This window comes from Bacillus sp. AC266, assembly GCF_979253805.1.
Genome location: NZ_CEEDEC010000005.1, coordinates 88144 through 145814, shown reverse-complemented (window position 1 = coordinate 145814; position 57671 = coordinate 88144). Strand labels below are relative to the sequence as shown.

Annotated in this window: 63 protein-coding genes, 3 pseudogenes and 1 riboswitch (1 of these 67 running past the window's edge); of the genes and pseudogenes, 52 read left to right on the top strand and 14 right to left on the bottom strand. The window is 35.2% G+C overall.

All coding sequences use genetic code 11. From position 1 onward, the window contains the following. On the bottom strand, positions 1-538 hold the 5' portion of the coding sequence (locus tag AC0IXC_RS20700) for a zinc-dependent alcohol dehydrogenase family protein (RefSeq protein ID WP_471653213.1). Its footprint begins 452 nt before the window's first position; the window shows 538 of its 990 coding nt (coding positions 1-538); its start codon is at positions 536-538; its stop codon lies off the left edge, out of view. Positions 539-899: 361 nt separating this feature from the next. Here AC0IXC_RS20700 and AC0IXC_RS20695 point away from each other — a divergent pair, with 361 nt between their 5' ends. The 4 genes from AC0IXC_RS20695 to AC0IXC_RS20680 all read left to right on the top strand — a co-directional run bounded on the left by AC0IXC_RS20695 (position 900) and on the right by AC0IXC_RS20680 (position 3888). Continuing rightward, positions 900-2117 (top strand): sensor histidine kinase, encoded by a 1218-nt coding sequence (locus AC0IXC_RS20695; protein ID WP_471653212.1) that lies wholly within the window; start codon positions 900-902, stop codon positions 2115-2117. Beyond that, positions 2107-2751 (top strand): response regulator, encoded by a 645-nt coding sequence (locus AC0IXC_RS20690; RefSeq protein ID WP_002188596.1) that lies wholly within the window; start codon positions 2107-2109, stop codon positions 2749-2751. The genes AC0IXC_RS20695 and AC0IXC_RS20690 overlap by 11 nt, the downstream gene beginning before the upstream one ends. A gap of 163 nt (positions 2752-2914) precedes the next feature. After that, positions 2915-3349 carry a hypothetical protein gene (locus AC0IXC_RS20685; RefSeq protein WP_471653211.1) on the top strand — a complete coding sequence of 145 codons (435 nt, stop codon included), beginning with the start codon at positions 2915-2917 and terminating at the stop codon, positions 3347-3349. 122 nt (positions 3350-3471) lie between these two features. Continuing rightward, positions 3472-3888 (top strand): hypothetical protein, encoded by a 417-nt coding sequence (locus AC0IXC_RS20680; protein WP_002140696.1) that lies wholly within the window; start codon positions 3472-3474, stop codon positions 3886-3888. Positions 3889-3928: 40 nt separating this feature from the next. On the opposite strand, the gene AC0IXC_RS20675 is transcribed toward AC0IXC_RS20680, so the two are convergent. Beyond that, complete coding sequence (locus AC0IXC_RS20675; protein ID WP_000273535.1) at positions 3929-4069, bottom strand: YflJ family protein; 141 nt, start codon at positions 4067-4069, stop codon at positions 3929-3931. A gap of 152 nt (positions 4070-4221) precedes the next feature. On the opposite strand from AC0IXC_RS20675, the gene AC0IXC_RS20670 reads away from it, so the two are divergent. Beyond that, complete coding sequence (locus tag AC0IXC_RS20670) at positions 4222-4584, top strand: hypothetical protein (protein WP_002064091.1); 363 nt, start codon at positions 4222-4224, stop codon at positions 4582-4584. Between the two features lie 26 nt (positions 4585-4610). Here the strand turns inward: AC0IXC_RS20670 and AC0IXC_RS20665 are convergent, their stop codons facing one another. Then, positions 4611-4796, bottom strand: a complete 186-nt coding sequence (locus AC0IXC_RS20665; RefSeq protein WP_000539551.1) for a YhzD family protein — start codon at positions 4794-4796, stop codon at positions 4611-4613. A gap of 168 nt (positions 4797-4964) precedes the next feature. Here AC0IXC_RS20665 and AC0IXC_RS20660 point away from each other — a divergent pair, with 168 nt between their 5' ends. From AC0IXC_RS20660 to AC0IXC_RS20520, 29 genes and pseudogenes are all read left to right on the top strand, one after another. Continuing rightward, positions 4965-6206 (top strand): metallophosphoesterase family protein, encoded by a 1242-nt coding sequence (locus AC0IXC_RS20660; RefSeq protein WP_341087650.1) that lies wholly within the window; start codon positions 4965-4967, stop codon positions 6204-6206. Beyond that, positions 6203-9128: pseudogene (locus AC0IXC_RS20655) on the top strand (ATP-binding protein). The gene AC0IXC_RS20660 and the pseudogene AC0IXC_RS20655 overlap by 4 nt, the downstream one beginning before the upstream one ends. Positions 9129-9169: 41 nt before the next feature. Beyond that, a complete protein-coding gene (gene yhaM / locus AC0IXC_RS20650) occupies positions 9170-10114 on the top strand; it encodes a 3'-5' exoribonuclease YhaM (protein ID WP_002011096.1) in 945 nt (314 codons plus the stop codon). Between the two features lie 123 nt (positions 10115-10237). Beyond that, on the top strand, positions 10238-10480 hold the full coding sequence (locus AC0IXC_RS20645; protein ID WP_215590863.1) for a hypothetical protein: 243 nt from the start codon (positions 10238-10240) through the stop codon (positions 10478-10480). A 136-nt stretch (positions 10481-10616) separates the two neighbouring features. Continuing rightward, positions 10617-10724, top strand: a pseudogene (locus tag AC0IXC_RS20640) (WXG100 family type VII secretion target); the annotation flags it as partial. Continuing rightward, entirely contained in the window at positions 10698-10976 is a 279-nt protein-coding gene (locus AC0IXC_RS20635; protein WP_326998434.1) for a GH-E family nuclease, read from the top strand. The pseudogene AC0IXC_RS20640 and the gene AC0IXC_RS20635, both read left to right, overlap by 27 nt. A 16-nt stretch (positions 10977-10992) precedes the next feature. Next, a complete protein-coding gene (locus tag AC0IXC_RS20630) occupies positions 10993-11520 on the top strand; it encodes an ankyrin repeat domain-containing protein (protein ID WP_012260492.1) in 528 nt (175 codons plus the stop codon). Position 11521: 1 nt separating this feature from the next. Then, positions 11522-11866: a DUF2185 domain-containing protein gene (locus AC0IXC_RS20625; RefSeq protein ID WP_012260493.1), complete on the top strand. Its 345-nt coding sequence runs from the start codon at positions 11522-11524 to the stop codon at positions 11864-11866. Positions 11867-11992: 126 nt separating this feature from the next. Next, a pseudogene (locus tag AC0IXC_RS20620) lies at positions 11993-12271 on the top strand (MerR family transcriptional regulator); the annotation flags it as partial. Beyond that, positions 12254-12409: a hypothetical protein gene (locus tag AC0IXC_RS20615; RefSeq protein ID WP_012260494.1), complete on the top strand. Its 156-nt coding sequence runs from the start codon at positions 12254-12256 to the stop codon at positions 12407-12409. The pseudogene AC0IXC_RS20620 and the gene AC0IXC_RS20615, both read left to right, overlap by 18 nt. After that, positions 12402-12734 (top strand): DUF2185 domain-containing protein, encoded by a 333-nt coding sequence (locus AC0IXC_RS20610; RefSeq protein WP_012260495.1) that lies wholly within the window; start codon positions 12402-12404, stop codon positions 12732-12734. The genes AC0IXC_RS20615 and AC0IXC_RS20610 overlap by 8 nt, the downstream gene beginning before the upstream one ends. 373 nt (positions 12735-13107) lie before the next feature. Beyond that, positions 13108-13296 carry a hypothetical protein gene (locus AC0IXC_RS20605; RefSeq protein ID WP_215591332.1) on the top strand — a complete coding sequence of 63 codons (189 nt, stop codon included), beginning with the start codon at positions 13108-13110 and terminating at the stop codon, positions 13294-13296. Between the two features lie 300 nt (positions 13297-13596). Continuing rightward, positions 13597-14541, top strand: a complete 945-nt coding sequence (locus AC0IXC_RS20600; protein WP_012260498.1) for a ring-cleaving dioxygenase — start codon at positions 13597-13599, stop codon at positions 14539-14541. Positions 14542-14585: 44 nt separating this feature from the next. Next, entirely contained in the window at positions 14586-15563 is a 978-nt protein-coding gene (locus tag AC0IXC_RS20595; RefSeq protein WP_201051403.1) for a ring-cleaving dioxygenase, read from the top strand. A gap of 256 nt (positions 15564-15819) precedes the next feature. Beyond that, positions 15820-16914 carry a response regulator aspartate phosphatase gene (locus AC0IXC_RS20590; protein WP_215590865.1) on the top strand — a complete coding sequence of 365 codons (1095 nt, stop codon included), beginning with the start codon at positions 15820-15822 and terminating at the stop codon, positions 16912-16914. After that, positions 16914-17159, top strand: coding sequence for a Phr family secreted Rap phosphatase inhibitor (locus tag AC0IXC_RS20585; protein ID WP_033727719.1), 246 nt, complete (start codon positions 16914-16916; stop codon positions 17157-17159). Before AC0IXC_RS20590 ends, AC0IXC_RS20585 begins: the two co-directional genes overlap by 1 nt. Positions 17160-17403: 244 nt before the next feature. After that, positions 17404-18276, top strand: coding sequence for an alpha/beta fold hydrolase (locus AC0IXC_RS20580; RefSeq protein WP_215590866.1), 873 nt, complete (start codon positions 17404-17406; stop codon positions 18274-18276). Between the two features lie 77 nt (positions 18277-18353). Further along, entirely contained in the window at positions 18354-18554 is a 201-nt protein-coding gene (locus AC0IXC_RS20575; protein WP_002087191.1) for a sporulation YhaL family protein, read from the top strand. A gap of 213 nt (positions 18555-18767) precedes the next feature. Further along, positions 18768-19619: a DUF2935 domain-containing protein gene (locus AC0IXC_RS20570; protein ID WP_113769065.1), complete on the top strand. Its 852-nt coding sequence runs from the start codon at positions 18768-18770 to the stop codon at positions 19617-19619. A 291-nt stretch (positions 19620-19910) separates the two neighbouring features. Continuing rightward, positions 19911-20576, top strand: coding sequence for a DUF7018 domain-containing (lipo)protein (locus AC0IXC_RS20565; protein ID WP_000644839.1), 666 nt, complete (start codon positions 19911-19913; stop codon positions 20574-20576). A 28-nt stretch (positions 20577-20604) separates the two neighbouring features. Next, positions 20605-21678, top strand: a complete 1074-nt coding sequence (locus AC0IXC_RS20560; protein ID WP_215590867.1) for a DUF3994 domain-containing protein — start codon at positions 20605-20607, stop codon at positions 21676-21678. 444 nt (positions 21679-22122) lie between these two features. After that, a complete protein-coding gene (locus AC0IXC_RS20555) occupies positions 22123-22572 on the top strand; it encodes a helix-turn-helix domain-containing protein (RefSeq protein ID WP_002134790.1) in 450 nt (149 codons plus the stop codon). A gap of 90 nt (positions 22573-22662) precedes the next feature. Next, positions 22663-23223 carry a glycerol uptake operon antiterminator GlpP gene (gene glpP / locus AC0IXC_RS20550; RefSeq protein ID WP_000394293.1) on the top strand — a complete coding sequence of 187 codons (561 nt, stop codon included), beginning with the start codon at positions 22663-22665 and terminating at the stop codon, positions 23221-23223. Between the two features lie 228 nt (positions 23224-23451). After that, positions 23452-24273, top strand: coding sequence for a glycerol uptake facilitator protein GlpF (gene glpF / locus AC0IXC_RS20545; RefSeq protein ID WP_002134791.1), 822 nt, complete (start codon positions 23452-23454; stop codon positions 24271-24273). Between the two features lie 12 nt (positions 24274-24285). Then, the gene (gene glpK / locus AC0IXC_RS20540) at positions 24286-25776 is read left to right on the top strand and encodes a glycerol kinase GlpK (RefSeq protein ID WP_002011107.1); all 1491 of its coding nucleotides are present in this window, start codon (positions 24286-24288) and stop codon (positions 25774-25776) included. Between the two features lie 133 nt (positions 25777-25909). Further along, the gene (gene glpD / locus AC0IXC_RS20535) at positions 25910-27592 is read left to right on the top strand and encodes an aerobic glycerol-3-phosphate dehydrogenase (protein ID WP_002030199.1); all 1683 of its coding nucleotides are present in this window, start codon (positions 25910-25912) and stop codon (positions 27590-27592) included. Between the two features lie 414 nt (positions 27593-28006). Beyond that, positions 28007-28540, top strand: a complete 534-nt coding sequence (locus AC0IXC_RS20530; RefSeq protein ID WP_471653210.1) for a sigma-70 family RNA polymerase sigma factor — start codon at positions 28007-28009, stop codon at positions 28538-28540. A gap of 4 nt (positions 28541-28544) precedes the next feature. Next, entirely contained in the window at positions 28545-28952 is a 408-nt protein-coding gene (locus AC0IXC_RS20525) for a PadR family transcriptional regulator (protein ID WP_328068927.1), read from the top strand. A 7-nt stretch (positions 28953-28959) separates the two neighbouring features. Continuing rightward, positions 28960-30231 (top strand): FtsW/RodA/SpoVE family cell cycle protein, encoded by a 1272-nt coding sequence (locus tag AC0IXC_RS20520; protein ID WP_471653209.1) that lies wholly within the window; start codon positions 28960-28962, stop codon positions 30229-30231. Between the two features lie 6 nt (positions 30232-30237). On the opposite strand, the gene helD is transcribed toward AC0IXC_RS20520, so the two are convergent. The 3 genes from helD to AC0IXC_RS20505 form a co-directional block, all read right to left on the bottom strand. Next, positions 30238-32574 carry an RNA polymerase recycling motor HelD gene (gene helD / locus AC0IXC_RS20515; protein WP_471653208.1) on the bottom strand — a complete coding sequence of 779 codons (2337 nt, stop codon included), beginning with the start codon at positions 32572-32574 and terminating at the stop codon, positions 30238-30240. Between the two features lie 293 nt (positions 32575-32867). Then, on the bottom strand, positions 32868-33737 hold the full coding sequence (gene prsA, locus AC0IXC_RS20510) for a peptidylprolyl isomerase PrsA (protein ID WP_061689386.1): 870 nt from the start codon (positions 33735-33737) through the stop codon (positions 32868-32870). A 447-nt stretch (positions 33738-34184) separates the two neighbouring features. Next, a complete protein-coding gene (locus AC0IXC_RS20505; RefSeq protein WP_000172693.1) occupies positions 34185-34379 on the bottom strand; it encodes a hypothetical protein in 195 nt (64 codons plus the stop codon). A gap of 118 nt (positions 34380-34497) precedes the next feature. On the opposite strand from AC0IXC_RS20505, the gene AC0IXC_RS20500 reads away from it, so the two are divergent. Then, positions 34498-34833 (top strand): DUF1878 family protein, encoded by a 336-nt coding sequence (locus AC0IXC_RS20500; protein ID WP_215590872.1) that lies wholly within the window; start codon positions 34498-34500, stop codon positions 34831-34833. Between the two features lie 5 nt (positions 34834-34838). Here the strand turns inward: AC0IXC_RS20500 and AC0IXC_RS20495 are convergent, their stop codons facing one another. From AC0IXC_RS20495 to AC0IXC_RS20485, 3 genes are all read right to left on the bottom strand, one after another. Next, positions 34839-35396, bottom strand: coding sequence for an HTH-type transcriptional regulator Hpr (locus AC0IXC_RS20495; RefSeq protein WP_002150075.1), 558 nt, complete (start codon positions 35394-35396; stop codon positions 34839-34841). Positions 35397-35695: 299 nt separating this feature from the next. Next, on the bottom strand, positions 35696-36058 hold the full coding sequence (locus AC0IXC_RS20490) for a YtxH domain-containing protein (RefSeq protein ID WP_002011120.1): 363 nt from the start codon (positions 36056-36058) through the stop codon (positions 35696-35698). Positions 36059-36266: 208 nt separating this feature from the next. Next, entirely contained in the window at positions 36267-36701 is a 435-nt protein-coding gene (locus AC0IXC_RS20485) for an HIT family protein (RefSeq protein WP_001016832.1), read from the bottom strand. Between the two features lie 581 nt (positions 36702-37282). On the opposite strand from AC0IXC_RS20485, the gene ecsA reads away from it, so the two are divergent. The 6 genes from ecsA to AC0IXC_RS20455 all read left to right on the top strand — a co-directional run bounded on the left by ecsA (position 37283) and on the right by AC0IXC_RS20455 (position 42941). After that, positions 37283-38026, top strand: coding sequence for an ABC transporter ATP-binding protein EcsA (ecsA, locus tag AC0IXC_RS20480; RefSeq protein WP_001292616.1), 744 nt, complete (start codon positions 37283-37285; stop codon positions 38024-38026). Next, positions 38019-39230 carry an ABC transporter permease gene (locus tag AC0IXC_RS20475; RefSeq protein WP_215590873.1) on the top strand — a complete coding sequence of 404 codons (1212 nt, stop codon included), beginning with the start codon at positions 38019-38021 and terminating at the stop codon, positions 39228-39230. The genes ecsA and AC0IXC_RS20475 overlap by 8 nt, the downstream gene beginning before the upstream one ends. 13 nt (positions 39231-39243) lie before the next feature. Beyond that, positions 39244-39951, top strand: a complete 708-nt coding sequence (ecsC, locus tag AC0IXC_RS20470) for an ecs operon protein EcsC (RefSeq protein WP_002030211.1) — start codon at positions 39244-39246, stop codon at positions 39949-39951. A 137-nt stretch (positions 39952-40088) separates the two neighbouring features. Further along, the gene (locus AC0IXC_RS20465; RefSeq protein ID WP_471653207.1) at positions 40089-40826 is read left to right on the top strand and encodes a (Fe-S)-binding protein; all 738 of its coding nucleotides are present in this window, start codon (positions 40089-40091) and stop codon (positions 40824-40826) included. 2 nt (positions 40827-40828) lie between these two features. Beyond that, positions 40829-42259, top strand: coding sequence for a LutB/LldF family L-lactate oxidation iron-sulfur protein (locus AC0IXC_RS20460; RefSeq protein ID WP_471653206.1), 1431 nt, complete (start codon positions 40829-40831; stop codon positions 42257-42259). After that, positions 42240-42941 carry a LutC/YkgG family protein gene (locus AC0IXC_RS20455; RefSeq protein ID WP_098636580.1) on the top strand — a complete coding sequence of 234 codons (702 nt, stop codon included), beginning with the start codon at positions 42240-42242 and terminating at the stop codon, positions 42939-42941. The genes AC0IXC_RS20460 and AC0IXC_RS20455 overlap by 20 nt, the downstream gene beginning before the upstream one ends. Before the next feature lie 158 nt (positions 42942-43099). On the opposite strand, the gene AC0IXC_RS20450 is transcribed toward AC0IXC_RS20455, so the two are convergent. The 5 genes from AC0IXC_RS20450 to AC0IXC_RS20430 all read right to left on the bottom strand — a co-directional run bounded on the left by AC0IXC_RS20450 (position 43100) and on the right by AC0IXC_RS20430 (position 45827). Beyond that, positions 43100-43414, bottom strand: a complete 315-nt coding sequence (locus AC0IXC_RS20450; protein ID WP_113769077.1) for a DUF1433 domain-containing protein — start codon at positions 43412-43414, stop codon at positions 43100-43102. 292 nt (positions 43415-43706) lie between these two features. Further along, a complete protein-coding gene (locus AC0IXC_RS20445; protein ID WP_031302351.1) occupies positions 43707-43964 on the bottom strand; it encodes a hypothetical protein in 258 nt (85 codons plus the stop codon). A gap of 249 nt (positions 43965-44213) precedes the next feature. Continuing rightward, positions 44214-44534, bottom strand: coding sequence for a DUF1433 domain-containing protein (locus tag AC0IXC_RS20440; RefSeq protein ID WP_243499520.1), 321 nt, complete (start codon positions 44532-44534; stop codon positions 44214-44216). A gap of 110 nt (positions 44535-44644) precedes the next feature. After that, positions 44645-44965, bottom strand: coding sequence for a DUF1433 domain-containing protein (locus AC0IXC_RS20435; protein ID WP_061689379.1), 321 nt, complete (start codon positions 44963-44965; stop codon positions 44645-44647). Between the two features lie 538 nt (positions 44966-45503). After that, on the bottom strand, positions 45504-45827 hold the full coding sequence (locus AC0IXC_RS20430; protein WP_001220548.1) for a hypothetical protein: 324 nt from the start codon (positions 45825-45827) through the stop codon (positions 45504-45506). Positions 45828-45940: 113 nt separating this feature from the next. Here AC0IXC_RS20430 and AC0IXC_RS20425 point away from each other — a divergent pair, with 113 nt between their 5' ends. The 11 genes from AC0IXC_RS20425 to AC0IXC_RS20375 form a co-directional block, all read left to right on the top strand. Beyond that, the gene (locus AC0IXC_RS20425) at positions 45941-47146 is read left to right on the top strand and encodes a lipase family protein (RefSeq protein WP_471653287.1); all 1206 of its coding nucleotides are present in this window, start codon (positions 45941-45943) and stop codon (positions 47144-47146) included. A gap of 14 nt (positions 47147-47160) precedes the next feature. Continuing rightward, positions 47161-47457, top strand: a complete 297-nt coding sequence (locus AC0IXC_RS20420; protein WP_001137435.1) for a hypothetical protein — start codon at positions 47161-47163, stop codon at positions 47455-47457. A 201-nt stretch (positions 47458-47658) separates the two neighbouring features. Continuing rightward, complete coding sequence (locus AC0IXC_RS20415; protein WP_201066287.1) at positions 47659-48240, top strand: TetR/AcrR family transcriptional regulator; 582 nt, start codon at positions 47659-47661, stop codon at positions 48238-48240. Between the two features lie 2 nt (positions 48241-48242). Beyond that, on the top strand, positions 48243-48377 hold the full coding sequence (locus AC0IXC_RS20410; protein WP_277956409.1) for a hypothetical protein: 135 nt from the start codon (positions 48243-48245) through the stop codon (positions 48375-48377). Positions 48378-48615: 238 nt separating this feature from the next. Then, entirely contained in the window at positions 48616-49092 is a 477-nt protein-coding gene (locus tag AC0IXC_RS20405) for a PH domain-containing protein (protein WP_471653205.1), read from the top strand. Continuing rightward, a complete protein-coding gene (locus AC0IXC_RS20400) occupies positions 49085-50524 on the top strand; it encodes a PH domain-containing protein (RefSeq protein WP_201051428.1) in 1440 nt (479 codons plus the stop codon). Before AC0IXC_RS20405 ends, AC0IXC_RS20400 begins: the two co-directional genes overlap by 8 nt. 201 nt (positions 50525-50725) lie before the next feature. Further along, complete coding sequence (locus AC0IXC_RS20395) at positions 50726-51379, top strand: DUF975 family protein (RefSeq protein WP_002030230.1); 654 nt, start codon at positions 50726-50728, stop codon at positions 51377-51379. 218 nt (positions 51380-51597) lie between these two features. Further along, complete coding sequence (locus tag AC0IXC_RS20390; RefSeq protein WP_002087154.1) at positions 51598-52032, top strand: hypothetical protein; 435 nt, start codon at positions 51598-51600, stop codon at positions 52030-52032. A 9-nt stretch (positions 52033-52041) separates the two neighbouring features. Then, positions 52042-52305: a CPCC family cysteine-rich protein gene (locus tag AC0IXC_RS20385; RefSeq protein ID WP_215590878.1), complete on the top strand. Its 264-nt coding sequence runs from the start codon at positions 52042-52044 to the stop codon at positions 52303-52305. 417 nt (positions 52306-52722) lie between these two features. Then, positions 52723-53259, top strand: coding sequence for a TetR/AcrR family transcriptional regulator (locus AC0IXC_RS20380; protein WP_215590879.1), 537 nt, complete (start codon positions 52723-52725; stop codon positions 53257-53259). A gap of 172 nt (positions 53260-53431) precedes the next feature. Continuing rightward, positions 53432-53522, top strand: a riboswitch (cyclic di-GMP riboswitch). Between the two features lie 60 nt (positions 53523-53582). Continuing rightward, a partial coding sequence (locus AC0IXC_RS20375; protein WP_471653204.1) for a SpaA isopeptide-forming pilin-related protein occupies positions 53583-57671 on the top strand: 4089 nt, incomplete at its 3' end.

Here is a 57671-nt window from a genome sequence, read left to right as displayed (position 1 = left end):
TATGCTTATTATTTCTCGTAACTGCAATTAATCGGAAGTTTAAAATTTGTGATAACTGAGCAAAAAGATGACCAATAGCGGATCCACAAGCATTTACTAATAAAATATCATTCTGTTTTAAGTTTAGCGTTTCTGTGCATGTGACCCAAGCTGTAAGGGGATTAATATACATTTGCGCTGCTGTAAAATCATCGATGGAATCAGGAATAGGGACTACAAAATCAGCTGATGTCTTCACATATTCTTGCCAAGTACCTTCCCCGCGTAACGGTAAAACACGTTTACCGATAAGGTCTCTAGTAACGCCCGCGCCTACATCTTCTACAATACCAACACCTTCATAACCAGGGATGTTAGGTAAAGGGATTCTATGTGCATACGCTCCGGTTACGGGAATTAAGTCAGATGGATTAATCGGTCTAACTAACATACGAGCTAAAACTTCATTATCTTTTAATGGTTCTATATTTTTATATTCAACTTGTAATACATCTTTTGGGTTACCAAACTTGTGAAATTGAATGTGTTTTCCGTGCAAGATAAATGTTCCCCCTTAGTTTGATTGGGTTTATTATAGCATTTTTGGTTTGAGGGGTTATTTCATTAGTACTAGATAGAAGGGAACGGAAAGTCGTCGTTTATACTTTGAGGAGATTTTGATTGTGCAAACTTTTAAAATATACATTAATTATGTAGCATTGTATGGATTGCTGAATAATAATCTTACATAAACATCAATGCATTTCGATATGCAATATTTCATATTTGCATTTGGTAATGAGGATGAAGAGGAATAAGTGACTTATCCCGCTATTTGTGGGAGTCGGGCTGTATGTAAAAGCCTTCACTTTATCAAAATGTAAGTTGCATCTTGTATAATGTAATGGTGGAGGTCAGATATGAAAAAAATAAGTTTAAATATAGATTTGGATACAAATGTATTGGAAGTGGTATTTATTCCAAGAAGGTTTATTATTTTATGGATTACACTCGTATATATAGCTTCAGTACTTTTAGAATTTCGTAATAATATTTTCTCTATGGATAGTTTTTTCTTTACAATAGTCATTGTTATTCATACTATTTTTCATTGGTATGCGAGTTCATTAAAAAATAGGCAATTGTTGTACTTCTTTTTTGTACAACTTTTCATTGTGTTTTTGGCTGCGTTTATTGCAACAAATGCTTCGATAGCGATTTTTGTTGGATTAACTCCTATTTTAATCGCCCAAAGTTTATATGTTTATAACAATATATTTAAAGTAATGGCAGTTTTTACTCTGATGTATGCAATATTTTGTGCTGCAATTAGTATCAATTATGGTGTGAATAAATTAGCTATTCTTATCTCTATGTTTCTTTTAGTGTTAGCAATTATTATTCCTTTTTCTTATATTAATAAGCAGCAATTTGATGCGCGTAATCGTATACAGAGCTATATTCAAGAGTTAGAGTCTGCATATATGAGAGTGGAAGAATTGACATTAGCTAATGAAAGGCAGCGTATGGCAAGAGATTTACATGATACGTTAGCGCAAGGTTTAGCAAGCTTAATTATGCAATTGGAAGCGATAGATGCCCATATGCAAAAAGGGAATACAGGACGATCTCAAGAGATTATGAAACAAACTATGATAAGAGCGAGACAAACTTTACATGATGCAAGGTTGGTTATTGATGATTTGCGTCATACTACTAATTCATTTAATGGAGCAGTAAAAGAAGAGGTTCAACGTTTTTCTGAAGCTACGTCTATACATGTGAGACTTACTATTCAAAGTCCACCGTATATTTCAAGCGTAGTAAAAGAGCACTGCTTATATGTAATTAGTGAATGTTTAACGAATATCGCAAAACATTCACAGGCAGCAGATGTAAATTTAAATGTTGAATATATCGATGATCTTGAAAAACTTACTATTGAAGTTGAAGATAATGGAATTGGTTTTGACACTAGATATATCGGTAAGAATCCTGGACATTATGGTTTAATTGGTCTAAATGAGCGTGTTCGATTGATTAAGGGAGAAATACATATATTGAGTGAAAAGATGAAAGGTACGAAAGTGTATATTCAAGTGCCTATAAATAAAGAAGGAGATAGCCATGAAACATAACGTATTAATTGTAGATGATCATTTCGTTGTAAGAGAAGGTCTGAAATTAATAATAGAAACGAGTGATTCATTTCAAATTATAGGTGAGGCTGCAAACGGAGAAGAAGCCCTTTCTTTCATAGAAAAGAAGAAACCTGATGTCATTTTAATGGATTTGAATATGCCTAAAATGAGTGGTTTAGAAACAATTGAGGCTTTGAATGAAAAACAAAACCATACGCCGATTATTATATTAACTACTTATAACGAAGATGAATTAATGTTAAAGGGAATTGAGTTAGGGGCAAAAGGATATTTGCTAAAAGATACGGATCGTGAGAATTTGTTTCGAACATTGGAAGCGGCTATTCGAGGTGAGATTTTACTACAACCAAATATTATGGAAAAGATAGTGAAGTATAAAAGGAAAGAAGTACATGCTGATAAGGGTGCAGAAAATAACTTAACGGTTAAAGAATTGTTTGTGCTGAAAGCTATTGCGCGCGGATATAAGAATAAAGAAATTGCATTTGATATGGGAATAGCTGAGCGAACGGTAAAAGCATATTTAACAAATATATACAATAAATTAGGTGTTAATTCACGGTCAGAAGCAGTAGCTGTATCTATTGAAAGGAAGTTAATTCATTTTTAAAACATTATATATGCCCAATCGTACATTATAGGCTTGCCCTTTTGTACGATTTTTTTATTTCTTTCTCATGTTATGCTTCAGAAAGTATGAGAGATTTAAGAACAATCTAATTGCATTACAATTATAGACGTTTCTAATGTAGGAAAGGAAGAAGAATAATTAAATGGAAACTTTGCTTTTAATTCCTGTATTAATTTTCTTTATTTGGCTGCAAAGCAAACAAAGAAAAATAAACTGGATAGATATTATAACTTTTCTCATGATGATAGGGATTATTACTTATACGGCGCCGCAACAAATGACTAGGGATTTACAAGCAGAGTTACTGGCAGTTACGCTTATTTCTTTCGCTATTGGTGTTTGGCAAGGTGGGGGAATTAAAGTCTGTTATGAGGATGAAATTTTATATATTACAAATGGAAAACAGTATTCCATTTCATGGATTCTTTTAATAATTGGCAACATAATTATTATTAATATATTTGAAGGGGGATTTACATTTAATGGATCGTGGTTTCTTTTGTGTGGTGTTGTCATTACATCTGGGGTGAAAAACAGTATTCTATGTGTTCTGTACAAATTAACAGTGCGAAATTGAATGGAAAACCAAAGCTATTTTCTTTTACCCCAACATAAAACGTATTGCTGTAAGTTCATTAAAAGACCGTAGTTGATAAAAAATGAGATGGAAGTATTGGAAGAATGGGGGAGTTAACGTAGATGTTTCTACCTATTACTACATTTGATAGGTTTAGTTGGCTGGGGAATGTTGCTTTCTCTTCAGAAAAGACTAGTAGGAATCGAGCGCTATCGAGGGCTGAAGAAAGAGATGTTAATTTGTGTAATAAGAACTGTATAGGTTCAGTTAATAATATGCATCAAAAAATAACGATAGATTCTGTGGAATATGGTGATAATTGTGTATTGGGCCGTGCAGAACCTCATTCAACAATTGTCATAACGAGTGGCGATATGTATGTTGGAAGCGGACCGGTTAATAAGTATGGAGAATTTAAAATATATACAAATGATTATCTGGAAGAGTATTCGGTAATAGAGATTCAGTTGATAATGGGCGGTTTCTATCAAGGAAGTATAACGGTAAAGTTAAGGTATGATGATTTCCTTTTTATTTAGTAAATAAAAAGGAAGCAACCGTAGTCGCTTCCTACATCTATTAAGCCGAAGCTTTCTTCATTCTCTCAAGTAAACTAGATAAAATATGTGTACGATAAGATTCTAGTTTTTTACCTTCGTAAGTACGAATCCCTAATTTTTTAAGTTCTTTTACATACCAACCTTTGCTTCCGAAATACATGTGATCGCTCCCCTTCAACTTTGTTTATTTGTCCTGATTGTACTTGGAGGTACGGGTAATATAATGAAGGAAATGAATTTCGCGCGAAAATGGTTAACTTTGTTGCAAAAGACATATATACTAAGGGTAGTATATAACGAGGTGGGCAAGACGTGATTATAGAGAAGCACGAAATTCAAATTGACCAAATTACGAGCGGTAAAGTGAATATCTTTACTTTCTATAGAAATAGAAAGCAAGTTGATGATCATTTTTTACGATTGCAAGAACCATCGCTTACAGCAAACTACTTCTTCCATTTTCATTTTGATGCAGAGAGCTTGCATCTTCTGCAGGAAGAGTTTCCAGGCGTATATCCGTACGACCGTAGTGACACGATTCACGACTGGACGGAAAAGATGAAAGCGGAATTGCAACATCAGATCCAAACAGGTAAATGGAATAAACGCGTACGTATCGGTAATCGCATTCTAGATGTGGTGTTTACGTGGTGTGACGAAGATATAGTAGAGTGAAAAAGAAGCGGATGACGCTTCTTTTTTTAGCGCTGGAATAAAACGAGCTTACCTGCAGAAGATGTGCAGCGATGTGTTTTTTCGTACAATCCTTTTTCTTGTAAAATAGATTCACCTTTTGCTTTCGCTTCTTTTTCAGTTGCTGCCTCGAATGATTCGTCTAATGCTTTTGAACCATCTTTTTCAAAGACTGTTAGAACGTATACTCCCATGAAAATTCCCTCCAATAATTAAAATCAGAATCTTATAACTATTTTGGCATAAATCAATAGAATATGCAAAGAAATATATGACATTGCGTGGTAAAATAAAAGGAAAGTTTTATGAGCACTAGATTTACTATTCGTAGTAAAGTACGGAAAAGGAAAGGATCGTTATTTGTGAAACAAGTGAAGTTTATACATGCGGCTGATTTGCATTTGGATAGTCCGTTTAAAGGGATGGAAATGAATGTACCACAGTCTGTTTGGGAGAGAATGAAGCAAAGTACGTTTGAATCGTTCGAGCGTATTGTTGATAAAGCGATTCAAGAGCGCGTTGATTTCGTATTACTAGCCGGGGATTTGTATGATGCGGAGACGAGAAGTTTGAGAGCGCAAGTGTTTGTGCGTGAGCAAATGAAGAGACTTTCGCAGTACGATATTCCCGTTTTTATTATTCACGGTAACCACGATCATTTAGGGGGAAGCTGGGCAGCGATTGAGTTTCCGGAAAATGTTCACGTGTTTACGGAGCCTTATGTGGAAGAGAAGTCATTTTATAAAAATGGTGAGCTTGTAGCTTCTATTTACGGGTTTAGTTATTTGCAGCAAGCGGTAACGGATAATATGACAGCGCAGTATACGAAAATGAGTGATGCGCCTTTCCATATTGGAATGCTTCACGGAAGTGTGGAAGGGGATGCAGAGCATAATCGTTATGCACCGTTTCAAATTCGTGAGCTGAAGGAAAAGCAGTTTGATTATTGGGCTCTTGGCCATATACATAAACGTGAAATTTTAGCAGAAGAGCCGTACATTATTTATCCGGGTAATATACAAGGTCGTCATCGTAAGGAAACAGGGGAGAAAGGTGCGTACCTTATTGAACTTACGAAACAAGGAACGCATTGTTCATTTTTCCATACGGCGGATGTTGTGTGGGATGAGATTGAAGTTAGTATCGATGGACTTGAAACTGTTGATGATCTTATGACGAGCGCGTCAAGTGCGATGAATGAATGCAGAAGAGAAGAGGAAGGCACGCTTTTAACTGTCGTATTTACAGGGCAGGGGCCACTTTCTCCTTATTTGCGTGAAGACAAGCGCGTGGAAGAGATTTTTCATATTTTAGCAGCTGGCGAAGAGCGAAAAGACTTTGTGTATGCGATGAAGTGGAAAAATGAGACGGTTTCTTTTGCGGAAATTGAACGTTTGAAAGAAGAAAATCATTTCGTCGGTAGTGTGCTGAAAGAGTTAGAAGCTTTCACAAATATGGACGGAGTATTGCGCACCATTTGGACATCTCCTGTAGCACGTAATAGCATTGAAGCTTTTACGGAAGAAGAGAAGAAAGAGATTCAAAAGGAAGCGGAAAATATTATTTTAGAGCAATTATTCCAGCAAGAGAGGGATAAAAAATGAGAATTGAAAAACTCCATATTTATGGCTATGGAAAACTAGAAAATGTGGAAATGGATCTGTCAATGCTGACGGTGTTGTACGGTGAAAATGAAGCGGGAAAATCGACAATTCGCTCGTTTATGAAAAGTATTTTATTCGGTTTTCCGACGAGAGGACAGCGCTGTTATGAACCGAAAGAAGGCGGGAAGTATGGCGGAGCGGTCACTGTTCAAACAGAAAAGTACGGCCGTTTGAAAATTGAACGATTGCCAAAGACGGCAGTTGGTGAAGTGACCGTTTATTTTGAGGACGGGAAAACTGGCAGCGAAGATATTTTAAACGATATATTAAGCGGTGTGAATGAAAGCTTATTTGATTCTGTTTTTTCATTTGATATGCATGGTCTTCAAAATATTCATCAGCTCGGAGAAGCGGATATCGGCAATTATTTATTTTCGGCCAGCGCAGTCGGAAGTGATGCGTTATTGCAGTTAGATAAAAAATTAGAAAAAGAAATGAATCAGCGCTTTAAGCCGAGTGGTCGTAATCCTGAAATTAACGTGTCACTGCAAGAGATGAAGAAAATTGAGGAAAAGATGAAAGAGTGGCAAGGGAAGATTGGCACGTATGAAAAACAGGTCGAGCAGTTAAAAGAAAGTGAAGAGAAACTTGCTTCTGTTCGTGCGGAAAAAGAGTCAGCCGAAAGACGAAAGCAAGATTATGAAATATTAGCGGCGCTTGAGCCTCTCGTTATTGAAAAGAGTGCGCACGAGAAAGTGTTGAAAAGCGAGAACGGGCAGTTTCCTGTAAACGGAATGGCGCGCTATGAGGCGGTAAAGGCAAAGATAGAACCGCTGCAAGTACAAGTAGATTCACTTCAAAAAAAGATAGAAACAGTGCAATCAGAAATTGATTCCACAGAAATAGATGAAGCATTTTTACAAAAAGAAAGTTACGTAGAAGAACTTCGTATGCAGCATATGTCTTATGAAAATGCACGCCAAGAAATGCGTGATATGACGGGAAGTATTGCGAATATAAAAGAAGAAATCGCAGAACTACAGCAACAAATTGGCGCTACTTTTGAACAAGAGACTGTTCTTTCATTGGATATAAGTTTAGCGACGAAAGAATTAATTACACAAACGGTGCAAAAAGCGAGAGAGTTAGAAACGCAAAAAACGCAGCTTGATGAACGTTTCAAAACGGCTCAGGAGCAATTAGAAGAGCAAGAAGAAAATATAAGACAAATAAGTCAGCAAATGTTAGCTGATGAAGAAAGAAATACGTTAGTTGAGAAAGAAAAATCATTTCAGGATGCGGCATTTTTAGGAATGGGCGCAGAGAGAATGAAGCGCAAGTATGAGGAAAAAGCAGGGGCGGCTATGCAAAAGAAAAAACAGTGGCAAAGAATTTGTCTTCTGTTACTTCTTATTAACACGCTTGTTTTATTCACGAGTCTATTTATAGATAACCGCGTGCTGTTATTTATTAGTGTGATTGTTTTTGTAGGGATTGTTTTAGCACTCGTTTTATATAAAGATCCTTCGGGTGGATTACAAGAAGAGCTTCTTACTCTTCAGCAAAGTGCTGGCGGACGACAAAGTGAAGAAGCGATGTCTGTTCGTTATCAGTTAGAAAAAGATGAAGAGATTCGTAAGCTATTTGAGCGTGAGTCGTATAAGTTGCAGCAAATGGAGCGAGCGTATGATAAAGTCGTTTCATCTTATGAGGAATGGGAGAGAGAAACGTTCCAAATAGGAGAACAAGTAGATGCGTATAAAACGCGTTATATGTTCCCAGAATTTTATACGTATGCGCACATATTGCCGGCGTTTGAGCGTATTGAAAAAATGCAACAATTATATCGTGATTTAGAGAAGCAAAGTAAGCGGAAATCTTCATTGTATGAAATGATTTCGCACTTTGAGCATAAACTAGAAACTGTTATCGGTAGCACGGAGTATAGCAATTTGCATGAGGCGCAAAGTCGTATGCAAAATGAAAAAGAGAAGCGCCAAACTTGTAAGCAGCTGAAAGAGAAGCTGGTGGAATGGCAAGAAGAATATGAGTTCATGCAAGAGCAATTAAAACAACTACTAGTAGAGCGCGATGGGTTATGGCATATCGCAGAATCTACAGATGAAGAGATGTTTTTAGAAGCAGGAAAATTGGCAGAGAAACGTGAAGACGCGGATAAGCAAGTGGGGCGTTTATTACCTCAAATTGATTTGTTAGAACAGCGCTTAACGAGTTTGTCATTAGCTGAGCATTATGAGGCTGACGGTTATGATGAAAAATTAAAGCAAGAAATTACAGCCGCGCAAAACTGTCTGGCGCAAGAGAAAGAACTGACAGAGCGTATTGCGAAGCATCGAATAGAAATTGCGAATTTAGAAGAAGGCAGTACGTATGGTGATTTACTACATGAGTGGGAAATGAAAAAATCACAAGTGCGTGAACAAGTGAAGAAGTGGGCTGCGTATGCGGCCGCAAAGACGGTGTTAACGAAAACGAAGCAATATTATCATGAAGTGCATTTACCACGCATTTTACAAAAATCTGAAGAGTATTTCGTGTATTTAACAGGCGGAAGATATAGTAAAATATTCTCACCGTCAGAAGCGGAACCTTTCATTGTCGAACGTAACGATGGTATGCGTTTTTACAGTCATGAACTAAGCCAAGCGACAGCGGAGCAGTTATATTTATCGTTACGATTTGCACTAGCGAAAACGTTTGAGCATGATTATCCATTTATTATTGATGATAGCTTCGTACATTTTGACGCGGTAAGGACGAATCGAACGATTGAACTTATAAAAGAAATTGCGAAAGATAGACAAGTTATCTTCTTTACATGCCATGCGCATTTACTAACGTATTTTACAGAAAAACAGATTATAAAATTAGTGCGTAAGCGTTAAAGAAAATGAGTTGTAGTATGCTATACTAAAAGTAACTGATTTGGTGGAGGAATTCGAATGAAAAAGAAAATTGTAGAATATGAAGTTGGTGAACAAGTCGATGTTTTCTTGTTAATTAAAACAGCGACAAAAGGTCTCGCAAGCAATGGCAAGCCGTTTTTAACAGTAATCTTACAAGATCCAAGTGGAGATATTGAAGCAAAGCTATGGGACGTATCGCCAGAAGTTGAGAAACAATATGTAGCGGAAACAATCGTTAAAGTAGCTGGAGATATTCTAAACTATAAAGGACGTATTCAATTACGTGTGAAACAAATTCGTGTTGCGAATGAGAATGAAGTAACAGACATCTCAGACTTTGTAGAAAAAGCTCCAATAAAAAAAGAAGATATGGTTGAGAAAATTACGCAATACATATTTGAAATGAGAAACCCGAACATACAGCGTCTAACAAGACATTTGTTAAATAAGCATCAAAACGAATTTTTAGAATATCCAGCAGCGACAAAGAACCATCACGAGTTCGTATCTGGACTAGCTTACCATGTTGTATCAATGTTAGATTTAGCGAAAGCTATCTCGGCTCTGTACCCATCGTTAGATAAAGACTTACTATATGCGGGCGTTATTTTACACGATCTTGGTAAAGTATTTGAGCTATCTGGACCAATTTCTACGACGTATACGTTAGAAGGAAATTTACTAGGCCACATTTCTATCATGGTGAACGAAATTGGTAAAGCAGCAGACGAACTACAAATCGATGCAGAGGAAGTATTAATCCTTCAGCACATCGTCCTTTCCCATCACGGAAAAGCAGAATGGGGTAGTCCAAAACCACCATTAGTAAAAGAAGCAGAAATTCTGCACTACATCGATAACTTAGATGCAAAAATGAACATGATGGACCGCGCATTAGGACGTACAAAACCAGGTGAATACACTGAGCGTGTCTTTGCGCTTGATAACCGTTCGTTCTATAAGCCAACTTTCCATAATTAAGATTGTGAATAGAATGGCCTCATTAAGTGTTAAAAGCTTAGTGGGGCTGTTTTCTTTATTAAAAATGAAATAGTTAAAATGAAATAATTGAAGAAGAAGCATTGAAAAGGGTAGGTTCTAAAAATGCGAAAAAATGAGTTAGAACAGAAATTATTACAAGAAGAGGTGCCAAAGGATTTATATAGTTTAAAGGGTGGATTACCAAACGAATCGTATTGTTTTAATGAACAGAATGGAGTATGGAAAGTATATTATAGTGAGCGAGGAACAAAGAGTAACCTTAAGACATTTAATTCTGAGACAGAAGCATGTGAATATTTCTATACTAGTTTAATTGAGATGTTAAAAGGAATGGGTGTAATTTAAAACTGAAATAAAAGGGCATTTCCGTTTGGGGGTGCTCTTTTATTTTATATACACATTATTATACTAATCTAAAGTTTCTGTATTTACATTTTTTCTTTTTATCTCATAATTTTAATTGGGGAAAGGGAGGAAAGAAATGGTTCAAATCACAGTGACACCTGAAATGCTAGAAGAAGTTGCTAATCGTGCAAGTAATACCAGAATCGCATTAGAATCTATACATAATAATTTATGTATAGATGTTTTTGATAAACAGATAGACCCAGATGGGATTTTACGGGATCCTAATACTAGTGAGGTACTTGACTGGAAACCTGGACAGGCACGAAAAAATAAAGTAGATTTTGGTCATACAGAAGGAAATACTTATAAGAATATGTTTGAGAAATATAAAAATCGTGAGATTACTCTTAAAGAGTTAAAAGAATTTCAGTTTAATTCGGATAATTTCAGATTAGAAAAGCCCTCTGTAAATAGAAGTCATAAATATGAGTAGTTAGGAAGATGATGGAATGAAAATATTAAATGTTTTTGATGCAGTTAGAGAAGGAACTTTTGAAGATTTCAAAAAATTTTATGATGGTGATATTAATCAAATTGATAGTGATTTAGATATTAATTTATTGTGCATGGCTATGACTAATAATAAAAATTCTAGTGAAAAACTTAAAATTATAAAATTTTTACTAGAAGAGGGTATTGATATTAATTACACTACAGCTAAAGATAAAAGGAATGCATTGCATATGTTTTATTTTTGTGTTTTACGCCCAACAATAGAATATGAATTAGAGATAACAAGATTACTTATTGATAATGAAATTAATATAAATGCTTTGGATAAATATAATGCTATTCCTTTGAAGTATGCTATTACGATAAATAAATTGTCTACAGAAGACAATAAAGACATGTATAAATTACTTATTAAAAATGGTTCAAACTATAATTTGAAAGATCAATCTGGAAAATCATGTGTAGATTATGCTAAAGAGTATTCTTGGAGAAATGATTTATTAACTATTATTGAGGAGTGTTAATATGAAAGTAAATAATTCTGATTACGGGGGCTTTATTGTTTCTAAAAATGTTGTAGCTGGAAAATCAATACGTTATACATTTAGGGAAAAATCAGAAATTCCTCAATTAAATGGGTGGACTATTTATTCTTCGGAAGATGATGATGAATATGTAAATGATTCTAGTAATTTTCAAGTATTAGGAGCAAGCTCTATATTAGAAATAGCTCCAGTTATGTTAGAAATTTTTGATGCTCCTTATGGTACTGATTTATGTTGGCTGTATGAAGAAGATATTCATGTAGGATTTTATGATTTAATAAGTGAAAATGAGAAAGAGATTGATCAAATTTTAAAAGGAAATTGATATTATTTTTTAAGTTGAGAGGGCAATTCCGAAAGGGATATGCTCTTTTTGTTTTATCTAGATGTATAGAAGACATATAGGGTGTTTTATGAAGATTTATGTTTGAGAACAGGGGTGAAATGAAAATTGGAACTAAAATCGGAAATGTATACACCGAAAATTATTGCGGATCATTTAGGGGTGACTCTCGATTTGCTTAAAGTATGGTCAAACAGAGCGAAGTCAGGAAGGATATCCGAGATACTCGAAGGAAAATATAGAAGAATTAAAAGCTATAAGAGAAAAAATACAGGTGCAAAAATGGTCTTATGATCAAGTTCGAGATGGTGTAATAGAGAAATTGATTCGTTTCTTTCAAAAGAAGAAAAATCGCAAATAGAAAAGAAATTGGATGAAGTATTAGAAAAGTTATATAATTTGTGGTTTTCTCAACCAAACTTAGATTTAACTTCTAAAGATAGTACAGGATTTTCAGCTATTGAATACGCTAGAAAATTCCCATATGGAGCAAGTTTAATTGAAAGGATGGAAAAATATGAATAAAAAAGAGCCTATTGAATTTATTGAAAAAGCTGGGGCCTGTATTGTTTCAAAAAATATAATAAATGAAACAGGAAAATTGAAATGGATATTGAGAGAGCAATCAATAGATGCGGTAGATAATGGTTGGAGATTCTTTTCAGAAATTGATGATGATGATTATATTAATAATCCTGATAATTTAGTAGTATGTGATTTTAATACTGTAGCAAATATTGAACCGGCCATTCTGGGAATATACGAACTACCAATAGGTAGTGATTTACAATTAGTTTCTGAAAATGGAAAAATAAGATTTGTTGATAATTTAACTGGTAAAGAAGTTTGATGAGAATACGAAAATCTAAAGACAACAAGGTAAAATGGTTCGAGGAGATGTAAATTTACCAAGTGTGAATTCATTAAATATCTTCGAAAAGAATGTAAAATGTTATAGTAAGCGAGTAATAAAGAGTAATATTAAGATATTTAATTCTGAGACAGAAGCATGTGAATACTTCTATACTAGTTTAATTGATATGTTAAAAGAAATGGGTGTAATTTAAACCTGAAATAAAAGGGCATTTCCGTTTGGGGATGCTCTTTTATTTTACTAACTTTATTTCACATATAAATTGGCTTCATTTTCTGTTAGACAAGTTTTATTTTATATGTTTACATTTTTTATCTCATAATTTCAATTAGGAAAGGGAGGAAGAAACATGAAATATATGGTGTATGTAGAAAAAGCCAATAAGTTAATCGAAGAGGAAGTTACAATAAATATTAACGGTGTAGTGTTTACGGGATTCTCCACTGTTTGTTCATATAAAATTGAAGAAGGAAAAAGTTATCCTGCTATTCTCGACATTACAGTTTTCGATAATATTGAAGTTTCTTTTCTCCACTAATGTTTTTAATATTTACCAAACCATTCTCCAGTTCAAAATGTTATGCAATAAAAAAATATCTCGAATTTGAGATAAATCACTTGCTTTTTAATCACTTGAGTTGTAAAGTGATAGTAACGAAAGCGATTGAGTCATATGAAAAACATACACTCACTTGCTTTCGATTAAAAAGCAAAGTAACTTATTCAGTAAAAACTAAGATGAATTTACAAAAATATAATGAGAATAAATTAAAAAGCTAAGAAGCATATTATTTTTTAGTTATCACTTGACTAGTAAAATGAAACGGAGGAATTATCAATGTATGAAATTAAAGGGCATCATCACATTTCAATGGTTACAAAAAACGGAAGTGAGAATAACCATTTTTATAAAAACGTGCTTGGTTTACGCCGTGTGAAAATGACGGTAAACCAAGATGATCCATCCATGTATCATTTATTTTACGGAGATAAAACAGGAAGTCCAGGTACTGAACTATCATTTTTTGAAATGCCTTTAGTAGGAAAAACGTACCGTGGTACGAATGCAATTACGCGAATCGGATTACTCGTTCCTTCAGAGGAAAGCTTACATTACTGGAAAGAACGATTTGAGAAATTTGATGTGAAACATAGTGAAATGACAACATATGCAAATCGTCCTGCTTTGCAATTTGAGGATGCGGAAGGTCTTCGTCTCGTGCTACTCGTTTCAAACGGAGAAAAAGTGGAGCACTGGGAAACTTGGGAGAAATCCGAAGTTCCAGCTGAACATCAAATTCAAGGAATGGGTTCTGTAGAAATGACAGTGCGTAGACTTGATAAACTGGCAAGTACACTAACAGATATATTTGGTTATAAAGAAGTTAGCCGAAGCGACGAAGAAGCGATTTTCCAGTCTATTAAAGGAGAAGCCTTCGGAGAAATCGTTGTGAAATATTTAGATGGTCCTACTGAAAAGCCAGGCCGCGGTAGCATTCACCATTTAGCGATTCGCGTGAAAAACAGTGAAGAGCTAGCTTATTGGGAAGAACAGGTGATACAAAAAGGTTTCCATTCTTCAGGCATTATCGACCGTTTCTACTTTAAAAGCTTATACTTCCGTGAATCAAATGGAATCCTATTTGAAATTGCGACAGATGGACCAGGATTTACAGTTGATGGAGATGTAGAGCATTTAGGAGAAAAACTTGATTTACCGCCGTTCTTAGAAGAACAGCGAGCAGAAATTGAAGCGAAATTAGCACCTATTGAAGAGAAATAATAGAAGAGAAAATATAAAATTTAAAACCATTGGAGGAATATAAAATGAACCAATTAAAAGGAATTCACCACGTTACAGCAATTACAAGTAGTGCAGAAAAGAACTATGAATTTTTCACTCACGTTTTAGGAATGCGTTTAGTTAAAAAAACAGTAAACCAAGATGATATTCAAACGTATCATTTATTCTTTGCAGATGATAAAGGTAGTGCAGGAACAGATATGACATTCTTTGACTTCCCAGGTGTTCCAAAAGGAGTACACGGTACAAATGAAATTTCAAAAACTTCATTCCGCGTTCCGACTGACGCAGCACTAGAGTATTGGGTGAAACGTTTTGACCGTCTTGAAGTAGAACATACAGAAATTAAAGAGCAATTCGGTAAGAAAACTCTTTCATTCGTTGACTTTGATGATCAACACTATCAATTGATATCAGATGAATTTGATAAAGGCGTGGAATCAGGTACACCTTGGCAAGACGGCCCAGTGCCATTAGAATATGCAATTACTGGCTTAGGACCTGTATTTGTCCGTATCGCGAATTTCAGTTATTTCAAAGAAGTACTAGAAAAAGTTCTATTATTTAAAGAGATTGCTCAAGAAGGAGAATTCTACTTATTTGAAGTAGGTGAAGGTGGAAACGGTGCATCTGTCATTGTAGAACATAATACGGTTCTTCCTGAAGCACAACAAGGTTTTGGTACAGTGCATCATGCAGCATTCCGCGTAGAGGATCGCGCTGTATTAGAAGAGTGGATTGAGCGACTAAGTCGAGTTGGACTCCCTTCATCTGGTTATGTAAATCGTCACTTCTTTGAGTCATTATACGCAAGAGTTGCGCCGCAAATTTTATTCGAGTTTGCAACAGACGGCCCAGGGTTTATGGGAGATGAGCCATACGAAACACTTGGAGAAAAATTATCTTTACCTCCATTCCTAGAGCCAAAACGTGAAGAAATCGAAAAATTAGTACGTCCAATTGATACAGTGAGAAGTACGAAGGAATTTATTAAAGAGTAAAAATAGAAATAATAAGTAGAAGAGCAAGTAGTTTTAGCGAATTGCTGGAATTGCTTGCTTTTTTATTTGGACTATAAAATTTTCTGAAAAATGTTTCTCAAGTTTTTTAAATAGAAATATTTGGTATAATTCATTTAAATTATAAATTTTCTGACAATTATTTTTCAATACATAGAAAAGGGGTGATAATATACAATTTGAATAATTGTATAAATATCCTGATTTTGTAATTTTGGAGAAAAGGGGATGCGAAGGTATGGGAACAGATGTAGTAACGAAGGAGCAAATGAAACATTCTTTAGATAATTGGTATCGTGTAATGTTGCAGCAAAACATAGAGAAAGCTACGGAGATGAAAGAGGAGATTGATAGTAAGATTAGTGGTTTGGAAGTGGATCAGGAAATATCTTTGTATTTTACGTTATTAGATTTTAGATATAAAATGCTGACGGATTGGTTAAATATAAAAGAAAATAGTTTTGAAAGAATAGAATCTTTTGAAGTTCCAACTGAAGGATTTTTAGCATATTATTATCATTTTTTTAAAGGGATATATTGTACTTCAATGTCTAAATATAATGATGCGAAGGAAAGTTATGAAAAGGCAAATATACTACTGAAATACGTTTCGCACTCTTTAGAGAATGCTGAGTTTGATTATCGTATGGGTAATTTTTACTATCAGACGTATCAACAAGTTAATGCAATTGATTATTTGAGAAAAGCAAAAGAGGAGTTCAAAAAACATATAGGTTGCGAAATAAATATAGCGCTATGTGAAAATGCTTTTGGTCTGTGTTGTATTGATTTGAAAAATTACGAACTCGCGGAAGAAAGCTTTAATGCTGCTATGGATATTTTCCAAAAGGTAAATTATGAAAAATATATTTTAATGGTGCGTCATAATTTAGCCTTTTTGTATGCCAGTCAAGATTTATCGGAACTTGCAGTTCGTCATGCATCCGAAGTTACAAAAAAACAGCCGAAATTCTTTAAAGCGCTATTTGTTGAAGCTCGTGAATGTTATAAATTAGGACAATATCAATTGGTGGTAGATTTGATTGAAAAAGGTTTGGATATTTGTAAAGAGTTAAATAAGGAAGAGTTTCAATATCGTTTTATGATTTTGAAAAGTGTAAATGACAAATCACCTACATTAAGCTTAGAGCAAGTAGTTTTAGAAGGTATTTCTTATTTTGAAAAAGAAGAGCTATGGGAATGTATACAGGAATACGCTGAAATGTTAGCCTTAAGGTTTTATAAAGAAGAGAATCACGATAAAGCAAGTCATTATTTTTACATGAGTCATAAAGCTCAAAAAAAATTATTAAAAAAAGGGGCGCTAAAATAATGAAAAAGATTCACTTTGGAATGTTGGGGATTGCATTAGTAGGTGCGTTATCAATTGGAGCTAATAGTTCATTTACAAATCAAGCATTAAATATAGGAGAAACAGGCGGAGCACCAGCAAGACCAGACTACGTTAATATAGGGGACACGGGAGGAGCACCAGCAAGACCAGACTACATTAATATAGGAGATACAGGCGGAGCACCAGCAGATAATAAAGGCGACGGCGGAGTAAGCCAACTCTAATAACAAAGAAAAGGACTTCAACAGGAAGTCCTTTTCTTTGTTATTAGGCCATGTAGAGAAAAGAAAAGAATTGACTTACTTTTCATATGTAACTATAATAGTTACAAAATAACCATCATTAATAGAAATGAGTTATATTTTTTTAATATAATTGTAACTAAAGTGGTTACAATTAAAAAAGAACATAAAACAACCAAATAATGTAAAACCTTTAAATAGCAACATGAGAAAGGAGACGGGGAATTTGAAACGGTTTAAGTTTTATATGATTAGCGGTATTGTTCTTGTTTTATTAATAGTATGTAACTTCGTTGATAAGCCGATTGCGAAGGTTGAAGAAGTGAAAAATACTGTGATGATGAGGCTGAATACGAAAGAGAGTATGGCGCAGATTGATGGGCAGACGATTTATTTTAAGCAAATTGGTGAGGGGAAACCACCTTTACTTATGCTTCACGGATTTGGTGGTTCTTCAGATGGGTTTGGTGATATTTATCCGGAACTTGTAAAGGATCATACGATTATTGCGGTTGATATTTTAGGGTTTGGGCGTTCTTCTAAGCCGGTTGATTTTCAGTATTCGTTTCCTGCGCAAGTAAATTTATATTATAAGTTAATGAAGAAACTCGGATACGATCAATTCGCAGTACTTGGTCATTCGATGGGCGGAGAGATGTCTCTAAATTTAGCGTATTTATATCCGGATGCAGTAACGCATCTCGTTTTAGCGGATTCTACAGGGATAGAGTCTTTCCAGCAAAAAGAAAGTTATGAAGTGCCGCCACTATCGACAGACTTACAAACTGTAACAGAGATTACGGATTATAATAAAAATGAAGTGAAAAATAGTCGCGATGATAAAGAGCATTATGATCAGCTTACGAAAATGAGAGAGCGCCGCATTGCGATGGAAGCAGATAAAATTAAGGTACCGACTTTAATTATATGGGGACAACACGATAAGAGTGTTTCTTGGAAAAATGGTGAACTGTATCATGAACTATTTGCAAATAGTACGTTCCATATCATTGAAAAAGGATACCACGCACCGTTTCGCCAGGAACCAATAGAGTTTATGGAATATGTACAAGCGTTCTTCGCGAAGAATCCACAATAAAATTTTAAGCATAAATCCACTTCTTTCCTCATAAAGTGAAACTAATAAGGCTTGTCTAAGGAAAGGGATGAACGAAAGTGGAAACTTTACCATGGTGGATTTATCTTGTAATCATTGGGATCGTATTGAGTGGCTACATGGTTTTATATACTTCGAAAAAAGAGCAAGAGATGGATAATGATTTTATCGAAAAAGAAGGCGAAGTATATATGAAGCGTTTAGAAGAAGAGCGAGAGAAACGGAATCAGGATAGTGATAAAGATTCGGTATTGCTTTAATAGAAATTTTGACAGGCTACCAACTAGTAGAACTTTACATCTAGCTGGTAGCCTTTTTTGCTGGAGGAGCAGTATATGTTCATCAAGCTAAGCTTATACAAGTTGAATTTTACATGTATACAATATTCATCATGAACTTTTATTGATGGTATTTATATATATTTTTACTCATAAGAATGGAACTAGCGCAGTATTTACTGGGGGGGATTAACAATGCATAGGGATGAAACATCATTACATCCTGATACAGGTGTTACATCTGTAATGTTTGTTGAGCGTTCATTAAATGAAATTCGTTTTTGGTCTAGAATCATGAAGGAGCATTCTTTTTTTCTTCGCTTAGGGTTTAGATGTGAGGATACTCAACTAATTGAAGAGGCTAATCAATTTTATCGATTGTTTGAACATATCGAACAAATAGCGCATTCCTATACAAATGAAACAGATCCTGAGCAAATAAAAAGATTTAATTCAGAAGTACAACAAGCCGCAACTAATATTTGGGGATTTAAACGAAAAATTTTAGGATTAATTCTCACATGTAAATTGCCAGGACAAAATAACTTTCCGCTTTTAGTTGACCATACAAGTAGGGAAGCTGATTATTTTAGAAAACGTTTAATACAATTAAATGAAGGTAAATTAGATGCTCTTCCTGATGCAATTATTAAAGAAAATGTTTTCTTTTTAAGGATTATGGCAGACCATGCTAAATTTATTGGTCATCTTCTTGATCCATCGGAAAGAAAGCTTGTAGACACAGCACGGAATTTTAGCAATGATTTTGATGAATTGATGTATCAAGCAATTGACTTAGAATCTATGAAACCACAATCCCAAACAGTCCCTCTTTTAGATCAATTTTTAGATCAAAATCGTGTGTCGGTTACATCTCTTCGGGATTTTAAGAAAACAGCACGTGATTTAATTGAGCAATGTAAAATAAAGAGTATCATTCATCCGTTATTAGCAGACCATGTTTTCCGTGAAGCTGATAGATTTCTTGAAATAATTGATATGTTTGATGTTCATCTTACAAATATTAAATCCCAACCTAGATATTAGAAGATAAGGAAAGATAATATTTTACTTTCAGCTGAGAAGTTAACAATTTATTGTTAGCTTCTTTTCTTTGTGAATAAAATTTCTTTTCATTTAGTAAATTTCCCTTCAAAGACTACATAAATCCCTTTGACCAAATATGTAATTCTCTGTAAAATGATATATATGGAAAGATTATGAATATACAGGAAATCTATGGATAGTAGATTCTAATAAATTATTCGGGGGGATTTATTAGTTAAGTATATTAACTTGTTTGCACTGAATTTTACACATAAAGGGGTATTAGTAATCATGAAAGCAAAGAAATTAGTAAGTTTAGCGTTACCAGTTATGTTATTGAGTGGTTGTATTACAATTGAAACTGATGGTAAGAAAGCTGAACCAAAGAAAGAAGAAACGCAAAAGGTAGAGAAAGAGAGTAAGGCTGCTGAAAAAGAGAGTAAGTCAACGGATAGCAAGAAAGAGGATAGCTTATCTGTAGCGAAAGGTGAAGATACAAACAGTAGTTCATCAAGTAGTCAACAAAGTTCTTCTTCAAATAATTCTACTTCTTCTAATTCTTCAACTGGTAAGGTAACTGGTTCAGATGTTGAAAGGTACAAGGCAGATATTATAAACAGTGCCACTCAAATTGAAGATACAATGAAATTAATTGAAGGAATAGCAGATTCAGACGTAAAATCATACAAACAAAAGAAAAGTGAAGTACAACTGAGTTTAGGTGGAGCAAAGGCAACCGCAACGAAATTGAAGAATCTACAAGCACCTCCTGAGTTACAAGGAGAACAGGCGAAGATAAAGCAGTCGATGGAACTGTATGCGGATTGTTTTCAACTTCTCTTTGATGCATTAGACCAAGAAGACGAGAGTAAAATGCATCAATCATTAAGTAAAGCACAAGAAGGCTCAAAACTGTTTGAAGAAGCAGCGAAGAGTATCGGTAGCAAAACTAACTAAGAATAAATTACTTAAAGGGGTATGAGGTATGAAAGTGAAAAAACTAATAGCTGCTGCAGTTCCAGTTGCCATATTATTAAGTGGTTGTGTTACAGTAAAAGATTCGGAAAATAAAGAAGAAAAGACAGAAGAAACAAGTAAATCTAAGGCTGCTGAAACGAAAGAAAAATCAACTAATTCGAAAGAAGAAAGTAAAGATGTTCAAAAGGTTCGAGTTTTAGATGAAGATTATGCACAATATTTATTAGATATTGAACAGGATATGTTAAGACGATTTGATTACTATGATGCTTCTGTAAGAGATTTGAGAAATGGAAGTAAATCAAAAGCTGAGGTATTAGATAGTATTAAAGACATCTATAAAGTATTTGATAAGATAGAGAAGATTTACGCACCGCAAAAACATAAAGAAGAACAAAAAGAGATTGAAAAAGCGACAGGTAAACTAAGAGAAACATTCGGTGAAATAGAGAAGTTATTCAACGATAAAGGCTTCAGCTTAGAGACCGATAAGGAAATCTTAAATAAAGCAAATGCAAAACTAGAGGAAGCAAAACGTATTTGGAAACCTACATTCGATAAGTTAAGATCCGAGATAAAAGGTGATACAGCCACAGAAAAATCTACTAGTACAACAAGTAGTTCTATATCGACAAACCCAACTACTGATAGTCAGGCTCAAACAGATAAAAGCCAAGCTAAAACGGGGGTATTTGTAGGTACAGTTGGTACAAGTGAAGAGTTAGGAATTAGTTATGGAAACATGGAGAAGAACATCAAAGATGGGACTGAGATTATTGGTAACTGGGGTATTGATTACGGTAGTGGCATAAAAACTACGTTAGTACTAAAAGGTGATAAAACATTTGAGTCCTATGCGAACGGTTCTTATCCGAATAAAGATAACTACTTAACAGGAACATATGCGGTAGATGTTCCATCATTCCAGTTATCTTTAAAAGTAACAAAAGCAGTTAAAGACGGTCAAGAAGTAAAGCTAACAAATGATAGTATGATGTATAAATTACAAAACTATGATGGAAACACATTACAAATTTATCATATGGACGATAACGTTCGTATTCGTTATGCAAAACAATAAATAGTTGGCAAAAAACTCTGTAATAAATTTTACAGGGTTTTTTGTTAGTTCTAATTGTATTTCTTCATTAATTTCCCTGGCGCTATCCATATTAGTATAAGTTGAGAAATCAACAAAACGATTTTCTTTTTGGAGAATGATAAGGATTCGGTTTTATTATAATTAGGGGAGAGTGGATAACGTATTGTTATCCACTTTTTTTATTTCCTAAAATATATCAACGATTTTTTCAATATATCGACTTACTGACACAAAGCGACAATGTTAAGAAGCACGATTATTGTTCGGGAAATTATTATAGAAGAAAAGCATATGAAATCGACATGATGCATAGCGTCATTTTTAGATGTAACGCACAAGTTGCACAACCTATGCAACGATAACTAGCTTTACTCTTCATCATTTATTTGACCATACTAGACATAGAGAGGTGATAAACACAGTATGATTTTTAGTGAACGTTTAAAAGAAGAAAGGGAAAAAAGAAATTGGTCGCAAAATGATTTGGCTGAAAAAATTCATGTAAGTAGGCAGTCTGTTTCGAAATGGGAGACGGGAAAGAACTATCCGAGCATTGAAATTATTATTCATTTAAGTGATCTGTTCGGTATTACAATTGATGAGTTATTGAGGAGTGATGAAGAGTTGACGCAGAAAGTAATTGAAGATAGTAAACAATTAGCGCATCCAAAATGGAAGGTGTTCTTTGATGGTCTATTCATGCTGGGTGTATTTTTGTTTATTACAAAAATCGTTGTATGGGCGTTAAATAAGTTTGCCGGAGCAAGCATTACAATTGTCGCAGATGCACCATATGTAATGAATTTTTTACCGCTCCTATTAATGATTATAGGTGGTACGGTTTCTGATAAGTTGAAGAAAATATATAGATAAGAGAAAGATTTGTAAGAAATCCCCTACACTAGCTGTTCTTTTCACCCAAATTGTGTACTATAAAGGATAGATAGGAAGGGGACGTTTAGAATGGAATTTCATGAGCAAAAGATTTTGCCGGCAGTGAGGCAAATTAAAGATTTGGAGAAGCTATTACATAGTTCGTATGAGTATATTGTTATTTTAGATATTCATGTCGGTCAATTGAAGAGTGTTGTGTCGCTCGCGAAGCAGCATAATAAAAAAGTATTTTTACATGTGGATTTGATCCATGGATTACAAAGTGATGGGCATGCGACGGAGTTTTTATGCCAAGAATATAAACCGTACGGGTTATTGTCGACAAAGGCGAGCGTAATTATGAAGGCGAAGCAAAAAGGTGTCGTCTCCATTCAACGCATCTTTTTAATTGATTCTAGCGCAATGGAAAAGAGCTGTAATTTGCTAGAAAAGACGAAGCCGGATTATATAGAGGTGCTTCCTGGTGCGTTAACGGGTGTCATTGCTGAGGTGAAAGAGCGTACAGGTGTACCAATTTTAGCAGGTGGTTTTATTCGAACGGTAGAAGACGTTGAAAGAGCGTTAAATGCTGGTGCGACAGCAATTACGACATCGAAAAAAGAACTATGGAAACATTACCAAAAAAAGTGACAAAAATGTGAAAAAATTCTGTTGACACCGCTTTCATTAAAGGTTAACATTATAGACAAGTTAATAAACGTGACGGAGAAAAGAAGAGATCCACATTTTATTGTTTCTATATATATTATATAGAAGCATGTAAGCTGTGGATCTTTTTCTTTTGAAAAAAAACGAATGGCCATTCATTTTACCTCTATCACTTTTCGAAAGCATTTAAATTGATTGTGGAGGGATTTTATGTCAGCATTTTTAGGGGAATTAATAGGGACTGCATTGTTAATCTTACTTGGTGGCGGCGTTTGCGCTGGTGTAAGTTTAAAGAAATCGTTTGCGAAAGATTCTGGTTGGATTGTAATTACAATGGGTTGGGGTCTAGCGGTTGCTATGGCAGCGTATGCAGTTGGATCAATTAGTGGGGCACATTTGAATCCGGCTTTAACGATAGGACTTGCGTTTAAGGGAGCGTTCCCATGGAGTGATGTACCTATGTATATCGCAGCACAAATGATTGGGGCAATTATCGGGGCAGTTCTTGTATATTTACATTACTTACCACACTGGAAAGAAACAGAAGATCCAGGAACAAAGTTAGGTGTATTTGCAACAGGTCCAGCAATTCCGAACACATTTACAAACCTTTTAAGTGAAATGATTGGAACATTCGTTTTAGTATTTGGTATATTAGCAATTGGAGCAAATAAATTTGCAGATGGTTTAAATCCATTTATCGTTGGTTTCTTAATTGTAAGTATTGGTTTATCATTAGGTGGAACAACAGGATACGCAATCAACCCAGCTCGTGATTTAGGTCCGCGTATTGCACACTTCTTCCTTCCGATTGCAGGAAAGGGCGGTTCAAACTGGAAGTATGCATGGATCCCAGTAGTTGGTCCAATTCTAGGTGGATCACTTGCAGGATTATTCCATCAAGTTGTATTTGAAGGAAAACAAAATTCAGCACTTATTTATGTGATTATTACAACTGTGATTGTACTAGCAATCTCTTATATGACAAGTAAAAAAAGTGAAGCTACTACAAATAGTAGAAAAGTAGCATAGGGGGAAACTGATATGAAAAAATATATTCTTTCATTAGACCAAGGAACAACAAGCTCACGCGCAATTCTTTTCAATAAAGAAGGAAAAATCGTTCATTCAGCTCAAAAAGAGTTTACACAACATTTTCCAAAGCCAGGCTGGGTTGAGCATAATGCACAAGAAATTTGGGGATCTATTTTAGCAGTTATCGCAACTTGCTTAAGCGAAGCAGATGTGAAGCCAGAACAAATCGCTGGTATCGGTATTACGAACCAACGTGAAACAGCGGTTGTATGGGATAAAACGACTGGAAAACCAATTTATAACGCAATCGTATGGCAATCTCGTCAAACAGTTGAAATTTGTGATGAGTTAAAAGAAAAAGGTTATAGCGAGATGGTTCGCGAAAAAACAGGTCTTTTAATTGATGCATACTTCTCTGGTACGAAAGTAAAATGGATTTTAGATAACGTTGAAGGTGCAAGAGAAAAAGCAGAAAACGGCGAGTTATTATTCGGAACAATTGATACATGGCTTGTATGGAAATTGTCTGGCGGTAAAGCGCACATAACAGATTACTCGAATGCATCACGTACATTAATGTTTAACATTCACGACTTACAGTGGGATGATGAGCTTCTAGACATGTTAACAGTACCAAAGAGCATGCTTCCAGAAGTACGTCAATCATCTGAAATATATGGAGAAACAATTGATTATCACTTCTTCGGTCAGAATGTACCGATCGCAGGTGTAGCTGGTGACCAGCAAGCAGCATTATTTGGACAAGCTTGTTTCGGTGAAGGTATGGCGAAGAACACTTACGGAACTGGTTGTTTCATGTTAATGAACACAGGCGAAAAAGCAGTAGCTTCTGAGCATGGCCTATTAACAACAATTGCATGGGGTTTAGATGGTAAAGTGAATTACGCATTAGAAGGAAGTATTTTCGTAGCTGGTTCTGCAATTCAGTGGTTACGTGACGGACTGCGTATGTTTAAAGATGCGAGCGAGAGCGAAGTGTACGCTAGCCGTGTTGAATCAACTGAAGGTGTATACATAGTACCGGCATTCGTAGGACTAGGTACACCGTATTGGGATAGTGAAGTACGCGGCGCTATGTTTGGTGTAACACGCGGTACGACGAAAGAGCATTTCATTCGTGCAACGCTAGAATCTTTAGCATACCAAACGAAAGATGTACTATGCGCAATGGAAGCAGATTCAGGTATTGAACTGAACACATTACGCGTTGATGGCGGAGCAGTTAAAAATAACTTCTTAATGAAGTTCCAAAGTGATATTTTAGACGTTCCTGTAGAGCGTCCAGTGATCAATGAAACGACAGCTTTAGGTGCAGCATACTTAGCTGGTCTTGCGGTTGGATACTGGAAAAACCAAGATGAAATTAAAGCACAGTGGCATATGGACAAACGCTTTGAACCAACGATGGAAGCGGAAACAAGCGAAGAGCTATATGCTGGATGGAAAAAAGCAATTGAAGCAACTAAAGCTTTCAAATAATCATAAACAGTGTTATAATGATGACAAGTTAATAATTCGGTAGGAGATTTGGAGAGACCACAACACGCTATAGAGGCGAAATCTATAGCGGAGCTTGTGGTCTCTTTTTTCGTTATCAAAGGGAGGAATTACCATGAAATTTTCAAGTAAACAACGTAAAGACGTATTAAACGGAGTAAATAAACAAGAGTTAGATGTGATCGTAATTGGTGGAGGTATTACTGGTTCTGGTATTGCATTAGATGGGGCAACACGCGGTTTATCAACAATTGTGTTTGAAATGCAGGACTTTGCAGCAGGTACATCAAGTCGTTCAACGAAACTTGTACACGGCGGTTTACGTTATTTAAAACAACTTGAAGTGAAAATGGTAGCAGAGGTGGGGAAAGAGCGTGCGATCGTATATGAGAACGGTCCCCATGTAACAACACCGGAGTGGATGTTACTTCCGTTCCATACAGGCGGCACGTTCGGGTCATTCAGTACATCAATTGGTCTTCGTGTATACGACTTCTTAGCAGGTGTAAAACGAAGCGAGCGCAGAAAGATGTTTAACCGTGAAGAAACGCTAAATAAAGAGCCTCTTGTAAAACAAGAAGGATTAAAAGGCGGCGGTTACTACGTAGAATATCGTACAGACGATGCGCGTCTTACAATTGAAGTAATGAAAGAAGCGATTGAACATGGTGCGAAAGCTGTTAACTACGCAAAAGTAGACAGTTTCTTATATAAAGATGGAAAAGTATGCGGTGTACGTGTAATCGATTTACTAGACGGAGAAGTGTATGAAGTTTACGGTAAGAAAATTGTAAACGCAGCTGGTCCTTGGGTAGATACACTTCGTGAAAAAGATAACTCTAAAAAAGGGAAAGTACTTCAGTTATCAAAAGGTGTGCATTTAGTAATTGACCAAAAACGTTTCCCATTAGGGCAAGCAATTTACTTTGATACACCAGATAAACGTATGGTGTTCGCGATTCCTCGTGAAGGAAAAACGTACGTAGGTACAACAGATACGTTCTATGATAAAGACGCAGCTGTACCGCACATGACAACAGAAGATCGCACGTATATCATTAATGCGATTAATTACATGTTCCCAAGCGTGAAAATTACAGAAAAAGATGTGGAATCAAGCTGGGCGGGTGTACGTCCGCTAATTTATGAAGAAGGTAAGAATGCATCTGAAATTTCTCGTAAAGATGAAATTTGGACTTCTGAATCTGGTTTAATTACAATCGCGGGCGGTAAATTAACAGGATACCGCAAAATGGCTGAAATGGTAGTAGACTACGTAACGAATCTATTACAAAAAGAAGGCCATAGCGCATATAAGAAGAGCGATACGAAACATATGCCAATCTCTGGTGGTCATGTAAGTGGTTCACACGGATTCCCGGCATTTGTTGCGAAAAAAGCAGGCGAAGGTACGAAATATGGTTTAACGACAGCACAAGCGGAAAAATTCGCGAAATTCTACGGCTCTAACGTTGACGTACTGTTTGACTTAGCGAAAAAACATAAAGACGAAGCGAAAGAATACAACATGCCGCTAGACGTTCTAATCCCGCTTGTATACGCAATGGATTACGAAATGACAGCGAAACCAGTTGACTTCTTCGTACGCCGCAGAGGCGCTGTATTCTTCAACATCCACTGGGTATACGAGTGGAAAGAAGCAGTAATCAACTACATGGCTGCGAAACTAGGCTGGAGCAAAGAAGAGCAAATGAAATACACAGCAGAACTAGAAAAAGCGTTAAGAGACGCTGTAATTCCTGTAGATCAACAAGAGCAGGCAGCTGCGTTAGCATAAAAATAAACCGCGTGAGGGAGAGCCCTCATGCGGTTTTTTGTTTTATTATATTTGTATAGAGTGTACTGAAATTAACTGAGTGTAGATTTTTGTTGCTTAACAGGATATGAATACGAAAGGTATAATAAGTATTATTATACCGTTTGAATAACTTAACAATTGTAGTAGTGTATTGGAGTTGAAATGAATCAATTTATTAATTTGCTTCTACAATATCCTTATTTTGAAGAACTTAATAAAACAGACGTATCGCAAGCTATAAAAAGTGCGGGGAATATTAAAAGTTTTGTTTTAGAAAAAATTAAATAGTAGAGGATGAAAAAAACGGTATGGACATTTCCAACCGTTTTTTTATGAATTTATAAAACTTTTCCATACAGTGCGTCGTCTAATAAATGGGAAGGAGGAAATGATGTGGATGAATTAACGGTAGAAGCGTTTGAAATAGAAGATAAGGAACTCCTTATCCATGAAATAATGAACAAGTATGGACAAGAAGTCTTACAGCTTGTGTATTCATATGTGAATAATAAAGAAGTCGCTGAGGATGTAACGCAAGATATATTTGTGAAATGTTATAAATCCCTTCATACATACAAAGGGAAATCGAATGTGAAAACGTGGTTGTGGAGAATTGCGATTAATCAATGTAAGGACTACATAAAAAGTTGGTATAACAAAAAGGTGATCGTGACAGAGGATGAAGCTGCTTATATTGGGGTTCAAAATGATAGTGTCGAACAAACTGTTATTCAAAATGCGAAGGACCGTGAACTGGCTTCTGCAGTAATGAATTTACCGATAAAATATCGAGAAGTCATTTATCTATTTTATTATGAAGAACTATCAATTAAAGAGATTGCTATTGTAATAGAAGTGAAAGAAAACACGATAAAAACGAGACTGAAAAAAGCGAAGGAGCTTTTGAAGAAAGGATTGGAGGAATAATCAAATGGAAGATCGATTAAAAGGCCTGCGAAAATCAATGGAGAATACAACGTTTAAACATTTGAGTTTTTCTGATCAACACCGAAAGCGGGTGCGCGAAAAAATCAATGCATCACACGAAAAGGAAGAGGACATCTCGTTAGCGATTTTACAACTCCTCAGTAATGAAAAAACAGGATACGAATTGTCACAGCTACTACGAGGGAGAGGGATTCGAAAATTCGAAGGGAATGAAGGGTTTTTATATACTGTATTACATCGTCTAGAACAGAATCGTTTTATCCAATCAAGTTGGGATCATTCAGGAGCTAAATATTATCAATTAAATGATAAAGGAAACAAGATGTTGCGAAAGGCAGAAAAAAATACTACGAAGGTACAATTTATATTAAAAGGCTTAGTACAGGAGTGAGGCGAAATTGAATAAAAAAGGGGATCGTTTTGTAAGCGAAGTTACGAATCATATTAAAGCAAAAGAAGCAAAGAGCTTTGTAGCAACCGAACTAGATTTTCACTTAAAACAGGCGAAGAACACGTGGATAGAAAAAGGATTAAGTGAGGAAATTGCTGAAAATAAAGCTGTGGAACAAATGGGAAGTCCGATCAAGCTTGGCAGGGAACTTAACAAACTTCATAAGCCGAAGGTAGATTGGTTCATTATTAGTTTATTAGTGATTGCTATGGGATTAGGGTTTTTGCCACTAGTAGCTCTTGGACATACGAATGATTTACTAATAAAAAAGGTGATTTTTGTTATTCTCAGCATTGCAACAGCTATTGGAATGATGCTGATTGATTATCGGAAATTAGAGAGACTTGGATGGCTGTTTTATACAATCGGAGCACTTATTCTGTTAATGATAAAATGTTTTCCGAATGCTTTCATGAATGGAGAAGCGTTAATACAAATTGGTCCCATCGCAATTGGATGTTTAATGGCAGTACCATTCTTTCTGTTAGCTTGGGCTTCTTTTTTTAATAACAGTAGATTAAAGGTAAGGCACCTTCTGATTTTGTACTTATTTTCTTTGTATTTATTTTTAACTGTATCGGTTCTTGCGCCAATTTTCATCTATGTCACGATGGTATTCGTTATGCTTTGGTGGAGTAAGTTAGGAAAGAAAAAGGCATTGATTATTACAATTGTACCAATTTGTTTATTTATTATCAGAGTATTCTATTCCTGGTCCTCAGTAAAAGAATACCGGATGGCCAGAATTTTAGGGTATTTAAGTCCAGAGCGTAATGCGGATGGTCCAGGATTTATGTATATGCGTTTAAAAGAGGTAATGTCGTCAGCAGGTTGGTTTGGTACATATGGAAATGTAAAGTCTATCCCTGCTGCACATACTGATTTTGTATTTGCCAGTTTGACTTACTATTATGGATATGTGCTTGCGCTAATCCTTGTCTTGATTCTTTCTCTTTTTGTAGCAAGGATAATGATCATATCTTATAAAATAAATGATCGGTATGGTAAATTGCTTCTCGTTGGAGGAATGACTCTTTTTGTAGTCCAGTTCATTTATAACGTTGGCATGATCATAGGATTATTACCGATTGCTTCTATATCATTACCTTTTATTAGTTATGGATTAACACCAACTTTATTTCATGCGCTTTTAATGGGGATTGTGCTGAGTGTATATCGACGTAAAGATATGTCATTTAGAATGAAAAAAACACCTTGATGATGATCAAGGTGTTTTCGTTACAAGTTCAAAACTCTCCGAAGTAGCCCCTGTTACAAAATGACTAACCTCACCAACGCTATAAAGCTGTAAATCATGCATTGCGCGTGTACAAGCAGTGTAGAACAATCTACGTAGGCTCTCATCGCTGTACACATCTTTAGAAGCATCGTAAATAATAACAGCATCAAATTCGATACCCTTCGCTAAATAAGCAGGGATAACGACGATGCCTTGCTCATATTCGGCTGAGTTACTTTTCACAAGTTTAATATTCTCGATATGACTGAGTGCCTCGTATGCAGCGGCACTTTCAGCCGCGGATTTACATATAATTGCGATCGTATTGTGCTGTTGTTTTTGTAGTTCAGCAACTTTGGAAGTGATACGCTCATGCAGCTCACTGTAATCCGAAACTTTAGTTACTGTAGGCTTTTCACCGTCACGTTCAAATGCATTAATGTTCTTTCCTTCAGGTACGAGGTCCCGTGTAAATTCAATTATCGGTTTTGTTGAACGATAGCTACGAGTTAGGTTAATACCGTTCGTTTCATCTGGTCCGTATAAGCTAGTAAGTGTATTGAAATTAACTGTTTCACTCGCATGGGCAAATATCGCTTGGTTAAAGTCTCCGAGTACAGTCATTTTTGCGGCAGGGAATAAGCGTTTTAAAAACTCGAACTGAAACGGAGAATAATCTTGTGCTTCGTCTACAAGTACGTGTTTAATTGATCTGTTCGTTTGGAAGCCTTCAATTAATTCTTTTAAAAGTAAAAATGGAGTCGCATCCTCGTAATGTAGCTTTCCTTCATCAAGCATGTTCACAGTTAATGAGCAAATTTCGTCCCATTCTTTAGGCTTTTCGCCAGTAACCCATGATGCATCTGTGAAGAGTTGTTTATATATGCCTGTAAAATTGATAAAACGCAATGTTTGAACGCCTTTACGTAACGGTTTTAATTTTTTACGGACAATCATACGTCCAAGTACTTTCGTTTCTTTTTCAAAATCATTAAAGGAGTTGTCGTCAAACTCGCCTTTTTTTTGTAAATATTTATAAGCCTTTTGGTATTCATCTTTACTAAGTAGTTCAATTTCTTCTTCTACCCAAGGCTTTTTCAGTTCTGTTTTTTCAATTGTGTCTATTTGTTTGTTTAGCCAATCCGTTAACTTCTCAATTCGATTATGGAAGCGGAGGGAGGAATCAGTATTATAAAATTGCTCTGTAATTTCTTTAGCGGAGGCAATCAGTTTTCCTCTAAATTTCATTCCTCTAAATAGCATGCCTGAAGATTCAAGAGATTGTCTGTATGATCTAATCATCTCGAAAAATTGAGTAGATGCTTTAAATCGAATGCTCGCATTTCGAGTTTTATAATTTGTGCTATTCGTTTCAGTTAGCATATATTCTAATTGCTCGTAAGGATCCTCAACGTCAAATGACTTACTTAGTCTATGGTTTAAATATTCTTGGAATGTAACTTGCTGCATATTTTCTTCGCCGAGTTCTGGCAGTACGTTAGATACGTAGCTGTTGAACATGGAGTTAGGGGAGAAGAGAATGATTTGATCTGCTTTTAGCCATTCGCGATATTTATATAGTAAGTAGGCGATTCGCTGCAGGGCAGCTGACGTTTTACCGCTACCAGCAGCTCCTTGAACGATAAGTAGTCGCCCTTCATCGTGACGGATAATTTCATTTTGCTCGCGCTGAATAGTAGCAACGATACTTTGCATATGTTTGTTTGTTCCTTTTCCGAGCGCTTGTTGCAGAATTTCATCGCCAATTGTGAGGCTCGTATCGAACATGGAATCAATCTCGCCATTCTGAATTATATATTGTAATTTCTTCTCCACATTACCGCAGATTACGCCTCCTGGTGTGCTGTATTCAGCCGGTCCTGGTGGATAATCGTAGTAAACACTTGAAATTGGTGCGCGCCAATCGTATATAAGAAAGTTTTCTCCGCTTGCATCGGTAAGTGTAGCAACGCCGATATAAATTTGTTCTGCACCAATTTCTCCTTCTTCTTTGAAATCAATTCGTCCGAAGTAAGGTGCTTTATGCATACGGCGTAGTGCGGCAAGTCGATTAAAGGTGTGCTTATGGGTAATTTGTGTTACGGCTAGTGACTGAGCTTGTTGTCTTAAGTTGATAACTGTTTCAAGATAATCGTCAAAAGTATCAGTATTAACTTTTACATCATCCCAAAAGTGTTTACGAATGTTGATTACTTCTGCCCGGCGTCTGCCAGTTTCGCTTTCCAGTTTATCAATTTGCTCCGTAATCGTTTCTATTACGTTATCCAATCGTTTTTGCTCTTGATCAAGTTTTTTGTTCATACGTAAGCACTCCTTTAAAAGTGAAAAATAGAGGTTGACTGAAGATGTGTTTTGGTGTACAATTAAGATACGGATAAATACATTCTTTTATTTTTAGTGAATGCGTTTCTGTACTAATTTAACATAGTTTTTTAATTTAATCAATGATAATAAGATAAACCTTGGTTTCGTGCTGTACGAAATCAAGGTTTTTTTGTGTTGAATGGAGTAAGATGGGGGAGTATATCGATTTATCGGTAAAAAACTACTACAAAATAAAAAAGCTTGGGGCTACCCAAGCTTTTTTCACTTCATTATTTCTGTGCGTCTTTTTTAGCGTCAGCTTTTGGTTCTTCGAAAAGATCTTTCAAATCTTTGTCGTCAACTTTTACGTCAGCTTTTTTGATTTCTTTCATCATAAGATCGTTCATAAATTGAGCATCTTGTGTTTTTTCTTGAACTGCTTCTTTTTTGATGTCAGCTTTTGCTTTATCGAAAGTTGCGTCAGCATGAGTCTCAGTTACTTTAATGATATGGTAACCATGCTGTGTTTTTACTGGTTCACTTACTTCATCTTTTTTCAGCTTACGAGCAGCTTCATCGAATTCTTTTACCATTTTATCTGGTCCGAAGAATCCTAAGTCGCCACCTTTTTCTTTTGAACCTGGATCTTCAGAGTACTTTTTCGCTAACTCTTCGAAAGATTTACCTTGTGCAAGTTCTTCTTTCACTTTTTTAGCAGTCTCTTCATCTTTTACAAGAATATGGCTTGCTTTAATTTCTTGCTTATAGTCCTCAAATTTTGCTTTTAAGTCTTTATCAGTAATTGCTTTTTCAATCGCTTGTTCTTGAGCTAATGAAGCGCGAACGCCATTTTTAACTGTTTCTTCTTTAAGGCCTTGTTGTTTCATTAGTGTATCGAATTGGTCACCGACTTGCTTTTTCATTTCATCGAACTTTTTGTCTACTTCTTTTTCATCGACTTTGTAGTTTTTAATAAGTACTTTTTCCATAACCATGTTATTTAGTACTTGTTTACCAGCTTGTGTCTTCATTTGATTGTAGAACTCTTCTTTAGTGATGTCACCAGCTTTAGATGTAACAATTTTGTCTGATGATGATGTTCCACATGCTGATAATGCGATTACACTTGTTGCGGCTAAGGCAAGCATAGCTTTCTTCATTCAATAAACACTCCTACTATTATGTATTTTTAATTTATCCCATACGAATGAAGAAACGCCTTATGATAGGTTATTTTCGTTCATAAGAACCTGATTAAGTCTCACTGATGTCTTTGCTTTTTTTATATGTAAAAGCACGCTTAACAGGGCTTACCGAGGCTTTAGGATAAAGTTTAGATGCGTGTCGTTTATTTCATAGTATAAGCAATATGTACAAAATTTAATATATCATATTTCGACGGGTTTTCCTATTGATAAAGAAATTTTAACCAGTTTGTGTCAGATTTTGAAAGGGTACCATATTGGGCGGATGTCGCATATACAGAAAAGAGGAGGGGATGGGGGATGAATTCAAAACTTATTTTATTACTTGTACTGTTTATTTTATTAGTTATAGTAGGTATAATTTGCTTATAGAGGAAAAAAATGAGGAAGGGGCTTCCTTCCTCACTTTCCATGAAATATAATTTCTACATAACTAGAAATTAATAGAATGGTAATACATACATTAATAACTCGAAAGACACCGGGCTGGCGGCTCGCAGATATTTGTTTTCGCTCACACAGTGTATGTGTCATGAAATTCGTGTAAAATATAACAAGAAGTGCGAATGCAACAAAAACAACGGTTATAAGAGTCATGAGGCGAGACCTCCTTTTGGCTAAAATACATATACTTTATATATTGTATCATACGATATTTTGTTCGTGTTACAAAATTCAGAAATAGAAGACTTTGTGTTAGGAAGCGAGGGAGAAAATGGACGTTGTAAGAAGACTAGAACAAGCTGAATACTACGTAGACCTACTATTTAAAATGATTGATGAAGAAAAGTGTCCATTTTATTCTTTAATCATAAAGAAAAAAGCTCGTAAAAAAGACATTGAACGTATACTAAAACTTTGTGAAAAGCTGAACGAACAATATGTAGTGGAGAAAGCAGAAGGCCTTCTATTGTTTGGTGCGCTATTAGATCAATTTGAAAAAGCGCTTCCACATCAGCTCGAAGTACACGAAACTGCGGAAGCGCTAGCAAAACAAGGTTTATTTAAGCCACTTATGAATGAATTCTTACGCATGATTGCGAAAAAATAAATAGATTATTTCTTAACTAACTTTTGATCGGATTCCGTAAAGTTCTCCTCGATATCTTCTAATGATTTCTCAAAAATATCGATGAAGTCTTGTCCGTAAATATTACGCAGGATTGCAATCAGTTCGATATTTTCTGGGAACTTACCGTAAAAATTACGAAGTTCAAGTGCCCCATTAAAAACAGAATTATTTTCAGGATCATACTCCTCCATTAAGCGAAGTAGTAATTCTTCCCCTTTGTCTGTAATTTCAATGTACGTATTTCGTTTATCATCTTCTTTTTTAGAGAATACAAGATAGCCGCGTTCTTCAAGCTTTTTAGAGAAGTTAAACGCCGTTGATACGTGCATAACTCCAAACTTAGCAATCTCAGAAATAGAAGCCCCTTTTAAATGATAAGCGATGGTTAAAATGTGATGCTCGTTAATGTTTAAATCGTAAGGTTTAATCCATTGTTGCCAATCTTTCTCTACGCATTTCCATAACGCTTTCGATAATTGAGCAATACGTTGGCTGAAAATCATCGCTTCTTTTACCGAGTAATTTTTTTCTCCACTTTTCATTTACTCACCCACTTTAACATTCTTTTTTCATTAATATCTATTATGCCAGTAAAATAAAAATTAATAAAGTCTTTTTGTGAGAATTGTGAAAATTTTTCGGAAAAATAACATTCTATACAAATCATGCATAACTATGGAAGCGTTTTATGAGTCGAGAATACATGTGTTGTCTTTACATGTTAAGGGATAACATATATTGTAAATGCATAAAAACACGGCATATCTATGTGATATGCCGTGTTAAGGTCAATTCGTATGAAAAATATTTGTTATATGCAAAAAACTAAGCAGGAATATGTTTACGCTTTTTCTGGAACGGCTTCTTGTAGTTTCTCAATTGACTTTTGAATGTCTAAAATTTCTTTTTCGATATGTCGTTTGTTTTGAGAAATATCTTGTTTCCAGTTAGAAAGCGTGTCATGCATATCGTCTTTTAGTTCTTGGAATACTTCTTTACCTTCTGAAGCAGTTTCAACGATTTGACGCTTTAATAACTTCGTATCAGCTGTAATATCAGCTAATGTTTTTTTAATATCAGTTCCTTTTTCTTTCAGCTTACCGCGCATAGCTTTACCAGAAGAAGGAGTTGAGAAAAGAACGGCTAGTCCAGCAACTGCTCCGCCGCAAAGTACACCTGTAATAAAGGATTTAGCTTTTGACATAAAAGGAAACCTCCTTATTTTTCGTTCGTATTCATGATGTATAAAAGTGTGCATATCTTTAAGACAAGGGGAAGAAAAGTGAGCTTTTCTCTCTTGTACATGCTATGCACAAAAAATCATACCCCCGGCATTTTTTGTGAAGAAAGAAGCCATACAATAAATGCCAGAGGAATCGGCTTATTATGTATTACTTCTTATTATAGTGGCACTATTTCACACTATTTGCAATTGTACTTGCGATGTTTTGTAAATTTTCCATTGTGTATTCATTTTGGTGTGATTTCCAAACAGCACCGAAACCATCGTTTTCACCGTAGCGTGGAATTAAATGAAGGTGGAAGTGGAATACAGTTTGTCCAGCTTTCTCGCCGTTATTGTTAAGTAGGTTGAAACCAACTGGATTAAATTCTGCTTTCATTGCATTTGCGATTTTTGGAACGACCGCAAAAATATGTGATGCGATTTCTGGCGTTAACGCAAAAATGTCTTGTTTGTGAACTTTCGGAATAACAAGAGTATGTCCTTTTGTTACTTGACTAATATCTAAAAATGCAAGTACATGTTCATCTTCGTATACTTTTGAGCAAGGGATTTGCCCGTCAATGATTTTACAAAAAATACAATTGTCCGCTGTATGATTCATCGATCTCATCCTTTCAAATAGTCTTAGCCGTATTTTACCATAATTACATAGGAGAACAAACACGAAAAACAGGAAGCTGACTCAGCTTCCTGTTTTCTGAAGAGGGATTGAAAAAGCATTTTTTATAATTTACGGTTCGCAGACACCTCATTTATTTAAGAAATGCACGGTAAATCGGCTAAAGTTTCTGCCGTAGACACCCCATTTTCAAGTGAAATGAATTGCAATCTTTTTTTTAAATGAAATTGTTTATTTTTTAAAACAGTATATGCTCTTTCGGAGACACCCCGTTTCGAAAATGAAACAAATTATCTGGTTATGTGTAAATTTCATTGTCCAACTTGGACACCCCATTTCATGATGACTTCACTATGTTGTTGTACTCATCAATTGGTGGTTGCTTTTTCAATGTGTTCCTTCTTCACTAATTATGATGTCCGCTTTCGTAAAAATATATGCCAAGAAATTTAAATTTTTTTTTGAAGGCATCGATACTATGTAGTGCACCATGATTTTTGGTAAGATGAATATATACATTTCTTACAAAAGTGAATGAATATAAATGAAGAAAGTGGTGTCGTATGAGCGAGTTATTGCGTGTAGAAAATGTTACAGGAGGATATACGAAACGACCTGTACTGCAAAATGTTTCGTTCTCTGTTAATAAAGGCGAACTTGTTGGCTTGATCGGTTTAAATGGAGCCGGGAAAAGTACGACAATTAAACATATCATCGGTTTAATGGAGCCGAAAAAAGGAACTGTCACAATTAATGGGAAAACAATTCGTGATGATATGACAGCGTACCGTTCTAGTTTCTCCTTCATTCCAGAAACGCCAGTATTATATGATGAGTTAACGTTAGAAGAGCATTTGAAATTAACAGCGATGGCGTACGGTGTAGATGAAAAACAATATGAAGAACGCGTAGGACAACTATTACAAGAGTTTCGGATGAAAAATCGTTTGAAATGGTTTCCGTCTCATTTCTCAAAAGGGATGAAACAAAAAGTGATGATTATGAGTGCATTTTTAGTTGAACCATCACTTTACATTGTGGACGAACCTTTCGTTGGGCTTGATCCGTTAGCGATTCAATCACTTCTTCAAATGATGGATCAAATGAAAAAGAGTGGTGCGGGCATCTTAATGAGTACACATATTTTAGCGACAGCAGAGCGCTATTGTGATTCATTCATTATTTTGCATCAAGGTGAAGTGAGAGCGATGGGAACATTATCAGAACTTCAATCCGGGTTTAATATGCCTGGTGCAACGCTTGATGATATTTATATTGCGTTAACGAAGGAAGAAGATTATGAATAGTACAGCGTTATGGAAAGAACGATTTCGGTACTTTCTAAAAGAAGTTCGTACATATAGTAAATACGTATTTAATGATCATTTGAAATTTATTTTCGTATTTATCATCGGCGCAGGAGCGTATTATTACCAGCAATGGTTACAAACGTTAACACCTTCGTTTCCGACAGCGTTTGTTATGGCAGTCTTACTTGGCCTCGTATTAACAGCTGGGTCCATCCAAACGTTATTAAAAGAAGCGGATCTCGTGTATTTGCTTCCAGTTGAAGAAAAGTTAAAGCCTTACTTTACGAAGGCATTTCTCTTTACGTTTATGATTCAGTTATACATAATCGCAATGGTAGCAGCTGCGCTTGCCCCATTATATTTCCAGCAAATGAAACAAACAGGTGCCAATTACATATGGATTGTAATCGCGTTTGTCATTGTAAAAGCGTGGAATTTATTCGTAGCGTGGGAAAAATCATTTTTAACAGATCAAAGCATTCAAAAAGCAGATTGGTTCATTCGCTTTATCTTAAACGGCTTATTTGTGTACTTCCTTGTAGAACGTACTTCATTCATTTTTACCGGTGTAATTGTCTTTCTTATGGCACTATACCTTGCTGTTATGCATCAAAAGGTGAAAGGAAAGCCGCTAAACTGGGAGTATTTAATTTCTGAAGAAGGTAAAAAAATGATGCTGCTGTACCGCATTGCGAATATGTTCGTTGATGTACCAGCGTTAAAAGAGAGAGTATCACGTAGGAAATGGCTTGATTTCATTCTTTCGATGATCGGTGAGAAACGTACATATTTATACTTATATACGAGAACATTTTTAAGATCGGGTAACTATTTCGGATTATATATGCGTTTACTCGTTCTTGGGGGAATTATTCTTTACTTTATCCCATTTTTATATGGACGTTTTATCGTAAGCCTTGTTTTCTTATACTTAATCGGCTACCAGCTCTTAACCCTTTGGAAACATCACCGTATGAAAGTTTGGCTTGATTTATATCCGGTAGGGGGAGACGAGAAGAAGAGAGATTTCCTTACTTTATTAAATGCGATTCTTATTATCGGCAGCGTTGTATTTACAGTTATATTTGCACTTGCGACGAAAGATTTCATAATGACCGGCATTTTATTTGTAGTAAGCATATTATTTAGTATTGGTTTCGTTTATCAATACGGTGCAAAGCGCATTGAGCGTTTAAACTGAAAGGAATGAACCTATGATTACATATGAAGAGAAGGTTATAAAAGAATTGGAGCAGTGGAAAGCTACATTCATGAAAGATTCTTCTATGATGACACGGTTCTCTAAAAAAGTGCAGGTGAAAGTGCAACAACTAGTGCCCGCGAAAGTGCAAAAGGTACTAACAGAAACGATTCGGATGATGGTGCAAACAATTAGTGCTGGATCAAACTTCATAAAACCGAAGCTAAAAGAAACGAACTGGTCACTGCAAAGACGAGACGATGAAGTACGTAAAAAAATGGATGAGTACAAAAAAGTCGCAGCGGCAGAAGGGGCAGGAACAGGAGCAGGTGGTATTCTCCTTGGCCTTGCCGATTTCCCGTTATTACTTACTATTAAAATAAAATTTTTATTTGATGCAGCAACATTGTACGGATTTGATACGAGTAAAAAAGAAGAGCGCCTTTTTATTCTTCACGTTTTCCAACTTGCTTTTTCAAGTGACGATCACCGAAAAGAAGTATGGAAAGCGATTGAAACGTGGGATACAGAAGAAGAAAATCATATGGACTGGGAAAAGTTCCAAACAGAATACCGAGACTATATCGATTTAGCAAAAATGCTCCAGCTCGTCCCGATCATCGGTGCCCCGGTCGGCGCATATGCGAATTATCAATTATTGCAAAGGCTTGGGGAAGTGACGATGAATTGTTATCGTATGCGCTTGCTTAATAGAAATTAATTTGTTTTACAAAAAGTATCCTAAATTACACATTTAGGATACTTTTTTTTATTTTTATTCATATTTTTAATTTTTTTACCAATAATATACAGATAAAGTTACTTGAGCTTACTTTACTGTATTTAGGGGTGCAAAATATGAAAGTATCAATATTTATCACTTGTGTTGCAGATGTTTTTTATCCAGAAGTAGGGAAAGATGTTGTGGAAATTCTTGAAGATTTAGGGTGTGAAGTTGATTTTCCAAAAACTCAAACTTGCTGCGGACAACCTGCTTATAATAGCGGGTATGTGAAAGAAACAAAAACAGCTGCAAAACATATGATTGAAGCCTTTGCTAGTTCAGAATATGTTGTGGCACCATCGGGGTCTTGCGCTATGATGGTTCACGAGTTTTCTAGCTTATTTTCTGAAAGTGAAGCGGATTGGAAGAAAAAAGCTACTGAACTTGGAAATAAAACATATGAATTCACACAATTTCTAGTTGAAGTGTTAGGGAAAGAAGATTTAGGTGCGGAGCTTCATAAAAAAGCAACGGTTCATACATCTTGTCATATGAGCCGATTAATGGGGATTAAGGAACCACCGCAAAAACTATTAAAGTGTGTAAAGGGACTGGAAGTTGTTTCATTGGCGCATAATTATGATTGTTGCGGATTTGGAGGGACATTCTCGGTGAAAATGCCAGAAATCTCTGAGCAAATGGTTGAAGAAAAAGTAAAGCATATTATGGAAACCGGTGCGGAATTGTTAATCGGGATGGATTGTAGCTGCTTAATGAATATAAAAGGACGTTTAACACGTAATGGTTATCCAATTGATGTAAAACATATTGCTCAAGTATTAAATGAAGATCGAAAACAAGGGGGGATATAGAGATGGGAATGAAAATTGGGAACGATCCCTTTCATAAGCGTACTGCAACAGGTATTGGGGATCAATTTATGCGACAGGCTGTCAGGAAAGCGCAAGATGGTCTGAGAGTCAAGAAATTAAAAGCTACTGAGAGTCTTGGGAACTGGGAAGAATGGCGAGCTTTAGGAGAAGAAATTCGAAAGCATACATTAGAAAACCTTGATTATTATTTATATGAGCTGAGTGAAAATATTGAGAAAAACGGTGGTTTCGTTTATTTCGCAAAGACTGCAGAAGACGCAAGGGAATATGTAAAAGAGATTGTAAAAAAGAAAAACGCGAAAAAAATTGTGAAATCAAAATCGATGGTAACGGAAGAGATTAGTTTAAATGAAGCGATTGAAGAAGCTGGAGCGGAAGTGTTAGAAACAGATCTTGCTGAATTTATTCTACAAGTGAACGACCACGATCCTCCATCACATATTGTTGTTCCGTGTCTTCACAAAGATAAAGAACACATTTGTGAAATATTTAAAACAAAGTTAAATTACACTGGAACATCTGATCCTACGGAAATGGCGAGGTTTGTAAGATCGTATTTACGTGATGATTTTTTTGCAGCGGATATAGGGGTGACTGGATGTAACTTTGCTGTTGCAGAGTCTGGGTCAATTTCTATCGTAGCAAACGAAGGAAATGCAAGACTTACTACGACACTTCCAAAAACGTTGATTACAGTTATGGGGCTGGAACGTATTGTTCCAACATGGGAAGAGCTTGATGTTTTAGTAACACTTCTATGCCGAAGTTCTGTAGGACAAAAGTTAACAAGTTATATTACAGGGTTAACTGAGCCTGGCGGAACAGATGGACCTGAGGAATTTCATTTAGTCATTGTTGATAATGGCCGTTCCGATATTGTAGGAACAGAATTCCAAAGTGTCCTCCAGTGCATTCGTTGCGCGGCATGTATTAATGTGTGTCCTGTATACAGGCATATTGGTGGGCATGCATATGGCTCTATTTATCCAGGACCAATTGGAGCTGTGTTGACACCGCTTTTAGGGGGATATGATGAATATAAGGATTTACCTTACGCATCTAGCCTTTGTGGTGCTTGTACAGAAGCGTGTCCAGTGAAAATCCCGTTACACGACTTATTAATTAAACACCGCAGCCGCATTGTAGAAGAAAAACAATCACCCGTAGCTTGGAACGTGGCTATGAAAGGTTTTGAAAAAGCGGTTAAGAGTCCTAGACTATTTTCTTTTGCAGCGAAGAGCGCTCCGTATGCATTAAAACCTCTTGCAAAAGGGGATAAGATCGAGCGTGGAATTGGACCGTTAAAAGCTTGGACGGATGCGAGAGATTTTCCAGTTCCGAAAAAACAACCGTTTCGAGAGTGGTTTGAAAAACACGAAAAGGAGAACAATGATGGCCATCCAAAATCGTGAGGAATTTTTACTCCAGTTATCAGAAAAGCTTGGTAGGAAACGTCCAGAAGCAGTGAAAAAACCGAACTGGTCTTTTTCCCCGCAGTGGGATGTTTTTGACGGACTGGCGCAAGATGAACTTGTATTAAAGTTAATAGAGCACTGCGAAGTGATTCATACAGAAGTAAAGCGAACAACAAAGGAAAACCTTGTTGAAACATTGGGGTCTTTTATAACAGATTGGAATATCAAATCTGTTATATGTTCGAATGATGAGCGCTTTAATGAGTATGGTCTTACGCCATGTTTCAGCAATGAAGGAACAACACATTTTCGTACATGGGGATTAGATCATAAAGAAGAGGACGTAAAATTTGCGAAAGCTGCTGACCTTGGCATTACGTTCAGTGATATGACTTTGGCAGAATCAGGAACCGTTGTGCTATTTAATGATGGGTTAAAAGGAAGACATGTGAGTCTTCTTCCAGAGTCATATATTGCAATCGTTCCTAAAAGTACGATTGTACCAAGATTAACCCAAGCTACAAAACTGATTCATGATCAAAGTAAAGCGGGAGAAAACTTGCCGGCTTGTGTGAACTTCGTTTCTGGTCCGTCAAATAGCGCGGATATTGAAATGAACCTTGTCGTAGGTGTGCATGGGCCAATTAGAACAGCGTATATTATTGTGGATGATCAATAATGATTTACGTGTGCGAGTTGGAAATATAGATGAAACTTTTTCCCGTTTATCTAAATAGGAATTGATTTGTCTTATAAAAAAGACATCCTAATCACACATTTAGGATGTCTTTTTGTTCTAATGATTAATGTTTAAAAGGAAAATTTCAGATTGTCTTTTCAGCGTTTTAGGCTGAAATTAGTGGTAGAGATAGAACCGATATTATAATCATCTTTATAATCAATTGAAGTAGTAAATTTCTTATTTGTATCATCTTTGATATGACCCGTTATAAAAATAGTTTCGATATCATTAGAAGGAAATCTATGATTTGTAATAGTCACTTCTAAATTCTCTTTTTCTTTGAAATACTGAATGGTTTCTTCTGTTGCTTTATTAACGATTTGTTGTTCAGTATTTTTTTGATCTATCGTACATCCTCCTAAAAGGATAAGTGTGAAAGTAAAGAATAATCTTATAGCATATTTTTTCACGAATAATCACTCCATGAATTTTGCGTTATATTCCTCTTAACTAAATTGTATATCCACAGAATATGGTGTGGCTGGGTATAAAGAAACGGGACTCCAAAGTAAAAAGGTTATTAGTTTTTAAGCTCTAAATTTTGGAGTGAGACATAGATCTTATATGATATTCTCCTCCATCATATTCTGCGTCCATAGAAAAAATCTTATTTTTGTTATCTTTCACATGTCCGTTTATAAAAACTATTTGAAAATCATTGGGAGCATATAGGAATGATTTAGATGAAAATTATGGGAAGTGTTAGTATTTTAATTTTAAACTTTTACTTTTAGAAATTGAACCTATCGTGTATTTATCTCCGCTATATTGAATAGTTATATTAAATGTTTTGTCTCTATCATCTTTGACATGCCCAGAGATATAAATGGATTGTAGGTCTTTAGGACCAAACTCATGCCCAGTAATTACTACGTCCAAATCTTGCTTTTCCTTAAAGTATGTAATGGTTGTCGCTTTTGCTTCTTTTACTACTTTTTCTTCATTGTTTTTTTGATCCATAGTACATCCCCCTAAAATACTTAAAATAAATATAAAGAATAGAAAAAAACTAATTTTTTTGATTTTAATATCCATATTTATCCTCCAGTAATGGCATCTTGATTATATAAAATATCGTGATAGAAGGAATGTTTTTAGTGAAAAAAGCACTCACTTTTTCTGATAACCGTTGCTTTTTATTTCTTATAAAGAACATTCTTGAATTAAAGAAAAAACTTAAATAATTATGTTGACGTGAAACTATTAGATTTAGTGTTTAAAATTCAAATTATTAGACGCTGAAATAGAACCAATATGATAATCATTAGCGTATTGGACTGAAGCGGTAAATTTTTTACTTTTGTCATTTGTTACATAACCTGAGATAAGGATAGTTTGAAAATCTTTTTGTCCAAATTTATGATCAGTGATTGTTACATCTAAGCCCTCTGTTTCTTTAAAATATTTAATTGTTACCTCTTCTGCCTTTGTTACTATTTCTTTTTCTTCATTTGTTTTATTATTCATACTGCATCCTCCTAAAAGTATAAGTGTAAGAATAATGAATAATCTTATACTATATTTTTTCACGAATAATCACTCCATTAATAGTGCGTTATATTCCTCGCCACTAAATTTTATATTCACTGAACATTGTGTAGTGAAGCAAAAAGAAAAGGCACTCTAAAGTGCCCCAATTATTAGTTTTTAAGCTCTAAATTTTTGGTGGTTGAAATAGCGCCGATATGATAATTATTTGCGTATTCAACTGAAGCAGTAAATTCTTTAGTTTTATCATTAGTCACATAGCCTGATATAGAGATAGTTTGAAAGTCTTTTGGTCCAAATTCATGATCAGTAATTGATACATCTAAGCCCTCTGTTTTTTTGAAATATTGAATGGTTTCTTCTGTTGCTTTATTAATGATTTCTTCCTCGGTATTATTTTCATTATTACAGCCTCCTAAGGTAGTAATAATGAAAATGAAAACTAAATAAAAAAACAATCTTTTATGCAACATAATTCTCCTCCAATCATTGGTTCCTAAATTAGGGATATATCAAATGTTGTAGAAGAGAAACTTTAAAATGTTTTAATAGGTTCAAATCAATCTAGGTTTTTAAGAATTATTTGAGGGGCTCCTTTTGAAAATAAAAATAGACACCTTATTGTTAGGTGCCCAAAAGTTTGATACATTGCTTCTAAATTTTTAATGTTAGAAGTTGAGCTTATTGAATATTGATCTCATCCTTTATATACATATGAAATAATTGGAATTAATATAAAGGGCCAACAAAAATATACTTTATTTTCATATTAATTTCAGTCATCATAACTAATACTTTCAACCTTATTTTTATAATTTATATCTGCAGTTATTTTACGGTTTGGATTATTTGTTACATGACCAGATACAAAAATCACCCAAAAATCTGAGGGGGCGAATTCCACTCTTGTCACTGTGACACCTAGCTTTTTATCTTCTTTAAAATGTTGGATTGCGATCTTTTCTGCTTTTTCTTTTAATGCTATTTCCTCATTTTTTTATCCATATTGTATTATTTTTTTAGAGAAAAATTCGTTGAAACAGAACCAACATTATAATTATTATTGTAATCTATTGTAGCAGTGAATTCCTTGCTTTCATCATCTTTGATATGACCAGTTATGAAGACTGATTCTAGATCATTAGAAGGGAACCTGTAATCAGTAATAGTTACATCTAAATTTTGTTTCTCTTTAAAGTAATTAATTGTTTTTTCTGTTGCTTTATCTACTATTTGTTTTTCTTTATTATTTTCCTGCATATTACATCCCCCAATTATTGTACTTACAAAGATAAAAAAGACAAAAAAGGTAAATTTTCGGATTTTAATTCTCATGTTTACCCTCCGTTAATGTTGTTCTATAATTTAGAATATACTAAATATCCCGAGGAGGGAATACTTTGGATAGCAAAAATACACAAGAAGTGTTAGATTTAAGCTTTTATCGAATGGCTAAAGATGCGTATAAATCAGATAAAGAGTTAAGAAATGAAATTACAGTGAATAATGCGAATGATGATACTTTACAAACATGGAAGGTCCGTGAAACATTCCACGACAAACAAACCGGAATGGACGCAGTAGTCTTTGAACGAGATGTCGATGGGAAAAAGCAAGTTATGGTAGCTTTCCGAGGTACAGAAGGGGATAAAATTATAGAGAAAAACTCTTTAGGCATTCCGATGAAGTCAGGGGAAGGCATGAAGGATTTAAAAACGGATACCAATCATTTTGTATTACGAGAAGGTGTTCATGAACCAGCAGCACCTCCTGTAGCAGGGACTGAGAATGAAGGTTCAAAGAAATATTGGAATGAAGAGAATCAGCGCTGGGAAACACACAATCAATTCGAACAGGCTGAAAGGGTCATGAAACAAGTAACGGATACATACAAGGACAGGGATGATGTGGAGATATATACGACGGGTCATTCGTTAGGGGGAGCTTTAGCGGAATATGCAGCGGCATCTAATGATAATGTAAGATGTATGTCATGGAATGCGCCGAGTGCAAAACATTTGTTACCGCCTGATTTACAAGAAAAAGCAAATAATGGTGAGTTTAATAATAGAATTGTAAGTGTTGTTCACGGAAATGATTCAATTGGCTATGGACCATTTGGTGCATATGAAAGTCATATAGGCTCTACTTATGCGGTAACCCCAACAATTTCGAAAGAAGAAATGTCAAAGCTATCATTACAGCAAAAGATTGGGATGGATGTTACTCGATTTTTGAATTCGATAAGTGGCCCTGGTTATCACTATCAAACAGATCAGAACTTCCGGTTTGGAGAGAATGGGTCTTTATCCAATAAATACTTGTTAAATGTAGACACGAATGAAAGAGTTTATGATTCACCAGGCGCGTTATTAGGCGGGGGAGAAATTCGTGTAGTGGTAGAGAATTTAGAACAAGCTGTAAGAGATATGAAGCGAAACGCGCAAGAATTTCAAGATAGAGTACCGAGGTTAATTTCTAATATGATGACATTATTAGAAACGGCTGAAAGTAGACGGGTAGAAGCTAAAGTAAATAATATACGTGGACATGTAGAGCATTTAAGTTTTTGGTACATACGAACAGCAACGGAAATTTCAGATTTTATTGAGAAGAAAGCCGATGATTATAAGAAGACGGATCAACAATATTAAGGGAGAAGATTAGGATGCCGAGAATTTACTTAAATGAAGAAGCATTGAACCAAGCCTTACAACAATTTGACCATATGATCCAAGACTTAAATCATAATAAAAGAGTTGTAAGTAATGTACATAATTTACTCTTATCAAGCTGGTCGCAACTTGGAGTGGGGAAGAAGGCCATTAGTGATTTAGAATCTTTTAAAAAAGATATCGAAAGAAGGATGGAAGAATTAGAGTCTGATAAAAGGGAGTTAAAGGGTGCGATTGATTTATTAAAAGCGCTAGATCAAAGTTATGATTACATGGGGCCTAAATATTAAATTACAAGAAGCACTCACAAAGGTGCTTTTTGTAGTTTAACTGGATTAAAGATTATTGTAGTCATTATTAAGGAATATGATCCTAGATCCATAATGTAGATTGAAAAAGTAATATACAATTTTGAATCAAACTTGCAAACGATGATTTTTTATTTTACAATTTACTTACCGACTGGTAAGTAAAAATAAGTGAGGTACAGTATGACAAAGAATTTACAAACATCGCAAAACATTGTAGAGGCATCATTTAAACTCATGGCAGAGCACGGTATTGAGAAGATGAGCCTTTCTATGATTGCGAAAGAGGTAGGTATTTCAAAACCGGCTATTTATTATCATTTTTCTTCTAAAGAAGCGTTAGTTGATTTTTTATTTGAAGAAATTTTTTCTGGGTACCATTTTGCAAGTTACTTCGATAAAGAGCAATATACGAAAGAAAACTTTGCAGAAAAATTAATTGCCGATGGTTTACATATGCTCTCTGAGTATGAAGGACAAGAAGGCATACTACGCGTCATAAATGAATTCATCGTAACTGCATCGCGAAATGAAAAGTATCAGAAACGCTTATTTGAAATACAAGAAGATTTCTTAAATGGTTTCCACGATTTATTGAAGAAAGGTGTGGAACTTGACGTTGTGTCACAACAGGCAACGGAAGAAAATGCTCATACGTTAGCGCTCGTGATCGATAATATGAGTAATTACATGTTAATGGGATTCCAGTTAAAGTATAAAGAAATTTGGATTCGAAATGTGAAAAACGTCATGAAGGAGGAATAAAAGTGAAAATGCAAAAAAACTGGTGGCTCGGTTTTCTTGGATTTATTGGCATTTATCCCGCATTAACGGGCAGTAAGACCCCCACCTCAAAATTCAGCGAAAGCAAAGAAGTTAGGTGGGGGATCAACTGCCCGTAAAAGCCCGATTGGTGAGGGCTGATTAAAGTTTCACTTTATAAAATACCAGGTATGATTGAAGCTTTTCAAGCGGATGGAAGTTGGATGAAGTTAATCGGCTTCATTTGGCTACTTTGGTTCGGATATTTTATTCCTGAGAAGAAAGATAAAGAAGAATAAATACTAATTTTCTGTAAAGTTATGTAAAATATAGATTGAGGGTATTCATATATTAGATTAATAGATTTGGAGTGGTTACATGGATCCATTGAAAAATGAAATTCATCCTGACATGGTCAAGGTGTGGAAAGTTCGTGCTGTAATTGAAGAAGGGATAGGTATTCTCGTCATCTTAGTATACCTTTTCCTCATGATAAAGTTTGATTGGTGGGCGTGGATTTTGTATGTGATGGTTGGGTTAACAGTTGCGCTAGCACCATTTTCGTACTTTTTATTCCCGAAACTACGTCAGCGTTATTATAGCTATAAATTAAATGAAGAAGAGCTTGAAATTCAGCACGGTCTTTTCGTTGTAAAGCGCGTATTAGTACCGATGATTCGTGTACAGCACGTTACAATTGAACAAGGACCAATTATGAGAAAATATGGATTAGCAGAATTACATATTTCAACAGCGGCAACTTCTCACAGCATTCCAGGCTTAACGATGTACGAAGCAGAAATGTTAAAAACGAGAATCGCAGAATTAGCGAAAGTGAGTGATGAGGATGTATAAGAGGCAGCATCCCATTACGATGTTATTAGAATTAAAAATAACAGACTTTATACCATTATTTATTTTCATGTTTAGTTTAAATGGAAAGTTTCCATTTTGGTATTTAATTCCCGCTGGATTCGGTTTACTCACCGTCTTTTCAGCGTTTGAAAAATGGTATTACACAACATACTGGGTTGAAAATAACGTATTACATGTGAAACAAGGGCTCTTTGTGAAGAAGGAGAGCTACTTAAATAAAGAACGTGTTCAAACGATTAATACAAGTTCAAACGTGTTATATCAAATGCTCGGTTTAAAGAAAATTCAAATCGAAACAGCTGGCGGAGGCGATGATGCCGAAGTAAGCCTAGCTGGTATTACAGAAGATGAGGCGAAGGAGCTTATTTCCTTACTAAATGAGCCAACTCCAGAAGTAAAAGCAGAAGAAACATCAGAAGAAGTAGTAGAAAAAGAAGTTATGACAGAGGAAAAGCAAGCGACAGAGTACAAATTAACTTTGAAAGAAATTTTATTAGCATCTGTTACATCTGGTCAGTTTGGATTATTATTCTCATTAATCTTTTTCGTGTATCACCAAGTAGATGAGTACATTCCGAAATGGATAAAAAATAGCGTAGAGTCGTATGTAATGGATCATGATATATACGGCTGGATTTACATGGTAGCTATTTTACTCGTCCTTTCGTGGATTATATCTACAATTGGTTACGCGTTAAAACATGGTAATTTCACAGTAAATCGAAAAAACGATGAAGTGCGTATTTCTCAAGGATTACTTGAAAGGAAAGAACTAGTACTAAAGTTACACCGCATTCAAGGGATTACGATAAAAGAAGGTATTTTCCGTCAGATGTTCGGTTATTGTGCTGTGCAAGTCGAAGTCATTCAAAGTAAGGGATTGGGAGAAGAGAAAGACAAAGTTACGCTGCATCCGATTATTCGAAAAGATCGTGTGCAAGAGTTACTCGCTCATTTACAATTGCCATATGAACTGAATACAAATATTACTGCATTACCAAAAGCAGCCTTGCGCCGTTATTTAATTGATAGTTTCATTTTCTTCGCAATGCTAGCAGTCCCGCTTACTGGGATAAGCATATACTTTGAAAAGTATTTCATCATGTGGGCGTTGTTACCGCTAGCTATCCTCATCTTTACACTTGGATACGCAACATTTAAAACAAATGGTTACGGTGTAAATGGAGAACAAATTACGATTATACATCGTAGTATTGGGAAACATACAGGACTTGTAAGAAGAAGACACGTCCAATCAATTGAAAAAACACAATCATATTTCCAGCGCCGAGCGGATTTATGTACGTATACGTTTTCTAGTGCATCATCGAATTATAAACTAGAGCATACGAGAGTAGAAGATGCGGAGAGAATGCAGGATTGGTATAAGAAGAGAATAAGTGAGAATTAATTTGAAAAGGCTTGCCTAGTATGAAAGGCAGGCTTTTTTGTTATGGAGAAATGAGTAATTTGATTCATATATGGGTGCAAATACAGCTCACATTTCTCAATACGTATCAGAAAAAAGTAGTACCTTTCTATTTCAGGGAAATTCGTGAAATTTTTGATATAAATGGTATACTAATATAGAAATAATATTAGGAGGTTATATATGATAAGTCAGTTGAAAAGAGAAGCACTTGATGCATTAAAAGGAAAATGGGGATTAGCGGTAGGGGCAACCTTATTACTTGGAATCCTTATTGGAGCTGTTGAACTTCTAATTACAGGTGTTTTCTCGATGTTTTGGGGTTGGGAAGAAGCAAGTGATTCGCTTACAGTAAGTATTATTGCAATGCTTGTTATTGGTCCGTTAACAATAGGCGCCTACTATCTTGTTTTAAATGTAATCCGTGAGACTAGTGCTCGCATTGGTGATTTATTTAGATGGTTTAGCGATGGAAGTAAGCTTATGAAGTCGTTTTTAACATATTTACTAATGTATGTATACTTGATGCTATGGACATTACTTCTTATTATTCCGGGTATTATTAAATCATTTTCTTATTCTATGACGTATTTTATTTTGAATGATCGTCCAGAATACACAGCGAATCAAGCAATTACCGAAAGTCGCCGTATGATGAATGGACATAAAATGGATTACTTTTTACTATGCTTAAGTTTCCTTGGCTGGTTCATTTTAAGTATTCTTACTTTAGGAATCGGTTTCTTATGGTCTGCACCTTATTTCTACGCGACATCGGCAGCGTTTTATGAAGAGATTTCAAAAGAATATTATAAAAAAGAAGGTACTACCTTCTAATAAAACACCTAAACCACTTATCCCCTAAAGAATATAGGGAACAGACGGTTTAGGTGTTTTGATATGTGTTCTGTTTTCGGGTTCACTTCAGGATAAGGTATAGGTTTTTATATAGAAATTATTCCCTCTATGTTTTATCATAGAGGGTTATTTTTTTATGTAAAAATGATAGGAAATAGTGAATAATATATGTGAAGGGAAAAGTGAGGTGAGCATGATTGAGGAAATTTTTAATTCCGTATTCCCATTCTTTATTAAGCTTATTTATTTCAATGACGATAGTTCAAATATACGATGAGAAGGGGATTTTCGAAGGAGGGCTATTTTCTATTTTTACGAATCTTTTTATTGCTATGGCCAACATGTTGGCTGCTACTTTGATAATTGGAATCCCTGTTGTTTTAGTTGGCTGTCTTCTTGGGGAGATATTGTTTAGGTGTGTTATTTTACCTGTAAAGCTACATTTTATTCCATCCTTAATTTTATATATTCTCTTAGCTATAAGTATTGTTTTTGGTTATGAAGTTATATCTGACGGGTTCCCTACAATATATGAAAATACGCGTATTGTTGTAATGATGTACTTTATGGGACTAACTGTCATTTGCTCTATTACATTTTTAGTAAGCAGGACTACATATGAAGAGAAATAAGGTGATTATATGAAATACACTTGTCCATGCTGCAGATATAAAACGTTAGAAGAACCACCAGGTACATATGAAATCTGTAACATATGTTATTGGGAAGATGATTCTGTTCAGTTTAACGATCATGACTTTGAAGGCGGAGCAAATGAGCCCTCGTTAAGACAAGCGCAGAGAAATTTCATTGCGTTTGGTGCTTGCGAGGAATGCTTTGTTGAATCAGTTAGAAAGGCGACTAGTGAAGATGTGAGGGACGCTAGTTGGAGAGAAATTTGTTAAGTGGTTTATAGGTAGAAAATGTTATTACTTATAGAAAGAGAAGTAATAACATTTTTTATTTAGTGATTAAAGGATTGGCACCGTCTTATAAAATAAAACAATAAAGCTGATAGGGTGGTAGGAAGACCAGCGTCGAAAAATGCTTGAAAACTAAAGGATAGGAAATCGACTCGTTAAAATTGTATTTCACATTTATGGGGATATTAGGAATTTATATAAATGTATAGATGTATAGTCTACGGAGTGTATTTAATGTTATCATATTGGATGATATGGAAATTTTTAATAGAAGAAGCAACTAACAATTCAAATGTAATGAAGCCTATATTGAATAAAAAATATCTAGTAGTATTCAACAATATTAAAAATAAAATACGTATTTAGATAGAATTAGTAGAAATGAGGGTTTAAAAAGGAATGAACACGAGCATAACACGGCAAAAAATTTTAGCCGCCGCTTCTCAAATTGTTCAATTTAAAGGAGTAGCTAAGTTAACTTTAGAAGCAGTAGCAAAAGAGGCAGGTGTAAGTAAAGGTGGGTTATTGTATCACTTTTCAAATAAAGAAGCTTTAATAGAAGGCATGATACTTAAAGGGACAGAGGAGTATCATGGTGCTATTCATAATAAGGTAACGGAAGACACAGAGAAGAAAGGAAGGTGGGTTCGTTCTTTTGTAGAGGAAAGATTAAGTAATGAGAAAAGAACAGAAGAGTTGTGTAGTAGTATGATGGCAGCATTAATGCTAAAACCGGAATTACTTGAGCCATTACAACAAGCATTTCAGCAATTGCAAACTAAAATAGAAAATGATGAAATGGATTCTGTTTGTGCCACAATTATTAGATTAGCAGCTGATGGATTATGGTATTCGGAATATTTAGGGATTGGAAGACTAAGTTCTGAATTAAGAGAAAAAGTGATTCAAGCTCTTATCAATGCTTCCTATAAATAGAATATACAAACTATAGAATAAAAAATAATTCCCCATTGGTTTATTTAATCCGATGGGGAATTATTTTTTTATTAGAATAATAGAACAATTTTGCAGGGTGTTGAATTATAACCGTCCAGACGGTATAGTAATATTTGGTTCAAAAGGAAAATGAAACAAAAAAAGAATAAAAAAATATTTTTAGCACACTATTCGAAAGGATAGGCCGCAAAGCTTAGAGTCTACGGTAATATATTGGTTACTAAGATCGTCTGGTTGCACATTTTTGATGCAACCGGACGGTCTTTTTTTGTTATATAAATATAAAAAATTAGGAGGAAATTATGCAAACGAAAAGTACTAAAAGGCACATTTCAATGGTTTCATTAGTTTTTCTAGTATTATTTTCAGTGCTGAATGTATGGGCTCCAGTTATTCAAGCCGCTGTGATAAAAAATCCAGTGGACGAGATTAATATTTCTCGTACTGATGGCACAACATCTGAACCATATCAGGCTTCAGATGGTATGAAAGTAGAAGTGAAGTGGTCAGCTAAAGAGCAAATAAAAAGTGGAGATCAATTCACAATTGATATGCCAAAAGAATTTAGAAAAGATCTTATGAATATGAGTTTTCCTTTAAAAGATGCTGAAGGCAAAACAGTTGGTACATGTGAGATGAAAAAGGGTCTATTAACGTGTACTATGGGTGATTATGTAGAAGGAAAGAATAACGTTAAAGGTTCTTTATTCGTAGAATTTTACTTTGGTCTAGAAGCATATGATGGTGTCCAAAAAATCCCATTAGAATTTAACGTTGATGGTCAAATCGTAAATAAAGAAGTAAGTGTAAGTAATACGACAGAGAGACCGAAGCCGCAGCCCAATACAGATAACCTATTGAAATGGGGTTCTTATAATCAAGAAGATCCGTCCATTGCTGATTGGCTTGTATATGTAAATGCAACTGGAACAGAAATGCAAGATCTTAAATTAACAGATACATTAGGACCTGGGCATGAGTTAATTACAGACAGTGTAGTATTAGAAGAGGCTGTATTTGAAGATGGTTATGCACCAACAAATATTAAGCCAGCAGATTTATCTAAAATTAAAATCAATGCAACGAAGACTGGATTTACAATTGAATTTCCAGACAGTTCAAAAGGTTATATTTTAAGATATAAAACAAAGATTACCAATCCCGCTGCAAAGCCTCATAAAAATACAGTGAAATTAGAAGGCAAAAATATTAAAACTGAAGAAAAAGTAGGAGAAGTATTCGTAAGTGGTGGGGGAGGAACCGGTTCAGGCGACGATAATCCACCTAGTATTGAAAAGAATATAGTTGATGAGAATGGTAAGCTTGTAGAGAATCAGCAGTTAGCGCAAATGGATCAACCTATTCAATATCAAGTTGGTACACATATACCAAACGATCCTCCTAAATACACATCTATGGTAATTAGTGATGATTTAGAAGATGTATTAGAAGTATTAGAGGCAAAAGTGTATGATCAAAATGGCCAAGATATTACTTCTAAAGGAACACTAAAGATAGATAAACAAAAAAGTGAAGTAATATTTACGTTCGGTGAGAGTTTTGACTATAAGTCATATGAGGACCAGATAATTAACTTGAATATTAAGGCGAAAATTAAAGCTGATGCAGACTTATCTTCTTACGTAGATAAGAAGATTCCTAATAAAGCAGAATTACATTTTGATGATAAGAAATTAACATCGAATGAAGTAACGGTTACGCCGCCGGAACTTCCAAAAGAAGGTACAGTAGCTATTCATAAAATAGATGCTGAGGATCCGAATAAAGAGTTAACAGGTGCCGAATTTGAAGTTCGAAATAGTGAGGATAAGGTTGTTGCAGTACTGAAAACAGGCGAAAAAGGTTTTTCAGCCCCTCAAACTTTAGCACCTGGAACGTATAAAATTTATGAAAAAGTAGCACCTGAAGGATATCAAAAATTAACAAGTCCGGTAGAGGTTACACTTCAAGCTGGAGAAACAAAAACAATTGAAATTAAAAATACCATGCAAAAGGGTCAAATTGAATTAAAGAAAATTGATTCGGAAAATGGTGGTAAAGCATTAGCAAATGCAGAGTTTGATATAGTAAAAGACGGTGTAGTAGTTGAGCATATTATTACAGATAAAGACGGTAAGGCAATTTCTAAACCGTTAGCACCAGGAAAATATATTTTAAAAGAAACGAAAGCGCCCGAAGGATACCAATTAAAAGAAAAAGAGTTCGAAGTAAATGTAACAGGGGACGGCATATTCCCAATAACAGTAGAAAATGCAATGGTAGACAAAGGTAATGTAGAAATTACAAAAGTGGACAAAGAAAGCGGCGCAGTATTAGCGGGTGTCGAATTTGAAGTCCAAGATGAGAAAGATAAAGTGGTAAGAAAAGTAGTAACAGATAAAGATGGAAAAGCAAACGTTTCAGATCTATCAGTAGGAAAGTACAAATTAGTAGAGACGAAAAGCTTACCAGGTTACAAGAAACTAACAGAATCAGTATCATTTGAAATTAAAAAAGGTATGACGACAGTCCTATCATTGAAAGTAGAAAATGAGCAGTTAGACAAAGGCTCATTAGAAATTACAAAAGTAGATAAAGACAGTCAAAAAGTATTAGAAGGCGTAGTCTTCGAAGTGCAAGATGAAAAAGGAAAAGTGGTAAAAAAAGTAACGACAGATAAAGATGGAAAAGCGAATGTCTCAGACTTATCAGTAGGAAAATACAAATTAGTAGAGACGGAAAGCTTACCAGGTTACAAAAAATTAACAGAGCCAGTATCATTCGAAATTAAAAAAGGTATGACAGAAGTCTTATCACTGAAAGTAGAAAATGAGCAGTTAGATAAAGGCTCAGTAGAAATTATAAAAGTAGATAAAGACAGCCAAAAAGCATTAGAAGGTGTAGTCTTCGAAGTGCAAGATGAAGCTGGAAAAGTAATAAAGAAAGTAACAACAGATAAAAATGGGAAAGCAAAAATTGCAGACCTATCAGTAGGGAAATACAAACTAGTAGAAGTTGAAAGTTTACCAGACTATAAGAAACTAACAGAGCCAGTATCATTTGAAATCAAAAAAGGCATGACCGAGGTACTATCATTAAAAGTAGAAAATGAAATGGTAGATACGGGAAACGTAGAGATAACGAAGATAGATAAAGATAATAAGGCGCCGTTAGCGGGAGTAACGTTTGTTGTCCAAGATGAGAAGGGCAATGAGGTGAAAAAAGTAACGACAGATAAAGATGGAAAAGCAAATGTTTCAGATTTACCTGTAGGAAAGTATGAATTAGTAGAGGTAGAAAGTTTACCTGGTTATAAAAAGTTAGAAAAACCAGTATCATTTGAAATTAAAAAAGGTATGACGAAGTCTTTAACATTTACTGTAGAAAACGAAATGGTGGATACGGGGAATGTTGAAATCACGAAAATAGACAAAGATAGTAAAGCACCATTAGAAGGTGTTGTGTTTGAAGTACGTGATTCAAAAGGTAAAGTAGTTACTAAAGTAACAACGGATAAAGATGGAAAAGCAAATGTTTCAGATTTATCTATTGGAAAGTATGAGTTGGTAGAAGTAGAAACACCAGCCGGATACAAACCACTAGAAAAACCAATTTCATTCGAAATTGAAAAAGGTAGAGTTACAGCATTACAATTAACTGTCGAAAATGAATTAGTGGATACAGGAAATGTAGAAATTACAAAAGTAGACAAAGAAAATAAAGATGCTTTAGCTGATGCCGTATTTGAGATTCAAGACGAAGCAGGACAAGTAGTCGCTAAAATAACGACAGATAAAAAAGGGCACGCACAGGTTACTAATTTATCAGTTGGAACATACAAGTTGGTAGAGGTAAATGCACCAAAAGGATATAAGCAATTAGTAGATCCTATTACTTTCCAAATTGAAAAAGGTATGACAAAATCTCTTGCTTTAACAGTAGAAAACGAAATGTTAGACAAGGGTAATGTAGAAATTACAAAAGTAGATAAAGAAGGCCAAAAAGCATTAGCGGGCGTAGTCTTTGAAGTACAAGATGAGCAAGGAAAAGTAGTAACAGAAGTAACGACAGATAAAGAAGGAAAAGCAAAAATCTCAGACTTATCTGTAGGCAAGTACAAATTAGTAGAAAAAGCAGGCTTACCGGGATACAAAAAACTAACAGAGCCAGTATCGTTCGAAATTAAAAAAGGTATGACGAAAGTTTTATCATTGAAAGTAGAGAACGAAAAGTTAGATAAAGGTTCAGTAGAAATTACAAAAGTAGATAAAGACAGTCAAAAAGTATTAGAAGGCGTAGTCTTCGAAGTACAAAATGAGCAAGGAAAAGTAGTAACAGAAGTAACGACAGATAAAGAAGGAAAAGCAAAAATCTCAGACTTATCTGTAGGC

Bases quoted from the DNA above. Each gene is read 5' to 3' on its own strand.
- AC0IXC_RS20395 (WP_002030230.1), top strand. From the start codon at position 50,726: ATGATAAGTCAGTTGAAAAGAGAAGCACTTGATGCATTAAAAGGAAAA.
- AC0IXC_RS20685 (WP_471653211.1), top strand. From the start codon at position 2,915: ATGGAAACTTTGCTTTTAATTCCTGTATTAATTTTCTTTATTTGGCTG.
- AC0IXC_RS20485 (WP_001016832.1), bottom strand. From the start codon at position 36,701: ATGAATCATACAGCGGACAATTGTATTTTTTGTAAAATCATTGACGGG.
- AC0IXC_RS20455 (WP_098636580.1), top strand. From the start codon at position 42,240: ATGGCCATCCAAAATCGTGAGGAATTTTTACTCCAGTTATCAGAAAAG.
- AC0IXC_RS20380 (WP_215590879.1), top strand. From the start codon at position 52,723: ATGAACACGAGCATAACACGGCAAAAAATTTTAGCCGCCGCTTCTCAA.
- yhaM (WP_002011096.1), top strand. From the start codon at position 9,170: ATGAAAAAGAAAATTGTAGAATATGAAGTTGGTGAACAAGTCGATGTT.
- AC0IXC_RS20600 (WP_012260498.1), top strand. From the start codon at position 13,597: ATGTATGAAATTAAAGGGCATCATCACATTTCAATGGTTACAAAAAAC.
- AC0IXC_RS20610 (WP_012260495.1), top strand. From the start codon at position 12,402: ATGAATAAAAAAGAGCCTATTGAATTTATTGAAAAAGCTGGGGCCTGT.
- AC0IXC_RS20465 (WP_471653207.1), top strand. From the start codon at position 40,089: ATGAAAGTATCAATATTTATCACTTGTGTTGCAGATGTTTTTTATCCA.
- AC0IXC_RS20570 (WP_113769065.1), top strand. From the start codon at position 18,768: ATGCATAGGGATGAAACATCATTACATCCTGATACAGGTGTTACATCT.
- AC0IXC_RS20645 (WP_215590863.1), top strand. From the start codon at position 10,238: ATGCGAAAAAATGAGTTAGAACAGAAATTATTACAAGAAGAGGTGCCA.
- AC0IXC_RS20415 (WP_201066287.1), top strand. From the start codon at position 47,659: ATGACAAAGAATTTACAAACATCGCAAAACATTGTAGAGGCATCATTT.
- AC0IXC_RS20680 (WP_002140696.1), top strand. From the start codon at position 3,472: ATGTTTCTACCTATTACTACATTTGATAGGTTTAGTTGGCTGGGGAAT.
- AC0IXC_RS20405 (WP_471653205.1), top strand. From the start codon at position 48,616: ATGGATCCATTGAAAAATGAAATTCATCCTGACATGGTCAAGGTGTGG.
- helD (WP_471653208.1), bottom strand. From the start codon at position 32,574: ATGAACAAAAAACTTGATCAAGAGCAAAAACGATTGGATAACGTAATA.
- AC0IXC_RS20425 (WP_471653287.1), top strand. From the start codon at position 45,941: ATGGCTAAAGATGCGTATAAATCAGATAAAGAGTTAAGAAATGAAATT.
- AC0IXC_RS20490 (WP_002011120.1), bottom strand. From the start codon at position 36,058: ATGTCAAAAGCTAAATCCTTTATTACAGGTGTACTTTGCGGCGGAGCA.
- AC0IXC_RS20675 (WP_000273535.1), bottom strand. From the start codon at position 4,069: ATGTATTTCGGAAGCAAAGGTTGGTATGTAAAAGAACTTAAAAAATTA.
- AC0IXC_RS20435 (WP_061689379.1), bottom strand. From the start codon at position 44,965: ATGTTGCATAAAAGATTGTTTTTTTATTTAGTTTTCATTTTCATTATT.
- AC0IXC_RS20400 (WP_201051428.1), top strand. From the start codon at position 49,085: ATGTATAAGAGGCAGCATCCCATTACGATGTTATTAGAATTAAAAATA.
- AC0IXC_RS20605 (WP_215591332.1), top strand. From the start codon at position 13,108: ATGAAATATATGGTGTATGTAGAAAAAGCCAATAAGTTAATCGAAGAG.
- AC0IXC_RS20445 (WP_031302351.1), bottom strand. From the start codon at position 43,964: ATGGATCAAAAAAACAATGAAGAAAAAGTAGTAAAAGAAGCAAAAGCG.
- ecsC (WP_002030211.1), top strand. From the start codon at position 39,244: ATGATTACATATGAAGAGAAGGTTATAAAAGAATTGGAGCAGTGGAAA.
- AC0IXC_RS20590 (WP_215590865.1), top strand. From the start codon at position 15,820: ATGGGAACAGATGTAGTAACGAAGGAGCAAATGAAACATTCTTTAGAT.
- glpK (WP_002011107.1), top strand. From the start codon at position 24,286: ATGAAAAAATATATTCTTTCATTAGACCAAGGAACAACAAGCTCACGC.
- glpD (WP_002030199.1), top strand. From the start codon at position 25,910: ATGAAATTTTCAAGTAAACAACGTAAAGACGTATTAAACGGAGTAAAT.
- AC0IXC_RS20430 (WP_001220548.1), bottom strand. From the start codon at position 45,827: ATGAGAATTAAAATCCGAAAATTTACCTTTTTTGTCTTTTTTATCTTT.
- AC0IXC_RS20690 (WP_002188596.1), top strand. From the start codon at position 2,107: ATGAAACATAACGTATTAATTGTAGATGATCATTTCGTTGTAAGAGAA.
- AC0IXC_RS20495 (WP_002150075.1), bottom strand. From the start codon at position 35,396: ATGAAAAGTGGAGAAAAAAATTACTCGGTAAAAGAAGCGATGATTTTC.
- AC0IXC_RS20555 (WP_002134790.1), top strand. From the start codon at position 22,123: ATGATTTTTAGTGAACGTTTAAAAGAAGAAAGGGAAAAAAGAAATTGG.
- AC0IXC_RS20475 (WP_215590873.1), top strand. From the start codon at position 38,019: ATGAATAGTACAGCGTTATGGAAAGAACGATTTCGGTACTTTCTAAAA.
- AC0IXC_RS20625 (WP_012260493.1), top strand. From the start codon at position 11,522: ATGAAAGTAAATAATTCTGATTACGGGGGCTTTATTGTTTCTAAAAAT.
- AC0IXC_RS20560 (WP_215590867.1), top strand. From the start codon at position 20,605: ATGAAAGTGAAAAAACTAATAGCTGCTGCAGTTCCAGTTGCCATATTA.
- ecsA (WP_001292616.1), top strand. From the start codon at position 37,283: ATGAGCGAGTTATTGCGTGTAGAAAATGTTACAGGAGGATATACGAAA.
- glpP (WP_000394293.1), top strand. From the start codon at position 22,663: ATGGAATTTCATGAGCAAAAGATTTTGCCGGCAGTGAGGCAAATTAAA.
- AC0IXC_RS20460 (WP_471653206.1), top strand. From the start codon at position 40,829: ATGGGAATGAAAATTGGGAACGATCCCTTTCATAAGCGTACTGCAACA.
- AC0IXC_RS20505 (WP_000172693.1), bottom strand. From the start codon at position 34,379: ATGACTCTTATAACCGTTGTTTTTGTTGCATTCGCACTTCTTGTTATA.
- AC0IXC_RS20630 (WP_012260492.1), top strand. From the start codon at position 10,993: ATGAAAATATTAAATGTTTTTGATGCAGTTAGAGAAGGAACTTTTGAA.
- AC0IXC_RS20420 (WP_001137435.1), top strand. From the start codon at position 47,161: ATGCCGAGAATTTACTTAAATGAAGAAGCATTGAACCAAGCCTTACAA.
- AC0IXC_RS20695 (WP_471653212.1), top strand. From the start codon at position 900: ATGAAAAAAATAAGTTTAAATATAGATTTGGATACAAATGTATTGGAA.
- AC0IXC_RS20595 (WP_201051403.1), top strand. From the start codon at position 14,586: ATGAACCAATTAAAAGGAATTCACCACGTTACAGCAATTACAAGTAGT.
- AC0IXC_RS20585 (WP_033727719.1), top strand. From the start codon at position 16,914: ATGAAAAAGATTCACTTTGGAATGTTGGGGATTGCATTAGTAGGTGCG.
- AC0IXC_RS20565 (WP_000644839.1), top strand. From the start codon at position 19,911: ATGAAAGCAAAGAAATTAGTAAGTTTAGCGTTACCAGTTATGTTATTG.
- prsA (WP_061689386.1), bottom strand. From the start codon at position 33,737: ATGAAGAAAGCTATGCTTGCCTTAGCCGCAACAAGTGTAATCGCATTA.
- AC0IXC_RS20500 (WP_215590872.1), top strand. From the start codon at position 34,498: ATGGACGTTGTAAGAAGACTAGAACAAGCTGAATACTACGTAGACCTA.
- glpF (WP_002134791.1), top strand. From the start codon at position 23,452: ATGTCAGCATTTTTAGGGGAATTAATAGGGACTGCATTGTTAATCTTA.
- AC0IXC_RS20665 (WP_000539551.1), bottom strand. From the start codon at position 4,796: ATGGGAGTATACGTTCTAACAGTCTTTGAAAAAGATGGTTCAAAAGCA.
- AC0IXC_RS20525 (WP_328068927.1), top strand. From the start codon at position 28,545: ATGGAAGATCGATTAAAAGGCCTGCGAAAATCAATGGAGAATACAACG.
- AC0IXC_RS20385 (WP_215590878.1), top strand. From the start codon at position 52,042: ATGAAATACACTTGTCCATGCTGCAGATATAAAACGTTAGAAGAACCA.